This is a genomic window from Actinopolymorpha sp. B17G11 (assembly GCF_040196095.1).
Taxonomy (GTDB): domain Bacteria; phylum Actinomycetota; class Actinomycetes; order Propionibacteriales; family Actinopolymorphaceae; genus Thermasporomyces.
In genome coordinates this window covers 1-56,383 of the sequence record NZ_JBEFTW010000016.1, presented here as the reverse complement: position 1 = coordinate 56,383, position 56,383 = coordinate 1, and the positions used below count along the sequence as shown (strand labels likewise).

Below are 56,383 nucleotides of genomic sequence, written 5' to 3'. Positions count from 1 at the left end.
GGGCTCTGTCGCGAGTCCGGGGAGCTGGATACCGCCGGCCGGTTGGATGCTGGTCATCGTGGTTCGTCCTCCAGGGGGATGGTGCCGTGCCGGGGTGTCAGGAGACAGGTCCGACCGAGCTGACTTCGCCGGCGTACTTCACCACATGGTCGATGAAGCCATACTCCCGCGACTGCTCGGCGGTGAACCACCGGTCGCGGTCCGCGTCCGCCTCGATCTGGTCGACCGTCTGGCCGGTGTGGAGAGCGGTCAGCTCGAACAGTTGCTTCTTCAGGTGCAGGCTCTGCTGGGCCTGGATCTTGATGTCGGACGCCGTGCCACCGAGCCCACCCGAGACCTGGTGCATCATGATGCGCGAGTGCGGCAGGGCGAAACGCTTGCCCTTCGTACCGGCCGCCAGCAGGAACTGTCCCATCGACGCGGCCAGGCCCATCGCCACGGTGGCGACGTCGTTGGAGATGAACTGCATCGTGTCGTAGATCGCGAGGCCGGAGTCGACCGATCCGCCCGGCGAGTTGATGTAGAGCCAGATGTCCTTGGCCGGGTCCTCGGCGTTGAGCACGAGCATCTGCGCGCAGATCGCGTTGGCGTTCTGGTCGCGGACCTCCGAGCCGAGGAAGATGATCCGCTCCTTGAGGAGCCGCTGGTAAATGTGATCGTCGAGGCCGCCCTGGCCGTTGTGGCCCTGCGCCCGCTCCGCGTATTCGTTCACGTCCTCCGCCTAGGTCTGTCTCGTGGGTGTCTGGTGGCACACATCGGGCCCGCACGTGGGCGGTAGTCGCACCGTTCGAACTTGACCTCGACCCTAGCCAACCGCTCCCCCGCAGCGGACGCGGAGAGGGTCCTGTTCGCTCACGGCGCAGAGTCGTCAGGTCCGGACTCCGCTTCCCATGCAAAGAATCGTTTGCAAACATGTCTCCGCGAGCTTACGGTGCCCGGCATGTCCGACGAGTCCGACCAGTCCGACGAGTCCGTCCGGGCCGTCCAGCCCGAGGCCACGCGAGACCTTCCGCCCAGGCTCGCCCCGAGGAGCGAGGTGCCCCTCACCCCGAGGAGCGAGGTGCCCCTCAACGCGCGGTCGCTGCGGGGCCTGGCCCACCCGGTCAGAGTCCGGATGCTCGGCCTGCTGCGCGAGGCGGGGCCGGCCACCGCGACCACCCTGGCGCACCAGCTCGGGCTCAACACCGGCGCCACGAGCTACCACCTACGACAGCTCGCCGCGCATGGCTTCGTCGTGGAGGACGCGGAGCGTGGCACCGCCCGCGAGCGCTGGTGGCGACCTGCGCACCGGCACACGCGCCACGCCCCGCCAGCGGCCGACGACGACCGCGCGCTCGGCGACGCGTACCTCCGTGCGGTCGGCCTGCAGTACGCCGAACGGATCCAGGACGCACTCGACGACCTGCCGACCCGCCCGGAGCGCTGGCGGCCAAACCTCAGCGACTTCAGGCTCCGTGTCACCCCCGACGAGCTCGATGAGCTGCTCACTCAGGTCACCGAACTCATCGGCAGATACCGCCACGATGACGCCGCAGGCGGCGATTCGGCGCCAGCTGATGCCGAGCCGGTGGTTGTCCAGCTCCAGGCGTTCCTGCGTCCCGGCGCACCGACCGACGACGACCTCGGGGCCGGCAACACCGCAGGGCCCGACCAGGACAGCGACGCGTGACCGTCCCTAACGCGGCGGCTGCCGGTCAGGCACCGGAGCCTGGCTGACCTTCCGGGTCGCCATCTGTTCCGGTCCCGGCGTCACCCTCACCCTTGCCCGCCGTCGAGTCCTCTGCAGCGTCGGTAGGAGTCTCCGCGTCGCCAGCGGCGCCGGCGTCCTCGGAGCCCTCCGCCGCATCCTCGCCCTCCGGAGCGAGCGTGCCGTCCGGCTGCAGGCGCTTCAGCTCGACCGGGCGCCCGGACTCATCCGTCACGACCGCGCTGTCGACCACCAGGGCCAGAGCCTTGCCCCGCCTGACCTCCTGCACCAACGTCTGGAAGTAGTTGGCCTGGATGACCTGGTTGAAGTAGTCCGCCGGGCTCATACCGGACTGCTGGGCGCGCTGCGCGATGGCGATCTTGACCTCGTCCTCGCTGACCGAGAGCTCTTCCTTCTCGGCCACCTCGTCGAGGACGAACTCCGCCTTCATCGAGTCGCGGGCCCGCTTGTCCAGCTCCTGACCGAATTCCTCGGCCGACTGGCCTTCGCTCTGGAGGTACTGCTCCTCCGACAGACCGATCTGGCCCAACTGCTGACCGATCGCCTCGCGGCGGGACTCGACCTCGGTCGCGACCGCGGCGTCCGGGAGCGGGATGTCGACGAGCCCGAGCAACTTCTCGAGGATGCCGTCACGCGCGGCCTGCGCCTGCTGGATCCGCTTCGAACGCTCGATGCGATCGCTGAGATCTGCCCGCAGCTCGTCCAGGGTGTCGAACTCGCTCGCGAGCTGGGCGAAGTCGTCGTCGAGGTCGGGGAGCTGCTGCTCCTTGACGGCGGTCACCGTCACGGTCACCTCGACGTCCTCGCCCGCGTGGTCGCCAGCGACCAGCTGAGTGCTGAAGGTCGCGGACTCGCCAGCCTGCAGGCCCTTCACGGCGTCGTCCAGTCCCTCGAGCCGCGCACCGCTGCCGATCTGGTAGCTGACTCCGCTCGACTCCTCGTCCTCGAGCTCCTCGCCGTCCTTGCTGGCGGACAGGTCGATCGTCACGTAGTCATCGTCACCGGCGGCGCGTTCGACCGTCGTGAGGGAACCAAACCGCTCACGCAGCGAGTTGACCTGTTCCTCGACGTCCTCGTCGGTCACCTCGGCGTCGTCGACGCTCAGCTCCAGCCCGTGATATTCGGGGAGCGTGATCTCCGGCTTGACGTCGACCTCGGCGGTGAACTTCAGGTCGGCACCGTCAGCGATCTCCGGTACGTCGACCTCCGGGCGGCCGAGTGGCTCGACCTTGTTCTCCTGGAGGGCGTCAACGTAGAGCCGCGGGATCGCGTCCTGGACCGCCTGCTCCAGGACCAGTCCGCGTCCCACCCGCTGATCGATGATCCGGGGTGGGATCTTGCCCTTCCGGAACCCGGGGATCGTCACCTGTCGGGCGATCTCCCGGTAGGCGTTGTCGAGGCTCGACTTGAGCTCCTCGAAGGGCACCTCGACGGTCAGCCGGACCCGGGTCGGGCTCAGGGTCTCGACGGCGCTCTTCACGATCGTGGATCTCCTCGGAATGGGCGTGAGCACGTGGCCTGGGACACCCGCATGCCTCATGCAGACGATCGCGGGCGCGTCACGGGACGTGGCCCGCTCGGGCCGATCCCGGTGCGCGACGCAGTGTACGCCCCACGGCGGCGCCTCTTCCTCGCGCACCCGCTGAGTGGCCGAGGTGGAGGCCGGCCGCCTGGTCGGGGAGAGGGGATTTGAACCCCTGGCCTTCGGCTCCCAAAGCCGACGCGCTGCCAAGCTGCGCCACTCCCCGGTGTCACCTCCCACGCCCAGGCATCGGCCAGTCCCGCCGGCCGAGGCCGGTTGGGTCGTGGGACGTGACAATCCACCCACCCCGATCGGGTCGGAGCTGGCGGGCACTACGCTGGCCTCGCGGTGCCGCCCGGAGTTTAGTCCACCGGCTCGACACGGGCACGCACCGCCGGTTGGTCGGCCTACGGTCGTGCGACGGTACGCCTTCTCCGAGGAACGCCTGAGAGTGATCTCATGCGACGTCGGAGGGATACTCATGGGACCATGGACCGGCACCACGCGGGTGTAGCTCAATGGCAGAGCTCCAGCCTTCCAAGCTGGCCATGCGGGTTCGATTCCCGTCACCCGCTCCACACGACAGGACCCCAGGTCAGAGGCCCTCCCCCGGCCTGGGGTCTTTTGCATCTCGCTCCCTCGCCGTGGCCCGTGCCACATACGTGCCACGTCGTGAGCCCGTGTCACGCCTGTTGCGCCGCCTTGGCACGGGCGTTTCGTCGACCGCTGACCCGTCCGGCCACTCCGAACGAGGGCACTTAAGCCATCGGCGATCGCGCGGTCGCGACCCTTCACTGCGTGGAGGTAACCGAGCGCGGCTCGGCTGCCCGAACGCCCTGCTCGCTCCATCAGCTCTCGACGCGTCGCCCCGGTCATGGCGGCCAGCGTGCTTCCGGTGTGGCGAAGATCATGCAGCCGGAGGCCCTCTACCTCGACAGCGTTCACGGCCCACCTACCAGATCCGGTTGAAGTTCGACCGGCGCGGCGTTCCTCCCTTCGGTCCGACGAACATGCGCCCGTTCGGACCAGGCTCGGAGAACCACTGGAGATGTGATCGGATGTCAGGAATGACCACCGACGGAGTCGACACGATCCGCGTGCCAGCGTGACTTGGCGCTCCCCAAGGAGAGCCGACCTCGATGCTCCACGACCGCCTTGGTCACCCGGACGGTCAGCTCGTCGAGATCGATGTCAGACCTGCGCGAGGCCCGCAGCTCGCCCCACCGCAAGCTTGCGGAGGACTAATGTCCTTCTTTCCCCTGCATCAGGCCACCCGCCTTCCCGCTGTCCCACAGTCGAACGCTCACCGGCTCGACTTTCCCGAGTCGATGTACTCCTGGAGTGCGCTGGCAGGGATTCGGACGTGCCTGCCGACCTTCACGAACCTGATACGTCACTCTGCGACCAGCCGTCGGGGGAGGCGCGCCGTGGTGCCGAGGACCTCGGCGGCCTGGTCGATGCCTATGGTTGGCGGGTGCTGCTCACCATTCCGGATGCGCCATACGCGGTTCAATGCCTGCCGTCGATCCCGTACGGAACAGCACGTGCGTCGTCACGGGACTGGGAGGTAGCGCTCACTCTGGACGTCCTGCTGCCGGAGCCCCGTCCGTCTCGACCTACTCCGGCGGTGGTCTACGTCCACGGCGGTGGCTGGCAGTTGGGCGACAAAGCTGCCGGCATGTACCCCTGGCACAGTCCGTTGATGGCCGCCCATGGGTTCGTCGCCGTCAACGTCGGCTACCGATTGAGTTGGATGGCGCCACACCCGGCGCAGCAGGAGGACCTGAAGACCGCGCTCACCTGGCTACGGGCTAACGCAGGCACCTACGGCATCGATCCCAGCCGCATTGGCGTCTGGGGCGACTCCGCAGGAGGCCACCTGTGCTCCCTGCTCGGCGTCGATCAACCCGGTACTGTGCAGGCAGTGATCGCGCGAAGCGCTCCGGCCGACCTGACGAAGATCGACCTCGCCTCGATCGACAACAATGCCGTACTTGGCTCCCTGGCCGGCGGACCACCGAGCCAGTACCTGGACGTCTTGCGTCAGCTCAGCCCCGCACTGAATGTCCACGGCGCTGTCCCGCCGTTCCTGATCGTGCATGGCACCAACGACGAGATCGTCCCTTTCGCCAATGCTGAAGCCATGGTCATGGCCCTCCGACAGCATGCGGCTGATGTCACCTTCCACGTCGTCCAAGGCGGCAAGCACGGGCTACGCACAGACTCTGCCCCGCCGACCGACAACAAGCTCTGGGAAGGCCTCGGCGACCAAGCACTCGCCTTCTTCACCAAGCACCTAAGCCAATAGAACGCTTAGCCACCGCCGGTCGTCCGACCGCCCGTGCCCAGCCCATCCGCCCACGACGAACCACCGCGCGGGCACGCTTCGAGCAGCTTCGCGATCGTCGGGGGGTCCCACGCATCCCACGTTTCCGCACCCCACTCAAGCCTCTCCGGCTCAGCCAGCACGCGGCGAGCATAGGCCCGACGCCGATGCGGCGGCCAGGGCGGGCCTGCAACCTAGCCGGGCCTCATGGGCGAGGTGGGACAGGCCCGCGGCGAGTGGCCGGGTGATCGTCGGATGGCCAGGCGGAAGCGTGGAAGTGCCCCGGCGTGAGCCCATCGAGCTGCAACTTCGCGCCCCGGCGCACCTGGGCGGCTACACGGAGACTGTGCAGGGTCTGTGCAGGGTGTGGACAAGCTGCCCGAACGACGGGAGAGGAGCGCCCGCGCCCCCCAGGGGTACTCATGGCCATGCCTGACGCGGTGGACCATCGCGTGGGGACCATGCGGGTTGTCCGGACTGAGTACGGCCGCGAGAAGGACCGCGAGTGGTCAGTCGGTCAGTGTGGTGGCCATCCATTCGTGCATACCGCCGTCGTTCATGGGGCCTTCGAGTGGCCCCGTTCGCAGGATCGTCTGGACGGCTCTGGTTTGCGTCCAGCGCAAGGCCCTCTCGACGTCGATCTCGGCGGCGTCGGCGAAGATCTGGATCCGTCTGCGGAGGGCTCGGTCGGGGTCGGGCAGGTCTCGCAGCTCGGTCCAGCGGTCGCGGAGGTGGGTGAGGCATTCGAACGCGATCTCGCCGACATAGCCGAGGGGGTCGATGGCGAGCCAGTCCTCGCGTGTTCCACGGAGCACGTTGGTTTGGTTGAGGTCACCGTGCAGCATCGTGTTGGGTTGGTCTGGCCCAAGCTCCGTGCAGGTGGCGATGGCGGCGCCAACGGCGCGTGCGGGGAGGGGATCTCCCGCGGCTGCCGACATGGTGGGAAGTTCGGCCGCCCATTGCGCGAACACTGGCTCCAGCCTGGGTGGTCCGGGCGGTGCGGGGACTGCGAGTCGTCGGGCCAGGCGGCCGATGATGATCATGGCTTCGTCGGTGTCGGTCACGGTGGCCAAGGACTCCGGGTGGAGCTGTTCGAGCAGGATCGCGGAGTTGGCGTCGTCGCGCTCCAACAACAGCGCGGCTCCCCGTCCGGCCCAGGTGGCGAGCGTGGTCGCCTCGAACTGAGGGGTCTCATAAGGCGGCGACACCTTCAGCATGGCGCCGCTGCCATCTAGCCGACGTACCGGGACTACGACGCCTGCCCATCCGGACATGGCTGGCCCGGCGATGATGCACGACCAGCGCTCCAGCAGTTGAGCGACCAGTCCAGGCAGACGGTCGAACCATTCGCGAGCCCGATCGCCCTGGACATTGACGAGGGCGTCGCGAAACGCGGCCGGAACAGTGAAGGCTCGAGGATCAGCTTGACTCATGGAAACAGATTCGATCACCCCGGCGCAGGGCGTCCACAGGTTTCAGGAACCGTGCCGCTGAGGTGCCCCCGAGCGCCCGGCACCAACCGTCAATGATTCGCGCCCGCCAGTACCGGTCCACGCTCAGCGCGCGAGGCGCGCCGGCTGGCCAGGAACGGTCCCACCGCGCCGGGCCGAGATTGGTACGGTCCGCAGAGGGTTCGACTACGACGCGAAGGAGCCCGTGCCGATGCCGTACACACCCACTCGATTCTCCGTGAGCGTCAAAGGCGTAGTGGTACGGGACGGCCGGGTTGTCCTGCTCATGAACGAGCGGGACGAGTGGGAACTTCCAGGCGGCCGGCTGGAGCCCGGTGAACAGCCCGAGACCTGCGTCGTCCGCGAGGTCCAGGAAGAGACCGGCTTGGAAACAGCGGTGGTCGCGATCCTGGATTCATGGGTGTCCCACATCGGAGCTGGCCCAGGTGTACTGATCGTCACCTATGGCTGCGCCGTGATAGGGGACACAGCGCCAGTCCTCTCGCATGAGCATCAGCGAATCGGGACGTTCTCCGAGCCCGAGGCCTCGGGCCTTGCCATGCCAGATGGCTACAAGCGATCGATTTCGGCGTGGTACAGCCACCTGCGCTCTGGTGCTCGTGCCTAGACCGCGCGCAAGCACTGCGTTTGGCCGACCCGTTCACGATCTCCTCGCCGCACCGGCCGTGGCCGACCAGACGACTCGTTCGCCGTCTTCCAGATACGCCACCGTTCCATTTGCCCGCGCCTCCAGGCAGGCCGCGATTCGACGGGCAAGGAGTGGAGAGAGCCTTTCCGCTGCCTCCTGAGGAGAGCAGAACGCCCAGCCGCGAAGCTCATCCGCCGGCACCGTGATCTTCGCAGCCACATCCGCCGGCACCATGCCCCCGTCGAAGACGAGCATCACGCCCTCCGTCCTCCCCTCCTGAGGCGGAACCCAGTCGACAGCCAGAAGACCACCTACCGGCAGACGGACGCCAAGCTCCTCCTCCAACTCCCTGCACACGGCCTCGTACGGAGACTCGTCAGCCTCGACAGCCCCGCCCGGGACTTCCCAGTAGTCCTTGTATGTCGGTTCAACGAGGAGTACTCGATCCTCAGCGTCGAGGAGCAACGCACCCGCCCCCATCCGCTTCCGAGCCAGCGGGATCGTGTGCTTCTCGGCCGTCGCGGCGTGTTCGTTCATCCGCCGCACGCTACTGGACGACTCACCAGCGCCGAGCCAACGACCTGCAGTGGCGAGCGGTGACGACCTCTTGTCGACTGCCTTGGAAGTGCGTACGAGAAGGTCGCGATCAGGCTGCCTGCCTTGACGGATCGCAGCGCGCGGGCCTGGACCGTGCACACCCAGGGCACCACCATGGGCCGGGACGAGTGTCCCCGAACGGGCCCTGACCAGCACGCGATGATCCACGCTACAAGGACACTCCGTCAGGAGCGCCCGAGGCGGGCGCGGCGTGGCTGTTGCCGTGACCTGGACCGCGCGCGATCGGCACGGTAAGAGGCCGATCGCCGTACGGGGAATACTGCGTCACGGACATGCCAGGGTGCAGCCGCTCGTCATCGCCGTACCGCTGCAACAACAGGGCATCCAACCGACTCTCGTCCGCAGGTGAGGCGGCGGACTCGACCGCGATCAGTAGGTCCGCGATGTCGTCGATGAGGGCCAGCGTGGAGTCGGGAGGACCGCCTGGCAGGCTCACGGCACCCCAGCCGTCCCACAGCAGCAGCTCGTCGGCGTAGCGGTGAGCAAGTTGCATCAGAACGTAGTTGTGGATGAACCACATCCCGGCGAAGTCCGATCCCGGACCAGTCCCGAACAGGTGCGGGTCCAGGGATCCGGCGCGACAACCCTGCCAGACCTCGGCCGCCGTGCGGAAGGAGGCATCGGCACCAGCCGGAATGTCGTGTGGCGTCGGCAGCGTCTCGGTCGGCTCGGCGATTTCCGGGTCGAACCGCACCCAGCGCTGCGTTTCCCTGTCGTAGGTCTGCACGATCACATGGTCATGGTTGTAGCCCGGCCTGAGGTAGCCCGCGAAACCCACCAGAGAGCGGGCCGGAATTCCGTGCTGACGCAGGACCCCGACGCAGAACAGGGTGTGATCACGGCAGCAACCCTGAACCCGATCGGTGGGATCGCGAGGCTCCGCGAGTGGCTTCCGGTGCCTCTCCTGGTCGATCTCCAGCATGACCGCGAGCCAGCGACTGTGGATGTCGTTCCGGGTGGATGCGGGAAGCTCCAGCCCCGACCCTCGATAGTGCACGATAACGTTGCGCGCCACCGCTGACAGGCCCGGAATGTCGGTGGGCACATCGTCCAGCAGCACCGCGTGCCTGCCGGGATCCGAGTACGGCGAGTGCCTGCTCCAGTCACGTAGATCCGTCATACACGCGACCCTAGATGTACCGCACCCGCAACCGGAAGCGAGTGCCGCGCTTCACCTGGTAGGCCTCCCTGTCCACGACTTGGCCGCTGCGCTGACCGACCCACCGCCAGCACTCCTCGTACCCGGACACGACCGACGGGGTCACTTGCGACCGGGTGCGTACTGAGCTGGACTGACTCGGCAGAGCGCAAAAGAATGACGGCGTACCGCTTTCTGACAGAAGGAGCCACCAGTGCAGCCAACTCGCGTCATCGCGAACCTGTCCGTCCCAGATATCGGCGAAGCCCGGGACTTCTATGTCGACTACCTCGGGCTGAGCGTCGAAGGGCTCAACATGGGATGGGTTGCCCGGTTCCAGTCTCCTGATGGCCAAGCGGTCGTCCAACTCGTCACCCGTGACGCCACCGCTCCGCATGACTCCGTGATCTCGGTCGCGGTCGGCGACGGCGTTGAGGAGGCGTACGAGGAAGCGAAACGACGCGGGTTCGAGATCGTCCATCCGCTCACCACCGAACCTTGGGGCCTGCGGAGGTTCCTCGTTCGCGCACCAGACGGCAACGTGATCAACATCGTCAGCCACAAGAACGATTAATTCCTACCGGGTTTCCCACTCGAGAGTGTCGCTGTCCACCGGTCGTGGCCGGGAGCAACCCCTTGCCGGCCGTTATGCGTCACGACGGCAAGCCGAAAGGGGCGCTGACATGAGTCTGCTCCGACGATTCACAGCCGCCGTCACCGTGTCCGGACTGCTCTTGAGTGGCTCAGCTGGATGCGGCATCGCGGGCGACTCCAAAGAACAGAAGAGTTCCTGGCAGCAGCCTGGCGCCTACACCTACACCCTCGAGTCGACCGAGGGGAATCGAGCGCTGCTCGGGAAGTATCGCATCGCGGTTCGGGATCGCCACGTTGCGGAGGCGGAAGGCTTCGACGAATACAGCAGACGCGTCGTGACGAAGATGCCGCAGGTCGTACCGACACTGGGCGACCTGCTCCGGGAGGTCGAGCAGGTACGGAACAGGAACGCCGACACCGCAGAGGTGACCTACGCCGCGGACGGGCATCCGACTCAGATCGTCTAGGACTTGGACAAGGACGCGGTCGACGATGAGGCAAAGCACGTCATCACCGCGTACGAACAGGTCGACCAGTAGATCCAGACGCACCGGCAGACGTAGATCGCCACGGGTTGACCTTCCGGGTGCCCAGGCCCGTAGTGGTGGATCGAGGTGGACTCTTCGCCTATCCGCGCAGGTCGCGGGTTTCGACGTTGAGGTCTTCCCAGGCGTTGGCCAGGCGGCGGATCTCGCCCAGGTCGATCTGCGGATCGAGCAGCCGACGGTCGGGTTGAAAGTGGACGGTCGTCCCTGTCGTCTCGTCGTCGGCGATCTGCACAAGGTCCGTCACCGGCACACCGTGCTCATAGCGCTGACTCCACGAACCGCTTTCGCGACGGTTGACATGCACGAGCCACTCGCTGAGCGCGGCGACGACAGACATGCCCCGCCTCGGATGTTCGTCGGGCAGCGACTGAGCCTGTGACGAATCGAAGAACCGAATGTCTTTGCTGCTCAGAACCGGCTTCTTCACGAAACGACCGTTCGGATCGCGGCGGGTGTCGGTGCCACGTCCGTCATCGGCAATCGAGATCGAACCGTCTGCGAACACCGAGACACGACATCGGCCGCCGTGACCGCCTGCCGCTTCGTCCGCGACATAGGCGAGCACCTCGAGCGCCAGGTGGATCGCGCCTGTCGGCGCGAACCCGGCAGCGTCCCGCCGGATCGCGGTCAAGTGCGCGAGATCTACGCCGACCGCCCAGTCATGTGTGGTGTTGCGCCACGGCGATGTCGCCACCGCACGACGCTACCAGCCAGAGGTCACCACGGCGGGGTTCGTACGCGGGATGGTCAGTCCGCCAGTGTGGTGGCCATCCAGTCGTGCACGCCGCCATCATCGAAGGCGCCCCCGTTCGGAGTATCACCTGGACGGCTCTGGTTTGCGTCCAGCGCACCGCCCTCTCCAGGTCGATCTCGGCGGCGTCGGCGAAGATCTGGATCCGCCTGCGGAGGGCTCGGTCGGGGTCGGGCAGGTCTCGCAGCTCGGTCCACCGGTCACGGAGGTGAGTGAGGCACTCGTAGGCGATTTCGCCGACGTAACCCTGGGGGTCGATGGCGAGCCAGTCCTCGCGCGTTCCGCGGAGCACATTGCTCTGGTTGAGGTCGCCGTGCTGGGTGGTGTCGGGTTACTCCGCGCCCAGCTCCACGCAGGTCGCGACGGCGGCATCGACGGCTCGTGCGGGAAGGGGGTGACCCGCGGCCGCCGACATGGCGGGAAGTTCGATCGCCCACTGCTCGAACATCGGCTGCATCCGGGGCAGTCCGGACGGTGCGGGGACAGCGAGCCGTCTGGCCAGGTGCCCGATGACTGTCATCGCTTCGTCTGTGTCGGCCAGCGAGGTCAACGGCTCCGGGCGGAGCTGTTCGAGCAGCATCGCGTAGTTGGCGTCGTCGCGCTCCAGCAAGAGCACTGCTCCGTACCGGCACCAGGACTCCCGCCCACCCGCACATGACGGGCCCGGCGATGACGCACGACCAGCGCGCCAACAGATCTGCGACAAGCCCGGGCATGCGGTCGCACCACTCGCGAGCGCCCTCACCCTGGCCCTCGATGAGCGCATCGCGCAGCCTCGCAGGAACGGCCAGGAATTGCGCGTCAGCTTGACTCATGGCAGCCGATTCGATCAATCCCGCGGGGGGACGTCCAGTGGTTCCACGACCACGTGGATGGCATCCGCAAACCGAACTCCGTGGAAGTCAGGGGCAGTCTCGATCCTTCGTTGCCAGCAGTACGAAGCCACCGGGAAGCTTGCGAAGCTCTTCCTGCTGCTGTGTGGTGAGCTCCGGCCTGTCGTTCGGGTACTCGTCCAGGAGCTCGATGCGCATACCCGACCGGGCCAGTGCAGTGATGACGTCACCAATGGGCCAGCGGAACTCCACGGTTTCCGGCATGATGTCGTCGGGCCCTGTGCCGGCCAGGCCTGGCGGACCGGCAGCGTTCCATTGTGGCCGGTTCCGCCGGAAGTAGTCCTCAACGGCGACGTACCTCCTGCCGTCGAACTCGAGGCAGCTCGCGAGTGGATGGATCTCGTCGACGAACAGGCGTCCGCCCTTCTTCAACGCCGCCGTGACGATTCCTGCCCATTGCTTGATGTCTGGGAGCCAGCCCAACGCTCCACAACTCACGAAGACGACATCGAACCCAGCGGACAGCAGCTCGGACGGCAGCTGATACACGTCGGCCACGACGAACGTTGCTTGCATGCCCGCGATCTCGGCTTTACGACGGGCGTGTCTGATGTTCTCCGGCGCGATGTCCACACCTGTGACATGTGCTCCAGCGAGTGCGAGGCTGAGGGTGTCTTCCCCGGAGGCGCACTGCAGGTGCAGGACGTCGAGACCGCGCCACTGCGAGATCGGCAGCTCGTTGGCGGCCAGGTTCGCCTCACCTTGTGCGAACAGCTCTCCCGGGTGAAGACCTTCACCACGTACGACAGCGATGGTGTCCCACGCATGACGATTGACCCCGGTAAAACGGGCGATCTCGGCAGGCTCCACGCCTGCGAGGGTAGAGCGACACGGCAGGCACGGCTACCCAATATCCACAGGTCACCGCCAGGTCTGGATCCGGGCCTCCGTTGCCACCGCTACCGGCTGAGTCGTCCGGAAAGCACCTCGGAGCGGCTGTTCCAGGCGGTTCTGATCAACTCCTGGCGGAGCTCGGCACCGCCGCCGGAGTGCTCGCAGACCCAGTCGAGCTCGTCGCCCAGCGAGATGCCGAAGTTGCCGGGATCGTCGGAGGAGACGACGACCGGGAGCCCGGCGGCTACGAAGCGCCGGACCGGATGGTGCGCCGGGTCCACGATGCCGCCGATCCTTCGGTTGGACGTCGGGCACACCTCGATGACCGCTCCGGTGGTGCAGGTGCGGCCCATCGCGTACGTCTGCCGTCGGCGTACCTCATCGAGGCGCGCCGCGTCGTAGTCGACTGTGACGGAGGCGCCGTCGGGTAGCGCGGCGAGGTCCGCGAGTTCGGTGCGGAGAGCCACGGAGTCAACTGCGACACCGGCCGCGCGCAGTCCGGCGCAGTGGTGGAGGTCGTAGGCGATCTGGTCCCTGCGTTCGCTGACAGGTTCCTCTCGGGAGTGCGCGCCGTACAGGTGAGGATCCACCCCGAGCGCGATCGCGTGACCGAGCCGGTGCGCGCCGAACTCGGCCGCTTCCTGCACCCACCGGACGGCACTTTCGAGGCTCTTGTCCCGGAAGCTTTCCCCCACGTGGTAGAGGATCGCCAGGGAGCGCTGAGGGTTGGCCGCGTTGAAATCCTGTACCGCGTGGAATATCGCGGCGGCGTCCTTCGGTGGATGGCCCTCCTCGATGTTGCAGAAGTCGATGCCGGTCAGCACGTCGCCGTGGGGTCCGAGTGCGATTTCCTGCACGAGCTCCCAACCCGGCCACGGGTTCGTGCGGTTCAGCGAGATAGCCAGGCGTTCAGTTGGTCCGGCATCACCGTGGTGGTACGCGTCCAGAACCGTATCGAGCACTGCCCGGTTCCGCGGTGTGTCGAGGTCAACCCCGAACAAGACGCGGTGTTCGGCGTAGCTGATTCCGTGTCGGATATGGTCGGCTCGGATGCCGGTCACGATCTTGGCCATCTCGGCCGCGATCTCGGCCGGCCCAGCGTCAGGATCGTTGAGCGCCAGGCTCAGGGCCATCAGGTTGCCCTTGGCTTGAAAGCGGTCGAAGTTCCCCGCGTCCTGGTCGCCGAACACGTAGAGGTTCTCGAACTCGGCGGCCGCCGTGGCGTCTCCTTGGCGGTACCGTTCAACCACCTGCCGGACGGGCGGGATCGTGCCATACGCGGCCTTCATCCCTGACTCGTACCAGTCCCACCGGACCTGGCCGCGGACCACCAGCTGACGGAGGAGATCCAGCGGGCGGATGCAGCCGAACAGGTGAAGGTGCAACTCTGCGAGCACGGCCGCCACGCTGCCATAGTCGACCGTGAATCCACACGGCATTATTCCGAGCTACTTCTAGGACGAGACTCATGATGGTGCCTAGGCGAATGCGGTCGTCCACCCTGAGTCGTTGATCGCCGCCGACGCCCACACCCAGGCGGGACCCCGACGGCGAATCAGCTCAGTCGCGCATCTCGCATCGCTGTGTGCCGGTTGGTCAGTGAAGCACAGCGTGGTGCGTGCGATGGCGTACGGCAGTGCGTGGCGTTCCGCTCTCGAGAGCGGTTCAGTGAGCGTTTCGTCATAGGCATCGACGAGCTCTCGCAGCTGGCAACGCCGCCGGACCGACGTGTCGTCGCGCCCGAGTCGCTCGTTGGCATAGAAGAGCGTCAACGCAAGGTCATCGATCCGGGGCCGGTAGCCCATGAAGTCCAGGTCCGTGATGAGGACGATCCGGGAGCCCGTGAACCTCACGTTGTCGTCCCAGAAGTCACCGTGGACGAGCTGGCGGGGCAGCAGGTCGACGAGACCTGCCTCGGCTCTCTGCACCTGCTGCGCCAACGTCTCGGCGACCTCGGCGTACCGGAAGTCCTCGTTCGACAATTCGGCGGCGCGCAGCGCGGCCACCCATGCCCCTACCACGTCGACCACACGACCGGCGTCGACGTGATTGGCCACAGGAGCGTGGGCGGCCGATTCGTCGACACTGGCGAGGCTGAGCCGGTTGTGGATCTGCGCGAGCACGGGCATCGCCAGGCCGATGTGCGCGAGGGACTCCATGTACGTCTCCGACGGCACGAACTCGTCCGCCTCGATCAGTCGGCCCCCGAACTCACACCAGTCGCTGCCATCGAGCGTCGGCCGGAGAGGTGCGAACGGAATGCCAGCATCGATCAGGAATCGGCGGACCTTCTGCACGGCCGCCAACCGTGGTGCGGTCATCGACGGCCGGTACATTCGTACGACCAGCCGCTCATCCCCATGCGATACGAGCATGTTGAGGTTGAACGAGTCCCCGAGTTCCCGGTACTCCGCCGTGGATGGCAGACCGTAGGCTGCGCTGACGGCATCGATCAGCTCGCGGGACATCGTTCCACGGGACGGCTGGCCGGCCATGGTCTCTCTCCTCGAGCGACTCGACTCACTATGGGTGCCGTCGGCGGGCACCACTACCGTAACGAGTTCTCCCCAGACGAGTTCGGAGGCGACGTGGAGGGGCACCGGCCGGAGTTCAGAGAGTCCGAGAATCCGTGGGCGCCGACAGCAGTCGTCGCCGAGATCAACGAACGCAAGGAGTCCTTCCAACAGGCCAAGAACGAGGCCGGACTGGACCACTGCAAGGCCCGCAGTTTCCGCGCATGGTACGCCCACATCACCCTCTCGATGCTCGCTCTCGCCTGGCTGGCCGTCACGAAAGCCCCTGCCATAAAAGGGAAACCAGCCCAGCAGAACAAAACATGATCAATTACACGCTACCGGAGATCCGCCGACTCCTCGTCAATCTGATCTTGCGACACGCCCCCGAACCCGATCACATCTGGGGATGGTCCCACTGGCGACGACGACTCCAACACCAAGCCCGCGAAAGCCACTACCAACGACGAGGACATCCACTCCCACAAGTGCCGTTGCAGTATTAACCGCGATAGGTGTGTTGCTAGCCGGGGTCAGTGTGGGAGTCCGGCCCAGAAACCGCAGCGGTGGTCGGTGGCGTACGGCGTCGGGCCGATGCCACCAGTCGACATCCCGATCACGGTGCCTGCCGTGCCGAACTCGGGCCAGGGCGCCCGGCTGGGACCGTTCGGGTTGCCAGTGCCGGCGAACGCCGACCAATAGTCGACGATCGTCGCCGACAGCCGATCCTGATCAGCGGACAGCTCCGGGTACGGGTTCGGCCAGAGGGGGTCGAGGTCCCACAGGTATGGCTGGTCCAGGCCATGATAGGAGCCCATCGGGAACCCGTTTCGGTCCTGACCGCTGTCCTCGGCAAACTCGTAGGCGTAAACCGGCTGCTGCGCGGCGGCGGCCTCGGCCGTGCGCAGTACGGGACAAGCGCCGATGGCACCGCCCCAGTCGCTGAGCACCGCCGACAGGGCGAGCGCCGGGTTGTCATAGTCGGTAAGCGGATACTCCGCGAGTACGACGCCGGCCCTGTCCCCGAATGTCTGGGTGATCATCGCGCGGTACTCCTGCTCGGTCAGCGCCGCTCTACCTGAGACGAACGACCGCATCTCGTCCCGGGTGCCGCCAACCATGAGCGGGACCCGAGCGGCCGATCCGTAGCGCAGCGCGTCGCCCGGCTGCTGCGGTAGCACCGATGTACCGGCGACCGGGTTCCACGGCCGGTCGCTCACCCGACCGTTGAGCTGCCAGCCGACGCCTGCGAGCGTTGTGAGGAGCTCGGCCGGGGTGCGCTCGCGAAGACAGGCGGCGACATCGGCCGCCATGTCGCAGCCGAGATCCTCGGCGGCCCGGGCGCCGAACGCGTGGGCATCGACCAGGGTTGGCACCCGGTTGTCGCAGGCACCGCTCTGCGTAATCGCCCGGTGGAACAGGCCACGCGATATCGGCGAGGCAAGCTGGGCACACACAGCTCGGGCGCCGCCGGACTGGCCTGCCAGCGTCACGTTGTCCGGATCGCCGCCGAAGTTGTCAACGTTGCGGCGCACCCAGCGCAGTGCGGCGGCCTGGTCCATGAGTCCATAGTTCCCTTCGCCGTGCTCCAGCGCGGGCGAGGCAAGGAAGCCGAGCGCACCGAGCCGGTAGTTCACCGTGACAACGATCAGGCGGCCCGAGGTCGCGAGCCGCGCGCCGTCGTGCTCCCGCGCACCGCCGGAGTTCAAGCCGCCGCCGTGCAGCCATACCAGGACTGGAATCCGCTCCCCCGGTCGGACATCCGTGGGCAGGGTGACGTCGAGATAGAGGCAGTTTTCCGTACCCACCATGCCCTCGGGTCCGCCCTGCGGGCAGTACGGACTCGGCCTCGTGGCGTCGCGGACCCCAGACCAGGCCCGCGGACGTGCCGGCGGTCGCCATCTGCGCCCGTCGACAGGGGGCGCGGCGTACGGGACGGCGGAGTAGTTCACGTGGTCATCGGTGACGCTGCCGCGCAGCCACCCGGACTCCACGCGGACCACGCCCGGGCCTGGATGGCGTGGGACGGCCGAAGCCGGCGAAGCGACAAGAGTCGCAGCCGCAACTACAGCGACCGCGAGCAGAGACATGGCACGGGCGCGAATCGACATACCGGCAAGTCTTGTCGGCCTGGACAATCGGCGCGTACGTCGACAGTCCCCACTTCCGCTACGTCACAGGACGTACATCCCATCCGAGAGATGCCCCGTCGATCTCATCGTCAAGAGCCACAACGAGGTGCGACCGATGCACTCGCGGAGCCGGTGCTTGATTCCGCGCCAGGCCAGGACGATCAGGCACCGGTGGCAACCCAGTTCGCCTTCGGATCCACCAGCGCCGCAGGTGCCGGGCCTCCGCGCGAACGGGCGTCGTCTGCACCAGCAGACGATGGTGTGGAGCCCCTGATCGGCCACTCCGGTTGTCACCGGCGTGGCCGATCCTGTACGGCTACCGGACGGGGCGATAGGTCGCGATCAGTGCCCCACTGCTGGTCGGCTGGGCTTCGAGCAGGTCGAACGTCGTCAGCGCGGAGTCGTCGGCGAAAAGCCGCCTGAGACCCCCGCCGGCGACGACCGGGCTGATCATCAGGGTGAGTTCGTCGAGCAGCCCTTGCTCGATCAGTGATCGGACCAGCCCAATGCTGCCTGCTACGCCGATGGTGCCGCCGTCCTGCTGGCGCAGGTCTGCGATGAAGTCGGTCAGCGAGCCCTTGATCAGCGTGCTGTTCGACCACTCGTCCACCGAGTCGAGAGTGGTGGAGGCGACGTACTTCTGGGTGTTGTTGATGAAGCTGGCGAACGGTTCGTCGGTCGATGTCGGCCAGTACTCCGCCCATTCGGAGTACGTCGCCCGGCCGAGCAGCACGGCGTCCTGTCCGTCGAGCATGCGGGCCAACGCCGCACCCATCTCCTCGTCGAAACTTGGCTGCCACTGGTCGGGCGCCTCGACCACACCGTCGATCGAGCTGAACAGTCCTGCGTAGATCTTGCGCATGCGACGAAACTCCTTCTGGGCACCCGAAACGGGCTGATGGACGACGTACTCAGTTGATCCGAACTTGCTCGACGTCGACCGCGAGCATCGCGGACCGACCTGGCGAGGTTCTCACAGCCCCTGGCACACGACGTACGCCTGGAAGCGGCGGTGGGAATACGTCGACCGACGTAGGTACGTGGCAGCCGGGTCGGCCGTGGTCACCATGGGCCGGCCTCCCCTCTACGCGTACAGCATCGTACGGGTTAGCACCTCGGGCCCGGCACGCCAGCTTTCCACGGGTGCGGCGGTTGTCACGGCTGCCTTGTCGGGTGGCGCGAACGCCACTGGTCGACGCTCAGGCGGTACAACACGTGCGGGCGCAGTGCATGGCGTGGGAAAGCCGCGGGTGGTCGAAGTCGTCCGCCGGATCGTGCGACCGCGTGTTCGACACTGCCGTCATCGACCGATCGTGGTGATGCCGACGCTGGTGAATGCGTACGCCAGAGCCGCCTTCGCCGCCTCGGTCGCATAACCTGGCCCATGCGCTGCGGGCAAATCGGTACGCGATCTCGAACGCGGGCGTGAAGTGAGCATCGAACGTCTGGTAGAGCAGCCCCGCGCAGCCGATGAACTCACCCGTCTCAGCCAACTTCACAGCCCACATACCGTGCCCGCGCTCGGAAGTCCCGGCCTCTATGACGATGACGAACCCGTCGCGCTGCTCGCGGGTCATCGTTGTCGAGGTGAGGCGGGACAGAGGGGTTCGATCGGTCAATCCAGTCGGCTGCTGTCCATGGTCGTCCTGCGCTCCTGTTGGTAATCCGGTTAGCAAGTCGGAGCGGCGGAATAGCCGAGGAACCGGGGAGGTTGGAGGCGATCATGCGCTATGGAATCTATGTCCCGTCGTTCGGTGCGTACGGCGACCCGGCCGTCCTCCGCGACCTGGCGGTCGCCGCCGAGTCCGCAGGTTGGCACGGCTACTTCATGTGGGACCTCATCAGTCCGGGCCAGTATGACCCGCCGGTCGCCGACCCGTGGGTAGTGCTCGCCGCGATCGCCCAGGCAACAAGGACCATCCAACTCGGGCCGATGGTCGTCCCGCTACCGCGACGCCGACCGGCGAAGCTCGCACTGGAGGCGGGCACGCTGCAGTCTCTGTCAGGGGGCCGGCTGATCCTCGGCCTCGGAACAGGTGTCGGGTGGGACTACACGAACCACGGCGAGTCAGCGAAGCGCTCTGAGCTCGCCGCGCGGCTTGACGAGGGCGCCACGCTGATCCACGCGCTGCTGTCTGGTGAGCCTGTCGAGCACATCGGGACGTACTACAAGGCCACCGGCGTCCGATTCCCGCCCACGGACGTCCCTGTGTGGACGAGCGGGTTCTGGCCACGAAAGGCACCCGTCCGTGGCGCGCGGAACGCCAACGGCTTGTTCCCGCAGATGCGTGACAAGACCGACGACTTCCGGCTGCCAACGCCGTCCGAAGTCCGCGGGATCCGCGCCGAGTTCATCCGAGCCGGCGGTCACGCCGACGGCGACATTGCGATCTGGTCGCCGAACAACGCCGCCGCGCCGGCCGCCGCACCGGCGAAGGAGTACGAACAAGCCGGCGTCACCTGGTGGTTCCAGGACGGCTCGGAACTCTCGCCGGATGATCTGCTCAAACGCATCGCCAACGGCCCACCGGCCGGCTAGCACCACCGCTTGCGACCAAGCCGCGGCAGGCCATCGGCATGCTTCAGCGCGCATTCGACGCGGGTGTGCCGGTCGCCTGGGTCACCGCCGACGAGGCGTACGGGCAGGCCAACTACCTACGTGCGTGGCTGGAAGAACACGACGCAGCCCATGTGCTGGCCACCAAGTGCAACGACACCGTCATCACAGGCGCTGGCGGCGATGGGCGGGTCGACGAACTCATCGCACAGCTCCCGGCTCGGGCATCGCGACGCTTCTCGATCGGGGCGGGCGCGCACGGGCCTCGCACCTATGACTGGGCCCGGACCCCGATCCGGATCGGCTGGCAGGCAGGCCGCGGCCACTGGCTGCTGGCCCGCCGATCGATCAGCGACGGCGAGATCGCCTACTACGTCTGTTACGGCCCACGCCGGGCAACACTGGCCGATCTGGCGCGGGTCGCCGGATCACGGTGGCGAATCGAGGAATGCTTCCAACAGGCCAAGAACGAGGCCGGACTGGACCATACCAGGTACGCACCTACCACGCCTGGTACGCCCACATCACCCTCTCGATGCTCGCTCTCGCCTGGCTAGCCGTCACGAAAGCCCCTGCCATAAAAGGGAAACCAGCCCAGCAGAACAAAACATGATCAATTACACGCTACCGGAGATCCGCCGACTCCTCGTCAATCTGATCTTGCGACACGTCCCCGAACCCGATCACATCTGGGGATGGTCACACTGGCGACGACGACGCCAACACCAAGCCCGCGAAAGCCACTACCAACGACGAGGACATCCACTCCCACAAGTGCCGTTGCAGTATTAGGTCAGCCGCGACGGCTGGCGTAGGGGTTTCACCGCGGGCGCGGGCGGTTGTCCCAGAGAAAGTCGACGTATCCATCCGGTACGTCGATCCCTTCGTTGAGCATCCAGTGGACGCGGCTCGAGCCGACGAGCGCCAAGGTGATGCGGTAAGCGCGGACGACCACGTGCGCGGAAAACGTCCCGTTGAGACCGGAGAGATACTCGGCCAAGAGATCCCGCTGCGTGCTCAGCGCCAGGTGGGCAAGGTCAGCCCCTACAGGCGCGAGCCCGAGAGTCCCCCAGTCGAGCGTCGCCGTATCCGAGCCGTACGCCCGCAGGTTCGCCTGATGAAAGTCACCATGAGACAGAACCGGAGCAACCTCTGCCAGCTCGGCGAGGAGGTCGTGACGTGCGTCCCACAAGCACTTCACCCTGTTGTCTGAGCGGACGTTCGACCAGTCGAGATCGGATGCTTCGATCCGCTGGGACAGCTGGTGCCCGCTCAGCCATGCCACGTTCGGCGGCTCGGCGAGGGCCTGCCACGCGCCGAGCTGACGAGCTGACGTACGCACGTCCGCGGGCCTGTCGCCCACATCCTCGAGGTAGATCGTCGACCCGGACACCCCGTAGCACCGCGGGGCGCGCAGGCCGGGGCCGGCCGGCAACACACCCGAGCCGTAGGCCAGGAGCTCCCGCTTCCAGTACGTCCAATGGGACGGCTCGCGAGCGCCATGCCGGTGCCTACCCGAACTCAAGGGACGGAACGTCTTGCGGATGACCCTGAGCTCGTCGAGTCGGCGGCCGTCGCGCTCGCGAGTCTGGATGGTCAGCCGTGCGACCGCTGCGGTCGCCGCGCCGGTACCGCCATGCATCGGGTGGGTGGTGAGGTTGACGACGCTGCTCGTGTCCCGCCCCGTCAGGTTGACGAGCACGGACGCCGGAATCTCCACGGACATTGGACGCCTCCCGCGTCGTGCCGTCAACGAAGTAGTCGCTGGACAGGCTCTGGAGGTCCGAGGCTGGTCGGAGTGGTCGCCGCTCGGACGTACTCGATGCCAGCTGGCCACCGAGCGACGTGCTGGGCACCATTGTCCGCGTCGTAGCTGACATAGCTCACCTCGTCGATGCCCACCGCGACAAGCGTGAACTCGCCCACCACGGGTTGCCACCCGATCTGGCTGGCGACCGCGTCGGCATAGCGCTCGTGCACGGCACGTTCGTTCTCGCGGCGTACCGAGCCGCGCACCTTGATCTCGGCCGCCGGCTCTGGGCCGGTCACCACGCTGTGGAGCAGGATCCGCGAATCGCGATGCAGGTCGTGTGCCTTGGTGGACGTCCGCATCATCGACAGGTACAGGTCGCCATCCATGAGCAGCGGTTCGACGCCACTGATGCGTGCCGTGCCGTCGCGTCGGGTCGTGCCCACCAGGAGCACACCGGGCTTGATGAGTTTCCCGTACGCAACAGTGGCGAGCGCAGGTTGACGCTCTGTCAGCTCAGACCAGTTCATCGATCCTGACTACACCTCTCCACCGACAGGGCGCTCTCTCCATCGACGCGTAGGCTCGGCAGATGAGGTTCGCCGGCATTCGGACGCGTTCTGCCGGACCGGATGATGGGGACTTCATCTTCGCGACCCGACGAACGACGTTCCGTGCGTACGTGGAGAGGATCTCGGGCTGGGACGACGCCCAGCAACGCGCAGCCACCAATGAGGAGCTGGGGAGACTGCCCTTCGAGATCGTCGAGGAGTGGGGCGATCCGATCGGCTATCTGTGCGTTCTCCACCAGGAGGATCTCGATTTCCTCGAGGAACTCGCCCTCGTCCCGCAGGCGCAGGGGCGTGGCATCGGCACCCACCTTCTTCGTCGCATCCTCGAGGAGGCTCATCGCCGGCGCGTGCCCGTACGACTCAGTGTCTTCGCCGACAATCCGGCCCGTAACCTCTATGCGCGCCTGGGTTTCGGCGTTGTCGGTGGTGAGCATCCACGCGTGACGATGGAGTGGCACGCAGGCGACCTCAGTGGGTCATGAAGAAGCCCAGATGCGGAAGAAGTCGCTCGACCGCGTCGATGATCCCTCGTGCTGCGGTCACGGCCCCGTCGGCCTCCTCCTTGTCGGCTCTGTCCCCGGGATGGCTCGGGTACTCCAGTTCGTTGCGACGACGCCGTAGCATGCCGTACGCCTTGAACGGATCACCGAACTGCGCGCGGACCGCCCGCTCCACCACCAGATGTCCGCCGGCGGTGGTCGGACGCAGGCCCTGCTGCGCGAGCAGGGCGGTGCATCCGTAGCGCGCGGCGTCGTAGGCGAGGACGTAGGCGCTTTCGGGATCGGTGTCGACCAGCGAGGCGGCGGTCTGCACAGTACGACGCGCGCGGGTGAGCCATGCGCCCCCATCGGCCTGTGCGCCGCTGACGTCCTGCAGTCCGGCTTCGGCAAGGAACCGCTCGATCTCGGCCTCTCCTGACCGCCACCTGCTCATGGCTCTCCCCTCTCAGCGGGTTGGTCGCGGTCGATCACGGTCACTGTCGGGCTGGACTTGACCTGCTCGACCAGCGCGTCCCCGGCATCCCGCCACCGCTGAACGGATCTGATGGTCGGGTTCACCGCGAATCCCAGGCGCTGCTCGGCCCGCTCTGCCGCCTCGTAGACGCTGGCACGGTCCGGGCGACCCACCACGAGCACGTCCAGGTCCTGGGGCATCGGCCCCGTCTCACCGTCGTACCGCCGGGCCCACGAACCGTAGATCAACACGAGGTCCACCCGCTCAAGCCCGGCGAACTCGTCGGCCACCACGGTGTGCGGCCCGAACGTCACGGTCAGGAGCTGCTGCAACGGCCCGAATGCCCGATGGCCGGTGTTGGCGCGGAGCAACCTTGACCGGCCCACCGTCCGCCCAACCAGCAGATCCGCGTCCACCAGGCGTTGCGCCTCACGGTGCAGCGTCGTCAGGGGTAGTCCCAGCCGGCTGGCCACCTCGGTGACCGTGTAGTCCCGCTCCGGGTGCAGCAGCAGCAGGGTCAGCAGATCGGCCTGGGCCCGGGATCGGAAGATCGGCAGCAGTGGCGGCGCCTCGCTACGCATAACTGGAAGATATAACCCATCTAACGGGAACGTCCAGCGGCGACACGCCAATGCGTCGTCCCGCTACGGGTCGAACGAGCCGCTTTGCCCCGGATGGAGCCGGAAGCCGGCGAGCGCACTGTTGGGCAGACTCTGGTAGAACGCGTTGGCCTCCGGTGTCGACAACAGGTCTATCCGCTCGGCCCCGCTGGCCCTGAACAGCTCACCGATCAGCCGCCGTCCCACGCCTCCTCTGCGGTGGTCGATGGCGACCGCCAGGAAGGTCAGGTACGCATGGTGACCGTCGCTCAGCAGGTGTGCCGCACCCACCACGCGCCCCTCCCGGACCGCGACCCTGGAGAAGACGCCGGGCGCGGCGGAGAGCCGCAGCACCCGGTCAGGATCGGAGAATGTCGGCCACCCCTCGGCCTCGGCCAGGGCGGACACGCCCGAAGCATGCCCTGCCTCGAACGGCATGATCGCGGTCCCAGGTCCAGCTGCCGGCATCGCCACAGGTTGCGGGCAGCAACCGATCCGGCGCAAATGATTATCTGAGCGTCGGGCCAACTCGCGAGGGAGCCCGCCGGACTGAACCCGATCCCTGTCCCGGCGACCGGAACTGTCATGCTCGTGCCATGGACCCAGCGGTCACCACCGAACGCGTCGCGCCGCCCTTGATCGCAGGCGAACGCGGGATGCTGCGTGCCTACCTGGACTTTCACCGCTCGACCCTTGCGATGAAGTGCGACGGCCTGTCCGACGAGGACCTGCGGCGACAGTCGATGCCACCCTCGACGCTTTCCCTGCTTGGTCTGGTGCGCCACATGGCCGAGGTGGAACGGACGTGGTTCCGCCGGGTGATCGCCGGTGAGGACATTCCCCTCGTGTGGTCGCCCGAGGGAGATTTCCAGGTGGCGTACGACGCTTCGAAGGCCACCAGGTCGGAGGCGTTCGACGCCTGGCAGGCCGAAGTCGTCCACTCTCGAAGGATCGAGGCCGAGGCGGAGTCGCTCGACGTGACCGGCCATCAGGCCAAGTGGGGCGAGGATGTGTCGCTGCGACTGGTGATGCTGCACCTGATTCATGAGTACGCCCGCCACAACGGCCACGCCGACTTCCTGCGCGAGGGTATCGACGGGACAGTCGGGGCCTGACAGCAAGGCCAGGCCCCTTTGCGTGGTGTCGTTACTCGTCTTCGCGCAGTTCGGCGAGTTGGGCCCTGCTGATCGTCTTTCGGTCCTCGGTCACCCAACCTTGCGCGACGAGGAACTCCAGGTGCGTCTGGTTCTTGATGTGGACCGCGCCTGCGAACGTGACGGCGAAGATCGCGGACTCTCCTTCGACCTGCACCTGTTGGGCGGGAAGGCCTGCCATGACTGCGTCCTCCAGTTCAGCTGTGGACCCGGGTGGAAGTGGCCCGTTCTTGCGGACCCGTAGCTTCGCCCACGACGTTTCGCCGGGGATCCCGTCGGCGTCGTCGCCGGTGTAGCCGAGGCTGCGTTGGTAGTGCGCGTACGCCGACTTGCTCGCCGTCGTGAACTCGCGGGTCTCGGGCGCGTCGTGTCCCGTCGCCGCCAGCCGCATGTTCATCCGGCCGATGGTGTTGCTCCTGCGACCGATCCGGAAGTGGGCGGCACCGGGGAAGGCGATGTACGGCGACGGTCCTGGTGGCCGGTAGGCCGGCGGCTTCTCCTCGAACGAGATGTGCACGTGGTTGGCGTGCGACTCACCCGGGTAGTCGTGCCAGCCGCCATAGGCGTAGCCGTCCGGGTTGTTCGACTGGATCAGCTGGTCGTAGATGACGTAGTCGATGCCGAGTCGCTTGCGGTTGGCCCAGGCGTACTCCGCGACGGTCTTGTTCCAGCCCGTACGAATCGGTCCCGGGTTGTCAGGACCGCCGCCGCGGGAGTAGGCCATCAGGTCGAGTGCCTTGCCGGCCTTGTGGTCACCGGAGGCGCCGATACCCCAGGCGAAGTAGATTTCGTACCTCGCGGCGAACTCCTCGAACACCGCCTTCGTGTGTGCACGGATATCGCCAAGGTCTGTCTCCAACGGGACACGCCGTGCCATGAGACCCCTCCCGTGTGCCCAGCCGTGTGGCCCAGCAAGGCCATGCCGTGTGGCCCAGCCATCGGCCCTGCCGTGTCGCGATGCACGCCCTGTCATGCACCGCCGCAGAGCCTAGGGGCGTTCGCGGCAGTGATCCAGTTCTGATCCCACCAATCTGGGACATCCGCCAGGTACGGGTTCCACCACACCGCCGACCGACCCGGCCGGACCGCGCTCACCAGGTGTCGTACCACCGGGTGGCGACGGGTTCGGTGATCTCCCGGATCACCTTCTGGTCATCTTCGGTCAGGCGCGTGCGCCACGCGTTGACCAGTGCGGAGCTGTTGCGCCGCAGCACATGCAGCACCGGCTGGTCGGGGGTGACGACGTTGTGGGCGCCGGTGTACTCCTCCACGATCCGCTCCAGATTCCGGGGTACGCCCAGCCCGCAGCGGCGATAGGTCTGGAGCAGAACGGAGTACGGATCGACCGCGAAGTCCTCCATCCGGACGACCTCCGCCCTCGCTCCCGCGTCGAGTTGCACGTTGAGCATGCGGACCAGACAGGCCCAGGTGGCGGCGCCGGCGGGTACGAGGTCGGCCTCCTCCCAGGCGCGCCGCGCGAGGATCTCGGTCACGACCGGATCGCCGAACCCCTCCTGCGCCCGGAACGACTCCAGCGCCGCGCGCGGGTGCATCGACCGTCGTTGCAGGCTGGCGACCCAGGCACAGGGGTGGCGGAGCGTCACCACGATCGGGTTCATGCTGAGCGCATGGTTGGCCCACCCGAGCGCGAGCAGGAGGAACGGATCCTTCACGATCACCGTGAACCCGAACGGACGCAGGGTCCGGATGTTGTCCCGGTTCGTCCGCATGCGCTGGTGGTTGGCGGGGAGCGGCTTGCCGTGACCGAGCCACTGGCCCTCGCCCGTCCGCAGGAACCGCCGCAGGACCTGGGCCGCCGGATGAGCGGTGTCGGACGGGGTGAGGTACGGAAAGCGCTGGGGAACTCCGACGAGCCCCCAGTCGAGGTTCAGCGGCTCGTGGACCAGGAAGGTGTGCGGTGCGTGGAGGAGCAGCCGGCCCATGATCGTCGTGCCCGAGCGGTGCGGGCCGGTGACCACGACGACGTTGCGTAACGGTTGACCCTCCGCCCGTGGCTCGAACCACCGGCCGACCGGCACGGCGGAGAGGGTCCGCACGGCTGCCTGTCGTGCAGCCTCGCGGACGGCCCTGTGCGTACGGCCTCTCGACGTCGACACCGGCCAGAGCTTACTTGACTCAAACCTCTTTACCCGCAACGGATGACAACGCGTGACCCTGGGCCTTCACGAGCAGGGACCATCCGGCTCCCCACCGCATCTTTCGGCCCTAGGACCAGGCGGTGCCGGGCCGCATCGTAGTGATGGCACCCATCGGCGAGGCCGCGACCGGCACAGCGCCGACGCCGGTGGGTGCCTCTCACCTTCTGGCGAACGAGAGCTGTGCGACAGAAAGCCCCTGTTGCTCGAGGAGGTCGGCCGTGGTGGTGGTGGCGCCCGAACGTCCGGCAAGGAAGCGGCGGGTACGCGGGCTCCGGCTGAGGTTCGGCAGCCGTCCACCACGGGCGCGACGCGGGCGGAGCCGGCCTCTGACGCTCCTTCCCCAGGGTTTCATCCTGCTCGGCGTCACGTTCGCGGTCATCCTCGCGCCGGGCGGTTCGATCGTGGGCGGCGTCAGCCGGGTCCTCTGCGCGCTCGGTGTCACCGGTTGGGCAGTGCTCGCCGACCGCTGGGCGGACCTTCGGCCACGGGCGAGCCTGGCGATCGCGTTCGGTACGGCCGGAACCGTGCTCGGCGCAGGGATCGGCATCCCGCACGCCGTGGAGGACGGACTGTCTCTCCGTTCCGCCGCCGGCCTGTGTGCCTTGCTGGTGGGACTCACCGTGCTCGTCCTCGGGCTGATCACGCTGCTGCGGACGATGCCGTTCCGCGCGCGCCTGCTGGTGTTCGCCTGCATCCCGTTGAGCCTGTTGTTCGTGATGACGCCGCTGGTGACGACCGTGGCCGGGGTCAACCCGCCGCCGACCATGTTGGGCCTGACCACACCCGCCGACCGCGGACTCGCCTATGACGACATAGAACTCCTGACCAACGACGGGCTCGTCCTGCAAGGCTGGTACGTACCCTCCCGCAACCACGCGGCCGTGGTCCTCATGCACGACAGTGGCGGCACCCGGTCGAGCGTGCTCGTCCATGCCGTGGCGCTGGCCCGCATGGGTTACGGCGTCCTGCTCTTCGACGCCCGCGGCCACGGGGACAGTGAGGGCGACGCGATGACGCTGGGCTGGGGGCGGGAACGCGACATCGCCGCCGCGGTGACGTTCCTGTCGTCGCGTGACGACGTGGACCCGGCGAAGATCGGGCTGTTCGGCCTCGGCCGAGGCGGTGAGGCGGCCCTCACCGAGGCGGCGTCGGACGATCGCGTCAGCGCCGTCGTCGCCGAAGGGCCCGGCCGGAGGACTCCGGTCGATACCGTCACCCTGCCATTCGGTCCGGCGGGCTGGGCCCAGGGTTTCAACGAGATGATCAGCTACGCCGGAACCGCGGTCCTGCGTCAGGCCCTGCCCCCGCGGAGCCTGCAGGGAGCGATCAGGAACATCGCTCCGCGATGGGTCATGTTGATCGGCGAGCAGGGCAGCATCGACGCGAGTCGCGTCTACCAGCAGGGCTCGCTCACCAACGTGGTCGTGTGGGAGCTTCCTGACACTCCCCCGTCGCAGGCGTACGACCTGCACGCGGCGCCGTGGGAGGAGGAGGTCACGACGTTCTTCGACCGCACGCTCTTCCCCCGCACGGTGCCGCGCCAATAGCCGGCATGGGTGAGGACTGGGAGGAGCAGCCGGCCGTCACCCCGGGAGGGATCGGCGCGCCGCTCCACATCGAGGGAACACGTGTCGTCCTGCCGGTGGAGCGGGTCTTCGCGATCGTCGATGCGGTCGTGGCGATCGCGATGACCATCATCCTGCTCGACATCAGGATCACACCCGGACTCGACGACGGCCCGCTCCGGGAAGAGTTGTACCGCACCGTGCCCGATCTCTGGGCGTTCGCGCTGAGCGTCGTGGTGATCGGTCTGTTCTGGCGGCACCATCACATGGTGATGCGGCACGCCGCCCGGATCGACGCGCCCCTGCTCTGGCTCAACTTCGCGTTCATCGCGATGGTGTCGCTGATCCCGTTCCCGACCTCCGTGCTGGAGGACTACGTGACGAAGCCGGTCGGGCCGACGCTGTACGCGATCGTGATCGCCGCCCTGGCCTCCGTCCTGGTCCTGATGTGGCTCCACCTGACCCGGGAGGCCGGGCCCGCGCACGCGCCGATCACCGGGACCGCCAGACTCCGGCCGCTCGTCATGCAGCTGATCGTCGTCATCGTGTTCCTCGCCTCGATTCCGGTGGCCCTGAGTGCGCCTGCCCTGGCGCCGTACGTCTGGTTGGCCGTACCCCTGCTCAGCGTCATCGCCGTATTCCTCCTGCGCCGACACGACCGGGCGAGTCAGAACCGGGCGAGTCAGAACCGGACGAGACAGGACCGGCCAGGGAACGGCCCGTCGATTTCTGGTTGACCCAACCCCAGGCGCCTGGTTGCATGAGCCGCCGCGTCGCGGCCGTCGACACGGTTCGCGCCCCCGAAGCCCAGAGAAGACAGGCCTTGACCAGCGACCTCCACCACGGCTCCGTCACCAGGCTCGCTGAGCTGATCCGGGGCGGCGCGCTCTCGTCGTACGACCTCGTGACCGCACACCTGGCGCGCATCGAGCGGCTCAATCCGTCGCTCAACGCCGTGATCGAGATCGCCGACTCCGCCGTCGCACAGGCGCTGGAGGCCGACCGCGCGACCGCGCGTGGCGAGGTGACCGGACCGCTGCACGGCGTCCCGTTCACCGTGAAGGACGTCTACGCCGTGTCGCCGGAGACCGCCCAGCTGCGGACCGCTCCCGGAATGCCACCGCGCCCCGACCGGCCGACCGCCGATCGAGACGTCGCGCCCGCCCGGGACTCCACGGCCGTCGCGCGGCTGCGGGCCGCCGGGGCGATCCTCGTGGGGGTCACGAAGGCCACCCTGTGGACCGACCGCGAGGCCCACTACGGCGTGACACACAATCCGTACGACCTCAGCTGTACGCCGGGAGGCAGCAGCGGAGGTGAGGCGACCCTCGTCGCGGCCGGCGTGTCCCCACTTGGCATGGGCAGCGACTCCGGCGGCAGCCTGCGCCAGCCGGCGCACTTCTGCGGGGTGGCGACGATCCGCCCTTCGAACGGCCGCGTGCCCCGCGCGACGGACGCCGACGGGATGTATGACCCCCGCACCGTCGCCGGCCCCCTCGCCCGCACCGTGGCCGACGTCGGGCTGGCCCTGTCGATCATCAGCGGCGCCGACTGGCACGATCCGACGACACTGCCGGTACCGCTCGGCGACTGGCGTGCCGTCGAGCTGGCAAGCCTGCGGGTCGCCGTCCACGCCGACAACGGCCTCGTTCCGGCGACGGCGGAGACCGTCGCGACGGTACGCCGGGCCGCCGACGCCCTCGCCGACGCCGGAGCCCGGCTGACCGAGGTCGTGCCACCCGAGCTCGACCTGGCGTGGGACATCACGCTCGACTACTGGCGCAGGTGCGGTGGCGACGGGGCTCTGCGGGACTACTTCGGGCTCCTCGACCGGTGGCAGGACTACCAACGGTCGGCAGGGGCGTTCATGCGGGCGTACGACCTGATCCTCTGCCCGGTCGAGGCATCCCCGGCGCCGCGGCGAGGAGGCGGCGCCGATGGGAACGGTGGGGGTGGCGGGGACCGCGAGCAACGGGTTCCGGAGTTCACCTACACGGCACCGTCGAGCCTGCTCGGCTGGCCGGCCGCCGTCGTTCGCGCAGGAACCTCGCGCGGCGGACTCCCGATCGGCGTCCAACTGATCGCCGGGCCGCTCCGCGACGACGTGGCGCTCCGGGCGGCGGCCGCCGTCGAGGCGGCGACCGGAGGGTGGCAGCCGGCCGCCGGCATGGTGTGAAGCTCACACGGCTACCGGGACGGCCCCAGTGCCAAAGTCAGGAGGTCGACCGGTCCCACTGCGGCGCGACCCCCGGCTCGATGAGTCCGAAGTCGGGTGCGCCGGTCAGGGCCTGCTCCTCACCGCCTGGTACGTACGTCACGATCAGCCGGAGTGGGCGCCAGCTCGTGTTCAGCGTCGAGTGGTAGGCCGCGGTCGGCACGTGGACCGCGTCACCCTCCCGGATCACGAACGGTTCCTCGTCGTGGACCATCTGCAGCGCCTCGCCGGAGATGACGTAGATGACTTCTTCGGCGTCGGGATGGTTGTGCCGGGCGTGTCCACGGCCGGGATTGACGATCACCTCGCCGAGACTCGACGATGCGCCATCGATGCGCTGCGGCGTCACGAACCACTTGATCGAGCCCCAGTCGAACGTCATGGTGGTCAGTTCGTCCGGTCGGATCCGCACGCGAGCCCCTCTTTCGACGACAACGGTCTCGACAGCCTGCGACGCTCGGTGGGCGACGCTTCGGCACGCGACAGCTCAGCTGAGCGGCGAGGGAGATTGGTCCCCCGGGCGTACCGTCAGACGGTTACCCGGGGGCGCCTTGTTTCTACGGCTTCGGCGCGGCGTTGTCAACGCTCCGCTGGATTCTCGCACGCGACCCTCGCTCCGCCAGATCGCCTGCGCACCCGCGCGTGCCTGCCTATCCCGCATCGCGGTGACCCACGACTCGGGACACTCGCCGGCGATGCCACGCAACTGCTCCGACTCGTCGAGCAGGGCCTGCAGCAACGCCCGCTGCGCCACCAACCGGCGGGGACGTCCGTGCGTATCGAGCAGGCAACCGTGGCGGCTGACGTAGACATCACACCCGTCGAACGGCGCGCCGCCGACCGCCTCCAGGACACCGAACGCTTCAGGCAGGCGGACGCGGTCATAGCTGGGCTCGGTACGGTCCACGGCGGCGAGCTGGACTGGATCCAACCACACCACGAAGGCGTGCCCCATCTCGCCATCGGTGGGTACGGGCGTGGCAGGTACGTAGCCCGGCCGGCTCACGTGCGCGGAGACACCCGCGGCGAGGCCGTGGAGTTCGACGTACGCCATGGGAACGACCAGCGGATCGCGTGCGGAGCGCCCGGCAGGGGCGAGCTTGGCGCGGAGCTGCGCGGGTGCGGCGTTCGATCCGACCGCGACCACGGGCGTGCGGTGCACGAGGGGCGCGACCTGCAACCGGGCGAGTTCGGCGGCAACGGCCGCCCAGGGAATCTCGCGGTAGCGGGGACCGACGACCAGTCCGGATGAGGATGGCGTCGTCCCTGGATAGGCGAGCGGCGAGGTGTACGGAGTCTCCTCGGCATCGCCTGCCCGCGGATCGGCGGCGGTCATGAGTCGACGACCGCGAGTTCAGCGACGATGGTGCGGTGGTCCGTTCCCTGGATCGTGCGTTCCTCCACCGAGACGGCGGCCAGTCCGTCGCCGTGCAGCACATGGTCGAGCTGGATCAGTGGCGGCAGCGTCGGCCTCCCTGCCGGCCAGGTTGGCGCCCAGCCGCGACCGAGCTCCGCGTGACTGTCGACCAGACCGGCGTCCAGGAGCGACCGCATCGGCGCGTGGTCGAGGGTCGCGTTGAAGTCGCCGAGCAGCACCGCGTCCGCACCGGTCTCGGTCGCCTCATCCCGCAACGCCCGCAGGTCGAGGTCCCAGCGGCGCGGATCGCCGGCCGGATAGAACGTGTGCACCGCCACGAGGCGTACGACGTGACCGCCGACGTCGATCCCGGCCGTCACCTGAGGCCAGGTGGTGGGCCGGTCGAGGGCTCGCGCGTCGATCAGCGGCCGACGAGAGTAGAGCGCCGTGTCGGCTTCGGGTCGCACGATGCGATACGGCATCAGGTCCCGCAGACCCGCGCCGTCGAGGGCATGGGCGCTGTCCGGCGTCATCTCCTGCACGGCGAGGACGTCCAGCCGGGCCGTACGCACGAGGTCGACAAGCGCCGCCTCATCGATCCTGCCCTGGTAGGCGTTGCTCGTCGCGACCCGCAGCCTCGGCGCCGTCGCCGGAACATCCCTCGCGTCCGGAACGAACCGCGGAAGAACCACGGCGAGTTCCACCCCCAGCAGGACGGCTGCCACCAGGGCCAGGCAGCGAGCCTTCACCCCGAGCAGAACCAGGGCGACGATCGCCGTACCGGCGGCGACGTACGGCAGGCCGGCCATGGGCAGGGCAACGGCAGTCCCCGCATCGAGTCCAAGGAGCCGTGCGGCAGTCAGAGCCGCGCTGGCGGCGAGGGCGAGTCCGCAACCCACCAGTGCAAGGAGTCGGCGGGGGATCCACGTCGGTGCGGGTGACCCGTGCTCAGGCTCCACCTGCGCCGTGCCCTCCGTCGGCGCGTCGTCGGGCAGGACGGGTACGTCGGCCGCCTGAACGCCCATCCTCGTCACGGCGACCCACCGGGGACAACCGACCCGCTGCCCGGCACGCTCCGCTGATGAGCACGCCTCGTGAGATGACACCCGGTGCTGAGGCCCAGCGTCGTGTTGACGGCGGTCCCGAACAGCAGTTCCGCGCCGTACGTGTCCATGAACGACACCTCGTGGTCGCCGGGACGTTCGACGACGACCGTCGCCGCACCGAACCCACCTCGACGCACCACCCCGGCCACCAGTGAGCGCGCACCAGGCCAGTCGGTGTCGCGGATGGCGCCCGGCGAGACACCCGCGTGGTACCGACGGACTTCCGCGTCCTCTCCCAGTGCTGCGTACTCCCCCACACCGCCGGAAACGTTCGCGAGCTGAACGCGGTTCATCCAGGCGCGGACACCCACCTCATCGACAAGGCTCGTCCGCAGGGCCGTGAGCAGGTCAAGGTAGCCGACTTCGACGTCCTCGATGTCAGGGCGCTTCCGCAACTCGGCAAAGGCCGCCTGGACACCGGGGAGGTTCACTGTCGCATGCCCCAGAGCTCCGGGTGGTCCCCCAGGCCGCGATTGTCGCCCCGAACCATCCGCTCGGGCATCCCACCGACGATCACACTCGTGTTGTACTGGCTGGTACTCCCGTCCTCGAGGTAGCTGGTGTGCCCCGTGACGCCCGACAGGTGCCGCCCGTCGGGCAGGTTCGCCTCCGCCGACGATCCTTGGCCCATCCCCGGCAGATGAGTGGGATCCTTACCGAAACGACCGAGGTCACCCACCGGGTCGTTCTTCGCCTCGATGTAGGTGGCATGCCCATCAGGCACCTTGAGGTCGTCCACATTGCTGGTCCCCACTCCGGGCGACCCGAGGAAGACCGCCTCGTCGACCCCGGTGTTCTGCCGCAGGGCGAGACCTGTCGTCGTCGAGCCGTACGAATGACCGATCGCGGTGACGTGCGCGTCGGAGTCACGCGCGGCGTCGATGCCTTGCAGGAAAGGCGCCAGCTTGGCGGCACCGCGTTCGGCCGCGCCCTGCGTCACCACCGAGTTGGGGTCACCGATCGTCTCACCGATCTGTGGCGCCTGGTAGCCGATCCAGCTCACGGTCGCCACCGAACCGCCGTCTCCATAACGCCCGAGCTCGCCTTCGGTGCGGTACTTGAGCTGCGCCATGTTGCCGTCGTACTGGCCGAGGCTGTCGCCGACATTGGACGTCAGCCCAGGTGTGAAGACGGCAACGTGATCAGTCTTGTCCACGTTCCCGTTGGCGACGGCCGCCTCCGCGCGTTCGGGCGACGTGTCCAAGAGCAGCAACTGGCGCTCGCCCGGCTTCGCGAGCGCGCCCTCGATCGCCTTGATCGACTGGAGCTTCTCGTCGAGGAACCGGAGCCTGGCTTCGACGTCGGTGGCGCTGCCGCCTCTGGCGTGCTGGGTTCTCGCGTACTGGGAAAGCCGGTTCCGCTCCGCCAGCAGCCGTTGTTTCTCCCAGGCGAGCGTCCTGCGGTTGGCCTGGTCGCGGGCGGTGAAGGGGATGCCGTCGCGGTTCCCGATCCAGTCCGGCCGATTCGCGATGATCCAGTTCTTCTCGTCCGCGGACAGGGTGTCCCACCAGCCGGCGTTGTCGCCCGGAGATCCCTTGCCAGGCGGGGGTTCCACGGTCGAGAGCCACCCCCGCTTCACTCCGGCCGCCGCGGCCGCCGCGAGGTTCGTCGCGCCGCCGTCACCGATCTGGCCGGTCGCGACCTTGTGAAGGACGGTGGCCAGGTCGTTGTCGATGTCGCTCGCTCGGCGCAGGATCTGCTCCACGCGGTCCCGTAGCTCGAACCAGATCCGTTCGCGTTCGCGCTGGACCTCATCTCGTCGGTCGGCGGGCACGTTCTGCGGCGGTGCGACATCGGCGATCGCGCCATCGCCGCCGATCGCGAAACCATGCTTGTGGGCAAGGGTTTCGGCCTCTTCGACACCGCTCCGCAAACCGCCGATGGCATCCGCCGCCTTCGCCAACGCCGTCCTGGTCGCGGACACACCCGCGACGAGCCACTCCATCCGGTTCGTGATGTGCTTGCGCGTCTCCTGGGCGGCTCTCGCCGCGTCGCCGATCCACCTGGCCGGCGTACCCATGTCGGAGAACTCGTCGGACAGGCCGAGCAGCCGGTCGGACCTTCGCTTGAGCGCGCGTTCGGCGTCGTCGAGTGGCTTCGGCCGCCACTTTCGTACGTCTCCGTAGGTGACCATCGCTGTTCACCCCAACTCAGCGGTAAGCGGAGAGGTCGCGTGCGGCCGCGTCCTCGTGCGTCTCGTAGTTGCCGGCGGCGGACCGCAGTGCCTTCGCGTAACCGGCGGCCTGTCCCACCCACCAGGTGATCTCGTCGGTCCATGCCTTGCCCAACGCCCCGAGGGCGGCGACGCTGCGACCCCCCGGCACGCCGGTGGCCGCGTCGTCGATGGCGTCGGCGAGCCCCACGGCGGTGACCTGTTCGCCAGCCGATTCGGCCGCTTCGGCGGCATCGCGTAAGGCACCGATCTGCGTCTGGTACGTCACCGAACGCCACCTTCCCGAGCCGCCCTCGTCGCCTTGGCGTCCCATGGTCCTGAGCCGACCTGTAGCCGTGCTGTACTCGTGCTGAAACACGTCGAGAACCGGTAGCGGCAGTCTCCGGGAGCCTTACCAGGTCTGGAATGTACGCCGGCGGCGAACCGCATGCTGACCTGACCACCGACAACGACACATCGCGTTGACGGCAACGTCCTGACCGGTTGCCCGTCGATGCCGCTCCTGTCCGCCACTGATCGCCGGGTACCGCACGCAGGGATCCGCACCAGAGCCTCGGACGCCGCGTCATGTCGTACCGTCAGGTAATTGCCGGGCGTTGGCGGCCACCATGCCGTAGTTTCCCGTGCTGTGCGGACTCCCGATCTCACCCGCGTCGTGGACAACGTGGTGGCCGCGTTCGGCCTCGGCAGCCACCTCGGCGCGACCGTGGCTGAACCGGTGCGGGAGGCCTGGTCCAACGACGTGCTGCGCGTGCGCACGACCTCAGGTGCGTACGCGGTCAAGTTCTTCCCTCGTGGGCTCGGTCCTGAGCAGCGTGCCGCTCTGCGGAACGGCATGGAGGTCGAACGGATCGTGCTCGGCACCGGCCAGGTTCCGATGCCGGAGCCTGAGGCCGATCCGGATACCGGTAGCTGGCTGCTGGAAGTCGCCGAACCTGGCACTGGTGCCGCGAGGCTTGTCCGTGTCCATGCGTGGGTGGACGGTACGCCGTGTTCGGACGTCGCACCGTCGGTCGACCTGGTCCGCGATGTCGGGCGCTCGCTGGGCAGGGTCCACGCGCTGCGGCTCCCTGGTGGTGACACGTCCGGTCTGCGCGGGGTTGACCTCGAACGATGGCAGCGGGCGATCGAGTGGGCGAGATCCGCGGCGGCACCGTGGGCCGCCGAGCTGGCCGCGTGTACGCCCCTCGTCGAGGAGATGGCCGGCAGGGTGGACCAGGTCCGTGCGGCGCGCCTGCCGATGCGGCGGAGCCACCGCGACCTCGACCCCAAGAATGCCGTCGTACGCCCGGATGGCCGGGTCGCCCTCACCGACTGGGACTACGCCGGACCGGTCCTCCCGGGTGTCGAGCTCGTCGTGGCCGCGTCGTCATTCGCCGGCGTGGAGCCAGCTGTCGTTGAGCAGGAGCGGTTGGTGGCGGAGTTCGTGGCGGCGTACCGACTGGCCGGCGGTGACGCCGAGGCGCCGGACGCCTGGGCGATGGCCGCGGAGTTCGATCTCGACTGGCTGTTGCGCAATGTCGAAGGCAGCCTCCGCCCGCAACCTGGCGACGACATCGAGCTCCGGAGACGACTCGCCCCGGAGCTGATCGCCTCGTTGGCCGCGGACGTCACAGCCCTTGAGCGCTGGGCACGGCTGATCGCAGCTACCCTGTCGGGGTGATCGACATCCCCACGAGCTTTGCCCGCGGGATTGTCGAGCGTGAGGGCGAGTCCGCGCATGCGTGGGTGGAATCCCTGCCCCGCTTGGTGGATGAGATCCTGCAGCGGTGGCGTTGCACACCCACCGAACGGATCATCGGCGGCGGAGTCGGGATCATCCTGGCCGTCCATCGTCACGATGGTTCACCTGCAGTGGTGAAGGTCTCTTTCCCTCATCCGGGCAACGTGTACGAGCCACATGCCTTCGCCACCTGGGGTGGACGCCAGCTGGCAATCTTCTCTGATGCGGCCGAGGTCGATCGCGAACGAGTGACCCGATGGGTCCAGGCTCGTACGGCGATCGGCGCCCACCACAGCCGTAAGGTCGGCGACCCGGCCTGGGCAATCCACCTGCTCGAGCAGACCGCCGAGTTCCTGGCTCGATAGCAACCAGTTCATTCGTGCGTACGGGTGGCGCCTTCCGTTGTGCGCCGGAGGGAGCCGCTAGCGATCATCCACGCTCGCGCTGGAGGGGACTGGTTGCGCCGTCGCCCGGTCTGGATCGGCACTCTGGGCAGCATCACCTCTGGCAGCGAGCCACCTCCGGTGGAAGGCGCCGTAGCTGGGGAACCGCGTCGTGACGGCCTCCTGCACGACGGCGTACAACTCATCCGGAGCGCGGAAAGCGTCTCGGTCAAGCGTGCCGTCGGCAAGGAAGACAAGCACGGTGCGGGCCATCACGTAGGCCGTCGTCCGGCCGTCGATCGGCGCGCCGAGCGAGAACTCTTCAGGGGCCATGAACCGGTCCGAGCCGAACATCCGGCCCATGTCGTTGTGGAAGGGCCCGGGCCGATAGCAGTCCAGGTCGATCACGGTCAGCTGCCGCCGGTCGAAGTCGTAGAGCAGCCCGCCGTCGTAGAAGTCTCCCTGGATCCAGCCGGCCGCGTCCAGCCGCTCGTGCAGATCGAACAACCCATCGAGAGCAACCAGGATCTCCTCTGCGGGCAATGAGCGAAACCGCTGGAACGCGGTCGTGGGATCATCCCGTCGATCTCGCGAAGTGCCGAGGTGATCGCCGTCCCGCCATTCGTAGGCCAGAAGAGGTCCGCCGGGTGACTCGATCAGCCCATGGAAGGTGGGGAGGAGCGGATGGTGGATCATCTCGGCGAGCCGGGCGGCGTTGCGGAGCAGCCTCACGCGGGAATCAAAGTCCAGATATGGGGCCGTGTCGGTCGGATTTCCCGCGGTCTTGACGAAGAGTCGCTGGCCGTCCACATCGACGCCGTAGGAGATGTTGCCGGAGTCCTGGGTGGCGGCGCCGAATCGGGCGAAGACGTTGCCGAGCTGTTCGACGTAGACGCCCGGTTGGTTGTCAATCGCACGAGGGAACATTCGTGCGACCCTACCGAGGCGGATCCGGGACGTGCGATCCGGTTTGTGCCGCGTCAGCGGCGCGTACTCTCCCGGACCACGACCGTCCACGGTGCCGGCGGAGGCGATGGCTCCAGACCCAGGACGGCGCGTGCACACTGTGCACCCTGGTCGCGGAGCGACTGCGCCACCGTCGTGAGTCCGAGGTCGGCAGCGATCGCCGCGTCGTCCCACCCGCTCACCGCGACGTCGTCGGGAACCTTCCCATGGGTCGTACGAATCGCGCGGACGACGCCAGCGGCCAGTTCGTCGCTCATCGCGGCGATGGCGTCCGGCGGGTCGGCCCTGGCCAGTAGGCGTGCGGTGAGCCGCTCCGCCTCGTCTGCCGCATTGTGCGCGCACACGGCGACGACGACGTCGCGCCACGGCCGGCCGTGTTCCTCCGCAGCCCGCTGGAACCCGGCCAGCCGGTCCCGGGTCACGGGGAACCGGACGTGAGCCGTGTCGGGTCCCGTCACCACTGAGCTGACCCTGGCGCGGTCCAGCGGGAAGCTCATGACCAGTGGACGCCTGGCGCCGGCGAAGGTGACCCGTCCGACCGCGTACGCCGCGGCCTCGTTGTCGATCGTCACAAGTCCCAGGCCGTCGACCGCCGGCCCGCCATGGACGACTGCCGGCCGCCCCAGCGACGCCACGGTCGTGAGCGCAGGGTCGTCGTCGGAGGTAGTCCAGAGGATGAAGCCGTCGACGGTCGCCGCCCGGATCCGCTGGCCGTCGTCGGCGGCACCGGTGATCGGCAGGATGGTCATGCCGTACGCGCGATCCGCGCAGACGTCGGCGATGCCGGCCAGGAACGACGCGGCCTGAGGATCCTCGAACGCGTAGCTCAGGTGCTCGCCGAGGATGACCCCGAGCGTGTGCGTACTGCCGCGGCGCAGCGATCGGGCGCTCGGATCCGGACCGGGATAGCCGAGCTCTGCCGCCGCGGCAAGCACCCTGGACCTTGCCTCGGCGGAGACGCGGCCCGGCTGACTGTAGGTGTACGAGGCAGTCATGACAGAGACGCCGGCCCGTGCGGCGACCTGGGTGAGGGTCGGGCGCCTGCCGCCGGCCGGGGGTGTCACGCCGACAGCCTATTGCGGTTGTTGCGCCTGAGTTGGTGCGCCCGAGTCGCCAGGTCCGGTGGTGGCTCAGCGATCTTGTGTACCGTTACACGGATGTCGGAACAGCCGCGGGAACCCACCCGTCCACCGCACGGCGGAACACGAGTCCGCCGCGGAGGAGCCGGCCGAGGGCGTACGCATGAGAGGCGTAGCGGCTCAGAGCCTGACCACGTGGCGGTCCGCCGTACCGTCGCCTCCGCTGTCCTGGCGTTCGCCGCGTTCGGCACGTTCTGGGGCGTCTGGGGAGCGTCCGTTCCGCGGGTCCAGGACCAGGCTGGGCTCACCGATGGCCAACTCGGGTTCGCGCTCGTGTTCGTGGGCGCTGGTGCCCTGCCCGCCATGCTGGTGGCTGGCAGGGCGCTGGACCGGTGGGGTCGGGCCGTTGTGGCGCTGACCATCGCTGCTCTCGGCGTGTCCGGCGCCGTCGTGGCCGTCACCGCGGTCGGGGTGAACAGCCTCTCGATCGGCCTTGCTCTCGTCGGCGCGTCCAGCGGTGCGGCCGACGTGGCGATCAACGCGGTCGCCGGCCGGGCCGAGAAACTCGCCGGTCGGCCGGTCATCACCCGGGCGCACGGGGTCTTCTCGGCCATGGTGGTCGTCGCCAGCCTTGGCTGCGGGCTCGCCTCGTCAGCGTCCCTGCCGCTGGCAGTTCCATTCGTCGCTGCCGCTGTCCTCTGTCTGGTCGCCGCGCTCGCGGTCGGCACGATACGGCCTCCCGGAGGCGGTGGGACGGCTGACCTTGCGGCCAAGCCCTCGGACAGCGACAGTCCAGACACTCACGCTCTGAACGCCGACGCTCCGGACGCCGGATCTCCGATCGACGGTCGACCCAGAACCGTCCCTCTGCTCCTCCTCGGAGTGCTTGGCGCCCTCGCCTTCGCCAGCGAGAACGCCCACCAGAGTTGGAGCGCGGTCTATGTGCACGCGGAGTTGGGCCTGGGGCCCGGTGGCGCGGCGGTGGCCCCGGCAGTGTTCGCCGGCACCGTCGCACTCGCGCGGTTCGCCGCTGGTGGCCTCGGACCGGCGTACGCCCGCGCCGTCCTTGTGGCCGGCTCATCGGTCGCCGCCGCCGGTGCCACCGTCATGGCCGCCGCGCCCACGTTCCTCGTCGCGGCACTCGGCCTCGTACTCGCCGCGGCAGGCACCGCCGTCCTCTTTCCGACCCTCGTCGGCCTGGTCTCGCGCAGCGTGGACGAGCGGCACCGAGGCCATGCGACGTCCCTTGTCAGCACCACGTCGTACCTGGGGTTCCTGCTCGGACCTGGCTACGTAGGCCTCTGGGCGGACGCGGTCGGGCTGCGCGGGGCAATGCTTGCCGTCGCGGCGCTGGCGGCAGTCCTCTGCCTGCTCACGCCGGCGCTGCTGCGGCTCGGCGGACACGGACGGCTTCCTGCCTCGCCATAGTTCCCTTCTCGCATGCACACCGATCACACGCCACGGTGACGAAAGGTGGCTGAGACAAGTCCGTTCGCCATGTGGGCGAAACATCGAGGCTAGGAGATTCTGGCCCGGCAGGTTGGTCGGTAGGACGCCTGGGTCGCGGGGCTGACCAGGTTCTGCGTCGTCGGGCGTGGAAAACCCTTGAGCAGGCGTTCGACCGCGGCAACCCGCTGGTGGCGGATGCGGTCAAGGATGGAGAAGCCCAACAGTTTCCGCGGCCGCAGCAGCACATACGTGGCCAACGTTCCTGAGACGCGAACCGGCAGGTCGTCGCCCCACACCCGCCGACCGAGGGCGCCAGTCGACACCGGTTGCCCCTCCGCGAGCGGGCGTCAGGTGCGGGCTGAGTTGTCATCGCGGTGCGATCACGGTGTCACCAGTCATCGTTCGAGCCCGAGCCATGACGCCTCCTCCCCGCCAGTTGACCGCATCCGCTTGACATGGCGGATCCTCACAGGGGAAAGACTTCACCGGTGAGGGCGCGTCTTCCAAGTGGCGCCGGTCCGAGCGCTCGGCGTACGACGGGTCAGCTGTGCAAGGCGTCGTGGGCTACGACAGTGGCGGGCTGAGGAGCGGGCCTCGTTGAGATTGTCCTGACATCGATCTGGGATCGGGCCTGCGTACCGTCGATCTGCCTGTGACCGCACGCGGGCACCGCCGGCAGGGTGGGCACGTTCGAGGGAGATCGGGAGCGCACGTGGGTTGGCACGGACCACCGGGCCGGCAGGGACCACCAGGCCAGCAAGCACCAGACCAGCAACCATCGGCCCAGCAACCATCGGCCCAGCAACCACCAGGACAGCAACCACGGCCGCCTCTCATCCCGCCGCCTGCGCCACCTGGCAGCCGATGGGGATCCGGTCCGCCGTCACCGGGTCAGCCCGCCGGTTCGGCACGCACCCGCTGGGCCATCCTGACGGTCATCCTCGTCGCGTCCGCCCTCGTCGCAGCGACGGTCGGCGCGGTGTGGCTCGGCCGCGGTGCAACCAGCTCCGATCGGGAGGCGGGAAGCGAGGCCCCATCCGCCCAGCGTGCCGACGGCGGCGCGGCTGCCGGAGGTCAACCCTGGCAGGCCGAGGCGAACGACGGCCCCCGTCCTGGCGAGGTGATCCGGACGCTCACCGCGGGCCAGGATCTGATCATCGTCACCCAGCGCGACGTCACGTCCATCGATCGGCGTACCGGCGAGAAGAACTGGAACACCGGCGTCGCGAATCTCGACAATCCCCAGGGCAAGGCCGCGTTCTGCGGTGCGAGTACGACCGCCGCCAACGGAGTCATCGCCGTCGCCGCCGGATGGGACCCCAAGGCCAAGGAGGGCGGCCGCTACCGTCCGACCTGCGGCCTCGTGTCTTTGCTCGACCTCGAGACGGGCAAGCTCGGGGCGACCGTCCAGGTCGCCTACACCGAGGGCGCCGGGAGTGTGCCGGTCAACGGCGTCCCCGTGGAGATCATCGGCGATACCGTCGTCGCCGCCTGGAACTCGACCATCTTCGGCTTGAACCTCGCCGACCTCAGCACTAGGTGGAACTACCAACTCGAGCAGGGGCCCGGTCGGAAGGGACAGAGCTGCCGGATCACCGACATGGCGCTGGGTGAGAGCGACCGGGTGGTGGTGGCGATGTCCACCTGCACCAGGCCGTGGAGCGCCGACGTCACCCGCTACGTGGACGAAGTAGATGTGGCGGGCCGCCCGTTGCGCAACCATCGGTTCAGCGACGAAGAGACTCAAACCGAGATCGCCTCGCTCGAGATGGTCTCCGCGTCGCCTCTCGTCGTCTCCGTGTACCCGGGTGTCAAGGTCAAGGGCCAGGTCGGCTCGCTGGTGACGCTGGGCGGCGACTCCTGGCAGGTGCAGAACGTGATCCACGACGAGCGCACCAAGCATGAGCGCCCGAACGACGAAGCGTTCACCATGGTGTCGATCGGTTGGGACTCGAGGGTCGGGACCTACCGTGTCCCCAACCGGACCCTGGTCTCGGACGAGACCTTGGTGTCTTTCACCCCGCCGAACCGGGGCAAACCCAATGCGCTGGTCGTTGTCGACCTCTCGAGCGGCAAGGAACTCTGGACCAGTCCGGCTCCCGCGGGGACGGTCTACTGGCAGGTTCTCGCCATCGAGGACGACGCGGTCGTCGCGCTCGCCGCTGACTCCGACAACAAGGCACGTGGACTCCATGTCGTACGCGTTGACCGGAAGACCGGCAAGGTCATCGATCGGGAGACGACGGAGGTCCAGACGCCGACGGGTGGACGGGTAGTCGTGCCGTTCTACGGTTTCGTGTACGCCGACAAACGCGCGTACGGCGTGGAGTTCCAGCATGCCGGCGAAAAGGGTGGCGACCTTCCCAGCTGGCTCGCGTTCAGCGTGGGTTAGCACGCAGCGGGGAAGGCCGAACCCTCGGTCAAGGCGTGGGATCGCGACGACATCGACCTGGCAACGCACCGCCGTAGCGTTCCTGGGTCCTGCGCCGAGCTGAGGGGATCGTGGACGTGACGTGGAACCAGCCGCCGAACTCTGACCAGCCACCACCGCAACCGTCCCCACCACAACGGCCCTACCTACAGCGGCCGCCCGCACCGCAGCCGCTCCACCCGCAGCTGCCTGGCCGTTCGGTCGGTCAGCCGGGTCGGCGGCTCGGACGGACCGGCGTCGTCGCCATCGCGCTCGGTGGTCTCGGCGCGGTTGTCCTGATCATCGCCGTTGCCGTCACCTTTACCGCGGTATCTGGCGATCGGCAGTCTGGGGCCGGCGGCTCCGCGGTTGATGGGTCCGCGGTTGATGGGTCCGCGGTTGATGGGTCCGCGGCTGATGGATCACCCGAAGAGAATGCCGGACCGAAGCACCCCGTCCAGCACGACAGACCAGGGTATGAACGAAAGAAGTTGAGCTCAGGCGTCGGCGACCCGATGGCCCTCACGATGAGTGAAAGTCCCCGGCGCATCGAGCTCGGCGGCAAGCCGACGCTCGACCCCTGCAGCGTGCTGCCGCTCACCGATGTCATCGAGCTCGGCCACCTGCCGATGGCGAACACGCTGCCGACCTCGATCAAGCGGTCGTTCTACGACGGCGTCGGGCGCGGCCCGGTCGAGGCCCCCAGCTACCTGTCGACCTTCACCGGTACGTACGCCCGGTGCGCGTACGCGATCGAGCCCGGCACCAAGACGATCGATGTGGAGACGTACCAGTCGTTCAACGTGTTCGACGAGGATGTCCTCGCGCAGATCGACCGGCGCTACATGTCCGGCCCGATGGTCGGTGGCTATGCGACGTACAGCCGAGAGGGCAAGTACTTCATGTTGCGCGGTGACGGTGCCACCGTGCACCTCTACACCGACACCGGCGACGGCCCGAAGCTGCTCGACCGGATCGCCCGCAACCTCGCCGCCCTGGCCCAGGACCCTGGTGGTCCAGCGGTCGTGACGTACAAGTCGCCCACATTTCCCGCCCCGGTGGCCCGCGCCTGCGACCTGGTCGACAATGCCGACATCAAAGCCCATACCGGCAAGGACGCCAGCCCACTGGTCGAAGAGAACCTCGCCGGCGCTACCGGTGTGCTCGTCTTCCGCGAGGTGGGTGACCCGACGGAGAACAACTACATCCACAACGAATGCGTACGCCATGAAGGTTTCGCCGAGGAGTCCGACGCCGACATTCTCGTGCCGGACGCCGGCCTACGGGTCGCGACCATGAGCTTTCTGGACGCCAAGGCCGCACACAACTACCAGTCGTTCATCCCGGTGGGAGGACTCGACACGAACGTCGAGGAGGTCGACGACCTCGCCGACGGTGCGTACAGCTACATCGCGGCCGGCACTGGGAACTTCGAGCTCGCGTTCCAGTACGAGCGTTTCGTCGTCAAGATCTCTCCGACCAAACCCTGGGACCCCCAAGAGGACCCCGGTCAGGTGGTCGACTCGTTGCGCCCCCTGGTCGCCAAGATGACGGCCAAGCTCGACCGCCTGTAGGCGTCCGAGGTCCGTCGACACGAGGTCGTGGCCGACGTCATGAGCTGGTGAGGATGACAAGTTGCTGGGTCGCTCGGGTCATCGCGACATAGCGGTCGACCGCTCCTTCGGTGCCCTCGCCGAACGACCCAGCGCCGAATGACTCGGGGTCGAGGAGGACGACCAGGTCGAACTCGAGTCCCTTCGACAGCTCCGGGGTCAGCGAGCGGACGCGGGACGTCGCCCGCAACGTGCCATCCGCCATCCCATTGGTACCGATGACGCAGGCGATCCCGTCGGCATGCTCGGCGAGCCAGGTGTCCAGGATCGGGCCCAGCTCCGCGGTAGATCCGTACACGACGGGGTTGCCGGTGCTGCGGATGGACGTCGGCACGTTGGCGTCCGGGAGTACGGCCCGGATGACCGGCTCGGCTTCGGCCATGACCTCTTCCGGCGTCCGGTAGTTGATGCTCAGCGAGGCCAGGTTGATCCGGTCGATCCCGATCCGCTCGAGCCGTTCCTGCCACGACTCCGCCCTTCCCGCCCCCCGTGCTTTTCCCGCCCCCCTGCCCTTCGGGCTCACCCCCCGTGTGAACCCGTTCCTGGCCTGGGCACGGTCCCCGACGATGGTGAAGCTCCGGGACGGGCAACGGAGCAGCAGCATCTGCCATTCCGCGTCGGTCAGCTCCTGAGCTTCGTCCACGACAATGTGCGCGAACGGGCCGGCGAGCAGGTCCGGGTCAGCGGCCGGGACGGCGCCCTCGTCGACCAGGGCACCCCGCAGGTCCTGCCCGCGCAGCATCGACATCACGCCCATGTCGGAGTCGTCGGTCTCGATGAGGTGATCGACGACGTCGGCCATGCGTGCGCGCTCGGCGGAGACGGCAGCCTGCTGGCGGCGCCTGCGTCGTGCAGCCTCCGGATCGCCGAGCCGCTGGCGTGCCGCGTCCAGGATTGGCAGGTCGGACACCGTCCAGGCGCGCGCGTCCTCGCGCTGGAGCCTCGCGACCTCGTCGCGGGTGAGCCATGGCGCGCACATGCGCAGGTAGGCGGGGACCTGCCACAGATCTCCTACGATGTCGGTCGCTTCCAGCAGCGGCCATGCCCGGTTGAAGGTCTGCACGAGCTCACGGTTGCCTGCCAGTGACCTGCGGAACGCGGCTACCGGGTTTTCGCCCCGCAACCCGTAGGCGTCGAACTCGTCGTCGTCACCGTCCTCTGACTTCTCGTCGGCGGCGTCCCGGAGCTTGTCGATCAGGATCGCGAGCAGCGCCTCCCAGACGTGGTCACGCGCCTCGTTGTGGGGAGTGCCGGGTTCCGCTGCTTCGAACGCCTCGGTCCAATCGGCGGGGCTGAGCCAGATGTCGCCCCAGGGGGTTTCGACCTCCATCCCTTCGGTGGGTGGATCCTCGTAGAGCCTGACGGCGGGCTCGATCGCCTTCACCATGTCCGCGGACGACTTCAGGCGGGCGACGTTCGGATCGGTCTCGATCGCCGCCGTGGCTCCCTCAGGGACGAGGTTCCGCAGGGTGCAGGTCTGCACTCCCTCCTCCCCCAGGCTGGGGAGTACGTCGGACACGTACGCCAGGTAGGGCTGGTGCGGACCGACGAACAGCACGCCGCCCCGGCGGTGGCCAAGGCGTGGGTCGGAGTAGATGAGGTAGGCGGAGCGGTGCAGAGCGACGACGGTCTTTCCCGTACCCGGACCGCCGTCGACGACGAGAGCGCCACGGGAGCTCGCGCGGATGATGGCGTCCTGGTCGGCCTGGATGGTGCCGAGTACGTCTCGCATCCGGGGCGACCGGCTGCTGCCCAGGCTGGCGATGAAGGCGGACTGATCGTCGAGTGCGGCAGCGTGTCCGTCGAAACCGTCCGAGGTGAACACCTCGTCCCAGTAGTCGCTGATCCGGCCGCGGGTCCAGCGATACCTGCGCCGGCTTGCCAGACCCATCGGGTTGGCGTGGGTCGCTCCGAAGAACGGCTCGGCCGCGGGGGAACGCCAGTCGACCAGCAGCCGACGGCCCGCACTGTCCGTGAGGCCGAGTCGTCCGACGTACACAGGTTCGGGGTCGCCGGCACTGACGATGTGCCCGAGGCACAGATCCAGGCCGAAGCGACGCAGGGCGCGCAGGCGAGCGGTCAACCGGTGGATCTCCATGTCCCGGTCCATCGCCTCCTGACCTTGGCCGCCGGGCGCCTTACGCGCGACATCGAGACGGTCGGACAGGTCGGCGATCGACTGCTCGAGGCACTCCGCGATGGCCACGAAGTGCTGCTCGTCGCCGGCGATCAGCATCGGGTCGGCCTTGCGAGCGAGCTGGTCTGGAAGGTCGAACGCGCTGGTGGTCAGAGGGTTCACGTCAGCAGCTCCGATCGAGCAGCAGCTTCGCGGCCACCATCGCGCCGTCGGTGCGGATCCAGCCGGCCACGGCGGTCGCCTGCGCTCGGGTCTCCGCGGTCAGGGCCGTCTTGAGTGCGGTCGACAGGGACTCCATGGTCAGAGTCGGGCCGTCGTGGGCCGCGCCGATACCCAGCTCGGCCACCCGGCCCGCCCAGTACGGCTGGTCCCCGATCTGGGGCACCACCACCTGTGGCGCGCCGGCCCGGGCGGCCGTGGTCGTCGTACCCGCCCCACCGTGGTGGACGACGGCGGCCACCTGGCCGAACAGTGCCTGCTGGTTGACCTCGCCGACGGCGAAGCAGTCCTCCCGATCGTCGATCAGGGCAAGGTCGGCCCAGCCACGGGAGACGACTGCGCGGCGACCCTGCGCGCGGATCGCCTCGATGGCCGCCCGGGCGACGTCATCCGCGGCGCGCATCGGAATGCTGCCGAAGCCGACGTACACCGGTGGTGTGCCGGCGTCCAGGAACGCCTGAAGCTCCGTCGGGAGTGGGCGGTCGTCCGGCAGAATCCACGCGCCGGTCTGCACGACGTCGAGGTCCGCCGGCTGCAGCCACGGCCCCAGCACCGGGTCCGCCGCCAGCCACGGACTGTCGGTGAAGAGGTGACCGCCGACGCTGTCGATCGGCGGCAGGCCGATCGACACCCGGTGTGCGTTGATCGGCGCGCCGAACACCGTGTTCAGGCTCTCAGCGTGCAAGTCCCACAACGCTCGGTTGTCGATCACGTCCGGTGGCGACGGCCACAGCGGCGGGTGGTGCGGCGACGGCAGCCAGAGCGGACAGTAGGTCGCGTACGCGTAGCGGATGCCCAGCTTCTCGGCCATCGACTGCGCGCCGGCCACGGTCGGAGTCAAGCCGGTCGCCACGACCACGTCACATCCCTTCGCCGCCGCAGCGGCAACCGCGTCGAACTGCGCGGTGACCAACCCGGGGGCCAGGTCCGCGGGCGACGGCGGCGTCTCCTCCGTACGCACCCGGCGCACCATCTCGCGCACCGACTGCCCGGCGGGTACCAGCGGCACGCCGACACGGGCCAGGAGGTCCGCGAAGTCCGGGGGCGCGCACACCCGCACCTCCGCGCCCAGCGCCCGCAACTGCACCGCCAGCGCCACCATCGGCTCGACGTCCCCGCGCGACCCGTACGTCGACAGCAACACACGCATTTTTGTGACCCCCCAATTTCCGCAGATTCTTGCTTCGGCCGACGATTCTCCGGCACGAATAGGGGCTTGCGGCAAGCCCCCCGGTGCGCTATAACTTAGGAGTGGCAGGGAGTGCGGACTCCTTGCCCTTCTTTATGTCCGCTCTGGACGGCGACTCCTCGCGAAGCGGCGACATGGCGCGGGCGGCGGCACCGTCGGCCCAGGAGGATCTCCCATGTGCCTGCGGATGCAACGATGGGGAATACGCAACAAGGAACCACTGCAAAGTCCACACCACTCGCCAGGCAACCGAGAATCGTTGGCTGAGTCGCCTGATCCGGATGGAGCGCGACGACCAGATCAAACTCGCAAAGATCAACATCCTCGACGCTTGCTACTATCCGTCGTCTTGGATGGGGCCACTCTCCCCTAACCTGCCGCTTCCGTAAGTCTCGCCGTATCCATGTGGGGAACCTAGCGGCGGCCGGATCTATTACCGTTGGGTCGCGTCCGATCATCGCAAGCTAGTACGAAAGATCGCCGTGTCCACCCGCAACGTCAGCAATGGACACCGCTTCCGGAAACGTCTCACAGGTGAAGCTCGCGAAGACTTCTGCTCGAGCTTTGCCGCCCATTCGTAGACCTCCGAAGACGCACGCAACGATTCGCGCCACGCGCATGACGGCGCCTGCGCTGGTCGCGCCGCTGCGGGGCTGGTGTGAACACGTCGAGCGCTCACGGGCGCATTGCGCTGTCGATTGGATCCGGACCACGCGAAGGTCGCGCGGTCCGGATCTGAAGCGTGGGGCTTACAGAGGATTGCTGGGATCGTCGGCCAGGTGGTTGAGACCTGCGAAGACCCAGGGCAGGCTCTCCGGGTCGCGTTCGGCCTGGAAGTGCAGGATGTCGAACGCGGTAGCGGCTGCACACAGAGCGAGCACCGTTGCGCAGCAGCACGTTGCGGCTTTGGAGGTCTCCATGCACCATGTCGCCGTCGGGAAGCCGCACACACCCGTGCTGTTCCAGGACCCGGTCAAAACGGGCGAGGAGATCCACGCCACGTTGGCCAAGCCCGCGAACGAACGCGCGAGGTCCGTCGTCGCCGTCATCGTGAACGACGTGTGCTCTCCACTTCACGATCGCCTGTCACCCGTCGGGGGCGATCAGGACCCAGGCCCCGCCGTTGAGCCCACCACGGCAGCGATCCCGCAGTGCGTACCGTAGTCCGCGGGCTTGGTTGGTGTCGTTGACCACCTGCCGTACAGGTTCCGAGGCGGAGTCAGCAAGGTTGAGGTCATCCATGGTGGCGTTCTCTCCCATACGTCGGATGGCCGCCGGTCGGGACTGACAGACGGCTGTCATCTGCGCGGCTGAACCGCGCTGGAGAGATCACGCCACGTGAGGACTCTAGCGACCCGGCCACCGGACGAGCAACGAGTTACGTGGCGCCTCGGTGTCCTTGCGCACACTCACAATGCGCTGGCCTGCTCGACGCCGGCGTCCCCGAGTGTCGGCCGATGTACTCTTCCTCGATGCGATTACATCCGGAGGCTACGCTCTCGGCCGCTTCGCTCGCCGCCATTTCCGACGCCTACGGTCTAGGGGAACCACTGGACTCTACGTTCATCGCCCGAGGAGCCATGGGAGCCGTCAACCGAATCACTACTCGCATGCATGGCGAGCGGGTTTGTTGGGCCGTGAAGCGCGCGTACTGGAACCATTTCAGTGAAGACGGGATTCGGCGCGAAGTTGACTTCACCACGCGATGTGAATCAGTCAGGGTACCGGCACCGCGGTCCATCCGGCGGATCGACGACGGTAGCTTCGTGTTGACGGTTGGTGATCAGCCGGATGGGAGGAGTCAGTACCGTGTGCTGGCCTGGGTGCCCGGTGAGACTGGTGACCGGGAGGACGATCGCACCATCGCGCCGATAACGGAGTGGATGGCGCGAATCCATAACCTTGCCGTCGACCCGAACGACCAGGCAATTGACGACTGGTTCGTGCGGGTGAAATTTGATTGGGACGAACTGGCCAAGCGTATGAAGGACCCCGCTCCCGATATAGCCGATGCGATGCACGCACGCAGAGCGGACCTCTATGCGCTCACCGACCTCGTCAACAGCACGCGCGAGCCAGGCGCACTGTGGTGTCACACCGATCTCGGTGCCGACAACCTGATCTGGAGCGACGACGGCCCTTGGTTGATCGACTGGGAGAATGCAGGCCCCTTGGTTCCTCACCAGGAACTCGGATCCTTCGTACGGTCCCTGGGGTCGCGGATGCGTGGGAAGAGCGCATACTTGGCGTACCGCCGAGCGGGTGGTCCCGCAGAGATCACAGAGCCGAGCCACCTCGCCAGCTCCGTGGCTGTCCATCTCAACTATCTCGGTTGTCAGTCCGAGCTGTTACTCGATGCCACGCATCCAGAACAACATGACTTCGCCAGAGAACAGGCCGGCCACGCGGCGAACGACCTGCCGAGCCTCGCCGAGTTGGAGGCATTGGTCGACCACCTGAATGGTCGGCCGTAGCCGAGGCGCCAGGAAGTGCTGATGTCTACTGTACGGATGACTGCCGAATGGAGTATCGAGCCGGCCACGACCGCCGAGTTGGCCGACGTCGCTGCTGTGTTGGAGGACGCGGCGGCCTGGCTCAACGAGCGCGGCGTCAGGCAGTGGCCAACCTGCTTTCCCGAACGACTGCTCCTCCCCGCCATCGAAAGCGGGCAGACTTGGCTGGTTCGCGCCGGGGCTGATGTGGTCGCCACAGTCACCGTCGACCACACCGACGCCGCTTGGGACGATCTCCCTACGGACGCCGCGTACGTGCACCGGATGGCGGTCCGCCACCACGGCCAGCAGCTCGGCACCTGGATGCTCGACTGGGTCACCAAAGTAGCCATCGACGAGGGACGGCGAGCAGTGCGCCTGGACTGCGTGGCAACCAACGAGGACCTGTGCCGCTATTACGAACGGCAAGGTTTCCGGAGGATGGGTGACGTAACTGTGGGTGGTATGCCGGGCGAAAGGCTCGCCAGCAAGGCAACTCAGACCGTGGTGCGTCGATACGAACGGGTGCTGTGACAGCACGACGAAGGCGCGGCCACGCTTAGCAGGTCCGCCGGTCATTGTCAGGCAGGGTTCTGGTCGGTCTTGTCGCTGTGCTTCTCTGCAATCCGGCTGCGGTTCAGACAGTTGGATGGCGGCGGGAACGGGCGCGCCGCCGGATTTTGGCGCTCGTGGCGACGACCTCCGCGGCGATGCCGCAGCCGAACAAAACTCCAAGCAGGCGGGCCTACCAAGGCAGACCGCTTGCTGCCGATGCGACCGCGATCGCTGCGCCGACGGTCAGACCGAGGGCGATGTCCGGCCAGAGCAGTCGTCCGGCAGCGGCATCGCGCAGTCTCGTGTCTACCGCCGGCAGGTGGCGAATGCGGCGCCCGACGTGGAACAGGAGTCGCCATCCCAGGATCGGCAGAAGTAGCAACCCTACGATCGCGAGGTCCGCTGGGGGGTTGAAGGCGCTTATGGAGAGCAGCGCCAGGACGCCGACCACGATCATGACGCCGACGCCGATGATGCAGAGCAGCGCCAGGATGTCGAGCACGAGGCCGCACACGCGCACCCACAGCGGGAAGACCGACGCGGGCATCGTCACCATGGCGCCGGCAAGCATCAGGGAGCAGGCCGAACCGAGCGCGAGCCGCAGCCATCCCGCCTTGTCCGGCTGCTTGCCCATGGCGGGATGATGGCGGGCCCCAGGAGGCTTCGGAAGGTCCTAAGCCGACCTGCTGCCTGCCGACCGAAGCCTCGCCGCCTACCCATGCTGACCGGCCACTCCGACAGCCATGCCGGGCTGTGACGGTGCAAGCCACGCAGGCGGTGCGAGGTGTTCCTCGTCAAGATCTTCGGTCATGCTGGACTCCTCTTGACGGAGGGACCTCATGAGCGAGCGACCGCGAATCAACCCTGCTGAGTATCCATATCTCAATACCAGAAGTGCCACGTTCTATCTTTCCAAGGATCCGCAGGTGCGCGCCCAGCGTTATGAGGACGCCATCAAGAAGGTGCTGGAGTTATGTGACGACGTATCCGACAACCCAATCGATCACGTCCCTCCGTGGGAGGGTGAGGACCGCCAGGCTCGTGGTCAGCGGGCCTGGACGGTCGAAGGCCATCCCACCCGGGAACAGCATCTTGTCGCGCGCATTGAGAGTCTCATCGAGAAGACCATCGCCGAGAACTGGGTCGCGGGATGGTGAGGATCACAGGATCGCCTGCCGGGCCCCGCTCCGCGACGGCGGCGACGTCGTATGGTGTGCCGGATTCGAGTACGTCTTCCTCGGCCCACGCGCGGGCACTTCCGTCGGTCCGACTACAGCGAGCGCATCATGCGGCCAACCGCGGACGGGTGGCACCCGGCCCGGAAGCAAAGACCCCACGTCAGAGCGTGGCTGTCCTCGTCGGCCTCGCACACGGCTGGCCAGGCAAGGTCCAGATCGGTCGAGGGCTCACTCATTCACAGTGGAGAGCCGCCGCTTCGACGCTCACATGTCCAGGCCAGTCCAGACCCGTCCGGCTCCGTGTTGCACGCGGGTTGCACGGTGGCGACTCTGGCCACCCCACTGGCTCTCGACTGTAGCGTGGCCTCGTGCCAGAAGAAGTCCTCGCAGGTGGCAACCTCAACCCGGTGGCCCGTGCAGGCGATACCGTCAGGCGGGCGACTGGAGCTTGGACGCCCGCCGTGCACCAGCTTTTGAAGCACCTCGAAGCCCACGGTTTCGAAGCGGCACCCCGCGTACTAGGCGTCGATGACCAGGGGCGCGAGGTGCTGACCTTCATCGACGGAGACACCGACAGCTCGGGCGCTCAAAGCTGGATCTGGTCAGAACGAGCGCTAGTCGAGGCTGCTCGTCTCATCCGCCGCTATCACGATCTGTCCAGAAGCTTTCAATCCCCAGCCAACCCACACTGGCAGGTGATGGTCCGCGCACCGACACAAGGCGACATCATCTGTCACAACGACCTGGCACCGTTCAACGCGGTCTATCGACAGGGCATCCCAGTTGCCTTCTTCGACTGGGACCTGGCCGCCCCAGGAACACCATTGTGGGACATTGCTTACGCGGTCTGGCGGTTCGTCCCGCTCTACAGCGATACAGCCGGGCGGAGCTGGCCGGCCAGCATCGACGAGCGCGCCGCCCGACTGCGCTCGTTCTGCGACTCGTACGGCCTAGAGTTCCACGACCGCGCGCGCCTCGTGGAACTGATCGAACGGCGGATTCAATGCGTGTTGGACACGGGCGAAGCCTGGGGCAAGGCAGGCAAGCCAGGCTGGTCTGAGATGTGGCGGGAGAACACGCACAGGGATGGTGCGCTCCGAGACCTGGCGTACATCAACGAGCATCGTCGCGCCCTCACCGACGCCCTCGTTTAGCGCCATAAGGCCCGACAAATGAGGAGCCCGGCCTTCCCTCCCGGAGTCCTCCCACAAGGGCTAAGCGTCAAGATCCCGCACGCCGGACCATCTGTTCCGTAGGCCGCTGACGATCGTCCGGCAAGCGTCCATCGACGTCCAAGCCACGCGGGACGGATGGGCTCGAACGGCCCAGCCTGTCGGCCGTTGCCCACTATCGTCCAGCGCTCCTGTTAGGAGTCGCGTGTGCAAGTTCCCGCGCTCCTAGGCGACCTGGAACCGTCCGGTTCGACCGTACGCGTGCCAGAGTCTCAGCGTCTCGTCCACCTGATCGTGGCGCTGGTCGGGGAGGTCGGTGAAGAAGCGGAGGTCGAGGGCCTCCCCGTCGAGCGGATGTAGTGCGCCGGTCCACGTTCTGACAGCGAAGCACAGCGCAAATGCATGCACCTGGTCGCCGTTGGGGTACGTCACCGCGTACCGGTCGGGATTCGAGACGCAGGCGAAGGGTTCGAGGTCGGCGACCTCGGCACGCAGCCCGGTCTCTTCCTCGAGCTCGCGAACCGCGGTAAGCGCGAAGGTCGAATGTGGTTCTGCACTGCCAGCGGGCAGCCCCCAGCGTCCCGTGTCGCTGCGCCGGATCAGAAGCAACCTGTCGTCCGAGTCAATGACCAGAACCTGGGCGCCGGGCACGACGACCAGCTCGGAGCCAATCTTCCGGCGCAGCCGCCACAGGTATGAACCTTCGAATCCCACTGCGGGACCATATCTCCATGGGCCATCTTCCGACGGCCGCCCTCCCTGAGACCCCCACGCGGCTGGGGCGTCGCATGCTGGTGCACCACCGCCTTGCAAAGACACCTCGCCCGTTCACGCTGCGCCGAGCGTGGATCGTGTCAGCGTGCGTGGCGAGTCGTCGCGGCCGTTCGCCGGGTCTTGTTGTCCATCGCCGTCCAGATCAGTCCGGCGGCCTATTGCACACGGGTTGCACGCGAGGGCGTATTCGGTTGGTGAGGTGCGGCCATGCTGAGTACGGTCCGGCCCATGGACCGAATCCTTGCCCATACGAGGTCGAACCGGCTCGGTTGGAATGCGATCGCCCCGGCTCGGCCATCACAGCCGCCTGAGTTCTTCCTGCAAGGTGGCACCACGCTCGAGGACTGGGAACCTGGACTCCTGCCGGACGTTGCCGGTAAGCGGATGCTTCACCTCGCGTGCGCCAACGGCAACGCCTCGATCTCCTGGGCCTTCCTCGGTGCTTCAGTGACCGGTGTCGACATCAGTGACGTCGCGATCGAGGCGGCGAGAACTCTGGCCCGCGAGACGGGGGCGGACGCGCAGTTCATCGCGGCTGACATGTATGAGATGCCAAGCCAGTTGCGGGACTTCGATGTGATCTTTGCCCAAGCGGGCGTCGTGTGCTGGCTCCCCGACCTTGACCGGTGGGCTCAGATGATCGCCGACCGTCTGCGCCCCGGCGGGACGTTCCTGCTCAACGAGCACCACCCGATCTGGGAGGTCCTCGGCGTCCGACGGCCTGGCGAGGTAGCTGTAACCGTCGACTATTTCGGCCGCGGTCAGCCCAAAGAACAGACCTACGACCAGTCCAAGCGCCCGATCGGGTGGACCCCTGAGGTCTCGTTCGACGCGTTCCTATGGCCAGTGAGCGACGTCGTGATGAGCCTCCTGCGGGCCGGACTGCGTATCGAGGAGTTCTTCGAGGCGCCGTACCCCACCATGTATGACGGTCTCGGCGAGCCCGCGACCTGGCTGCCAGCGGTCTACGTGATCAAAGCAACGCGCGAATGAATACAAGCGCACGTCCCGACAAGGGTCGCGAGACGAGGTCTTCGTTGAGTGCAGGAGTCTCGCTATGCGCCGGCCGTCCGAGGAGGGCCCCTAGTACGGCGTGGCGTTAATGATTGGACGGTTGTTCCTGGGAGGATGCTGGTATGGCTCATCCTCCTGCTGCGGCGTTGGTGTTGCATGACGGTGATCGGGACGTTCTTGGTTCGTGGGTGC

At 67.6% G+C, this 56,383-nt stretch carries 56 protein-coding genes, 2 tRNA genes and 3 pseudogenes (1 of these 61 cut by a window edge); 24 read left to right on the top strand and 37 right to left on the bottom strand.

Going from position 1 to position 56,383, the window contains the following annotated elements:
- Positions 1-57 carry the 5' end (the start) of an ATP-dependent Clp protease proteolytic subunit gene (locus ABN028_RS17700; protein WP_349326169.1) on the bottom strand. It extends 624 nt beyond the left edge of the window, so the window shows 57 of its 681 coding nt (coding positions 1-57); the start codon lies at positions 55-57; its stop codon lies off the left edge, out of view.
- Between the two features lie 40 nt (positions 58-97).
- Positions 98-712, bottom strand: a complete 615-nt coding sequence (locus ABN028_RS17695; protein ID WP_349326168.1) for an ATP-dependent Clp protease proteolytic subunit — start codon at positions 710-712, stop codon at positions 98-100.
- A 228-nt stretch (positions 713-940) separates the two neighbouring features.
- Here ABN028_RS17695 and ABN028_RS17690 point away from each other — a divergent pair, with 228 nt between their 5' ends.
- Positions 941-1,669: a helix-turn-helix domain-containing protein gene (locus ABN028_RS17690; protein WP_349697336.1), complete on the top strand. Its 729-nt coding sequence runs from the start codon at positions 941-943 to the stop codon at positions 1,667-1,669.
- Positions 1,670-1,694: 25 nt separating this feature from the next.
- On the opposite strand, the gene tig is transcribed toward ABN028_RS17690, so the two are convergent.
- Entirely contained in the window at positions 1,695-3,188 is a 1,494-nt protein-coding gene (gene tig, locus ABN028_RS17685; protein ID WP_349697335.1) for a trigger factor, read from the bottom strand.
- Between the two features lie 191 nt (positions 3,189-3,379).
- Positions 3,380-3,456: transfer RNA gene (locus tag ABN028_RS17680), tRNA-Pro, on the bottom strand.
- 278 nt (positions 3,457-3,734) lie between these two features.
- On the opposite strand from ABN028_RS17680, the gene ABN028_RS17675 reads away from it, so the two are divergent.
- A tRNA-Gly gene (locus ABN028_RS17675) sits at positions 3,735-3,808 on the top strand.
- 725 nt (positions 3,809-4,533) lie between these two features.
- On the opposite strand, the gene ABN028_RS35385 is transcribed toward ABN028_RS17675, so the two are convergent.
- The gene (locus tag ABN028_RS35385) at positions 4,534-4,611 is read right to left on the bottom strand and encodes a hypothetical protein (protein WP_502879189.1); all 78 of its coding nucleotides are present in this window, start codon (positions 4,609-4,611) and stop codon (positions 4,534-4,536) included.
- On the opposite strand from ABN028_RS35385, the gene ABN028_RS17670 reads away from it, so the two are divergent.
- Positions 4,594-5,538, top strand: coding sequence for an alpha/beta hydrolase fold domain-containing protein (locus ABN028_RS17670; RefSeq protein ID WP_349697334.1), 945 nt, complete (start codon positions 4,594-4,596; stop codon positions 5,536-5,538). The genes ABN028_RS35385 and ABN028_RS17670 overlap by 18 nt on opposite strands.
- Positions 5,539-6,065: 527 nt before the next feature.
- Here ABN028_RS17670 and ABN028_RS17665 read toward each other — a convergent pair.
- Complete coding sequence (locus ABN028_RS17665; RefSeq protein ID WP_349697333.1) at positions 6,066-6,989, bottom strand: aminoglycoside phosphotransferase family protein; 924 nt, start codon at positions 6,987-6,989, stop codon at positions 6,066-6,068.
- A 229-nt stretch (positions 6,990-7,218) separates the two neighbouring features.
- On the opposite strand from ABN028_RS17665, the gene ABN028_RS17660 reads away from it, so the two are divergent.
- Positions 7,219-7,635 carry an NUDIX hydrolase gene (locus tag ABN028_RS17660; RefSeq protein WP_349697332.1) on the top strand — a complete coding sequence of 139 codons (417 nt, stop codon included), beginning with the start codon at positions 7,219-7,221 and terminating at the stop codon, positions 7,633-7,635.
- Positions 7,636-7,668: 33 nt separating this feature from the next.
- Here the strand turns inward: ABN028_RS17660 and ABN028_RS17655 are convergent, their stop codons facing one another.
- Positions 7,669-8,193, bottom strand: coding sequence for an NUDIX domain-containing protein (locus tag ABN028_RS17655; protein WP_349697331.1), 525 nt, complete (start codon positions 8,191-8,193; stop codon positions 7,669-7,671).
- Positions 8,194-8,422: 229 nt separating this feature from the next.
- Positions 8,423-9,394, bottom strand: coding sequence for a transglutaminase domain-containing protein (locus tag ABN028_RS17650; protein WP_349697330.1), 972 nt, complete (start codon positions 9,392-9,394; stop codon positions 8,423-8,425).
- A 232-nt stretch (positions 9,395-9,626) separates the two neighbouring features.
- On the opposite strand from ABN028_RS17650, the gene ABN028_RS17645 reads away from it, so the two are divergent.
- Positions 9,627-9,986, top strand: a complete 360-nt coding sequence (locus tag ABN028_RS17645; protein WP_349697329.1) for a VOC family protein — start codon at positions 9,627-9,629, stop codon at positions 9,984-9,986.
- Between the two features lie 109 nt (positions 9,987-10,095).
- Entirely contained in the window at positions 10,096-10,473 is a 378-nt protein-coding gene (locus tag ABN028_RS17640) for a DUF6174 domain-containing protein (RefSeq protein WP_349697328.1), read from the top strand.
- Positions 10,474-10,633: 160 nt separating this feature from the next.
- Here the strand turns inward: ABN028_RS17640 and ABN028_RS17635 are convergent, their stop codons facing one another.
- The 5 genes and pseudogenes from ABN028_RS17635 to ABN028_RS17615 form a co-directional block, all read right to left on the bottom strand.
- Positions 10,634-11,119: a hypothetical protein gene (locus ABN028_RS17635; RefSeq protein WP_349697327.1), complete on the bottom strand. Its 486-nt coding sequence runs from the start codon at positions 11,117-11,119 to the stop codon at positions 10,634-10,636.
- Positions 11,120-11,213: 94 nt separating this feature from the next.
- Positions 11,214-12,071 (bottom strand): annotated as a pseudogene (locus ABN028_RS17630) (aminoglycoside phosphotransferase family protein).
- 136 nt (positions 12,072-12,207) lie between these two features.
- Complete coding sequence (locus tag ABN028_RS17625; RefSeq protein ID WP_349697326.1) at positions 12,208-13,008, bottom strand: class I SAM-dependent methyltransferase; 801 nt, start codon at positions 13,006-13,008, stop codon at positions 12,208-12,210.
- Between the two features lie 89 nt (positions 13,009-13,097).
- Entirely contained in the window at positions 13,098-14,429 is a 1,332-nt protein-coding gene (locus ABN028_RS17620) for a hypothetical protein (protein ID WP_349697325.1), read from the bottom strand.
- An 81-nt stretch (positions 14,430-14,510) separates the two neighbouring features.
- On the bottom strand, positions 14,511-15,527 hold the full coding sequence (locus ABN028_RS17615; RefSeq protein ID WP_349697324.1) for a phosphotransferase enzyme family protein: 1,017 nt from the start codon (positions 15,525-15,527) through the stop codon (positions 14,511-14,513).
- 174 nt (positions 15,528-15,701) lie between these two features.
- Here ABN028_RS17615 and ABN028_RS17610 point away from each other — a divergent pair.
- Positions 15,702-15,872: pseudogene (locus ABN028_RS17610) on the top strand (IS701 family transposase); the annotation flags it as partial.
- 206 nt (positions 15,873-16,078) lie between these two features.
- Here ABN028_RS17610 and ABN028_RS17605 read toward each other — a convergent pair.
- The 3 genes from ABN028_RS17605 to ABN028_RS17595 all read right to left on the bottom strand — a co-directional run bounded on the left by ABN028_RS17605 (position 16,079) and on the right by ABN028_RS17595 (position 19,254).
- On the bottom strand, positions 16,079-17,656 hold the full coding sequence (locus tag ABN028_RS17605) for a carboxylesterase/lipase family protein (RefSeq protein ID WP_349697323.1): 1,578 nt from the start codon (positions 17,654-17,656) through the stop codon (positions 16,079-16,081).
- Positions 17,657-17,993: 337 nt separating this feature from the next.
- Positions 17,994-18,539 carry a dihydrofolate reductase family protein gene (locus ABN028_RS17600; RefSeq protein WP_349697322.1) on the bottom strand — a complete coding sequence of 182 codons (546 nt, stop codon included), beginning with the start codon at positions 18,537-18,539 and terminating at the stop codon, positions 17,994-17,996.
- A 337-nt stretch (positions 18,540-18,876) separates the two neighbouring features.
- The gene (locus ABN028_RS17595) at positions 18,877-19,254 is read right to left on the bottom strand and encodes a GNAT family N-acetyltransferase (RefSeq protein WP_349697321.1); all 378 of its coding nucleotides are present in this window, start codon (positions 19,252-19,254) and stop codon (positions 18,877-18,879) included.
- Positions 19,255-19,400: 146 nt separating this feature from the next.
- On the opposite strand from ABN028_RS17595, the gene ABN028_RS17590 reads away from it, so the two are divergent.
- Both ABN028_RS17590 and ABN028_RS17585 read left to right on the top strand, forming a co-directional pair.
- A complete protein-coding gene (locus ABN028_RS17590; protein ID WP_349697320.1) occupies positions 19,401-20,216 on the top strand; it encodes an LLM class flavin-dependent oxidoreductase in 816 nt (271 codons plus the stop codon).
- 11 nt (positions 20,217-20,227) lie between these two features.
- Positions 20,228-20,847: pseudogene (locus ABN028_RS17585) on the top strand (IS701 family transposase); the annotation flags it as partial.
- A 207-nt stretch (positions 20,848-21,054) separates the two neighbouring features.
- On the opposite strand, the gene ABN028_RS17580 reads toward ABN028_RS17585, so the two are convergent.
- Complete coding sequence (locus tag ABN028_RS17580) at positions 21,055-21,960, bottom strand: phosphotransferase (RefSeq protein ID WP_349697319.1); 906 nt, start codon at positions 21,958-21,960, stop codon at positions 21,055-21,057.
- Between the two features lie 23 nt (positions 21,961-21,983).
- Positions 21,984-22,514: a pyridoxamine 5'-phosphate oxidase family protein gene (locus tag ABN028_RS17575; RefSeq protein WP_349697318.1), complete on the bottom strand. Its 531-nt coding sequence runs from the start codon at positions 22,512-22,514 to the stop codon at positions 21,984-21,986.
- A 62-nt stretch (positions 22,515-22,576) separates the two neighbouring features.
- Between ABN028_RS17575 and ABN028_RS17570 the strand changes: the two genes are divergently transcribed.
- The gene (locus ABN028_RS17570; RefSeq protein ID WP_349697317.1) at positions 22,577-23,038 is read left to right on the top strand and encodes a GNAT family N-acetyltransferase; all 462 of its coding nucleotides are present in this window, start codon (positions 22,577-22,579) and stop codon (positions 23,036-23,038) included.
- On the opposite strand, the gene ABN028_RS17565 is transcribed toward ABN028_RS17570, so the two are convergent.
- The 3 genes from ABN028_RS17565 to ABN028_RS17555 all read right to left on the bottom strand — a co-directional run bounded on the left by ABN028_RS17565 (position 23,025) and on the right by ABN028_RS17555 (position 24,517).
- On the bottom strand, positions 23,025-23,489 hold the full coding sequence (locus ABN028_RS17565) for a HEPN domain-containing protein (RefSeq protein ID WP_349697316.1): 465 nt from the start codon (positions 23,487-23,489) through the stop codon (positions 23,025-23,027). The two genes, ABN028_RS17570 and ABN028_RS17565, sit on opposite strands and share 14 nt — an antisense overlap.
- Positions 23,486-24,091 (bottom strand): winged helix-turn-helix domain-containing protein, encoded by a 606-nt coding sequence (locus ABN028_RS17560; protein WP_349697315.1) that lies wholly within the window; start codon positions 24,089-24,091, stop codon positions 23,486-23,488. The genes ABN028_RS17565 and ABN028_RS17560 overlap by 4 nt, the downstream gene beginning before the upstream one ends.
- A 63-nt stretch (positions 24,092-24,154) precedes the next feature.
- Positions 24,155-24,517, bottom strand: coding sequence for a GNAT family N-acetyltransferase (locus tag ABN028_RS17555; protein ID WP_349697314.1), 363 nt, complete (start codon positions 24,515-24,517; stop codon positions 24,155-24,157).
- 188 nt (positions 24,518-24,705) lie between these two features.
- On the opposite strand from ABN028_RS17555, the gene ABN028_RS17550 reads away from it, so the two are divergent.
- On the top strand, positions 24,706-25,224 hold the full coding sequence (locus ABN028_RS17550) for a DinB family protein (protein ID WP_349326141.1): 519 nt from the start codon (positions 24,706-24,708) through the stop codon (positions 25,222-25,224).
- Positions 25,225-25,255: 31 nt separating this feature from the next.
- Here ABN028_RS17550 and ABN028_RS17545 read toward each other — a convergent pair whose 3' ends face one another.
- Positions 25,256-26,140 carry a peptidoglycan-binding protein gene (locus tag ABN028_RS17545; RefSeq protein ID WP_349697313.1) on the bottom strand — a complete coding sequence of 295 codons (885 nt, stop codon included), beginning with the start codon at positions 26,138-26,140 and terminating at the stop codon, positions 25,256-25,258.
- A 214-nt stretch (positions 26,141-26,354) separates the two neighbouring features.
- The gene (locus ABN028_RS17540) at positions 26,355-27,380 is read right to left on the bottom strand and encodes a hypothetical protein (RefSeq protein WP_349697312.1); all 1,026 of its coding nucleotides are present in this window, start codon (positions 27,378-27,380) and stop codon (positions 26,355-26,357) included.
- Positions 27,381-27,640: 260 nt separating this feature from the next.
- On the opposite strand from ABN028_RS17540, the gene ABN028_RS17535 reads away from it, so the two are divergent.
- The 3 genes from ABN028_RS17535 (at position 27,641) to ABN028_RS17525 (ending at position 31,163) form a co-directional block, all read left to right on the top strand.
- A complete protein-coding gene (locus ABN028_RS17535; protein ID WP_349697311.1) occupies positions 27,641-28,969 on the top strand; it encodes a CocE/NonD family hydrolase in 1,329 nt (442 codons plus the stop codon).
- A gap of 5 nt (positions 28,970-28,974) precedes the next feature.
- Entirely contained in the window at positions 28,975-29,724 is a 750-nt protein-coding gene (locus tag ABN028_RS17530) for a TMEM175 family protein (protein ID WP_349697310.1), read from the top strand.
- Positions 29,725-29,810: 86 nt separating this feature from the next.
- Positions 29,811-31,163 (top strand): amidase, encoded by a 1,353-nt coding sequence (locus ABN028_RS17525; RefSeq protein WP_349697309.1) that lies wholly within the window; start codon positions 29,811-29,813, stop codon positions 31,161-31,163.
- Between the two features lie 37 nt (positions 31,164-31,200).
- On the opposite strand, the gene ABN028_RS17520 is transcribed toward ABN028_RS17525, so the two are convergent.
- From ABN028_RS17520 to ABN028_RS17495, 6 genes are all read right to left on the bottom strand, one after another.
- Positions 31,201-31,614 carry a cupin domain-containing protein gene (locus ABN028_RS17520; RefSeq protein WP_349326135.1) on the bottom strand — a complete coding sequence of 138 codons (414 nt, stop codon included), beginning with the start codon at positions 31,612-31,614 and terminating at the stop codon, positions 31,201-31,203.
- 75 nt (positions 31,615-31,689) lie between these two features.
- Positions 31,690-32,538 (bottom strand): hypothetical protein, encoded by an 849-nt coding sequence (locus ABN028_RS17515; RefSeq protein ID WP_349697308.1) that lies wholly within the window; start codon positions 32,536-32,538, stop codon positions 31,690-31,692.
- Positions 32,535-33,584: an endonuclease/exonuclease/phosphatase family protein gene (locus ABN028_RS17510; protein WP_349697376.1), complete on the bottom strand. Its 1,050-nt coding sequence runs from the start codon at positions 33,582-33,584 to the stop codon at positions 32,535-32,537. Before ABN028_RS17510 ends, ABN028_RS17515 begins: the two co-directional genes overlap by 4 nt.
- 5 nt (positions 33,585-33,589) lie before the next feature.
- Positions 33,590-34,096 (bottom strand): LppA family lipoprotein, encoded by a 507-nt coding sequence (locus tag ABN028_RS17505; RefSeq protein WP_349326133.1) that lies wholly within the window; start codon positions 34,094-34,096, stop codon positions 33,590-33,592.
- Entirely contained in the window at positions 34,093-35,799 is a 1,707-nt protein-coding gene (locus ABN028_RS17500; protein WP_349697307.1) for an alpha/beta hydrolase, read from the bottom strand. Before ABN028_RS17500 ends, ABN028_RS17505 begins: the two co-directional genes overlap by 4 nt.
- Before the next feature lie 16 nt (positions 35,800-35,815).
- Positions 35,816-36,106, bottom strand: a complete 291-nt coding sequence (locus tag ABN028_RS17495) for a type VII secretion target (RefSeq protein ID WP_349326131.1) — start codon at positions 36,104-36,106, stop codon at positions 35,816-35,818.
- Positions 36,107-36,466: 360 nt separating this feature from the next.
- Here ABN028_RS17495 and ABN028_RS17490 point away from each other — a divergent pair, with 360 nt between their 5' ends.
- Both ABN028_RS17490 and ABN028_RS17485 read left to right on the top strand, forming a co-directional pair.
- The gene (locus ABN028_RS17490) at positions 36,467-37,501 is read left to right on the top strand and encodes a phosphotransferase enzyme family protein (RefSeq protein WP_349326130.1); all 1,035 of its coding nucleotides are present in this window, start codon (positions 36,467-36,469) and stop codon (positions 37,499-37,501) included.
- Entirely contained in the window at positions 37,498-37,926 is a 429-nt protein-coding gene (locus ABN028_RS17485) for a hypothetical protein (protein WP_349697306.1), read from the top strand. The genes ABN028_RS17490 and ABN028_RS17485 overlap by 4 nt, the downstream gene beginning before the upstream one ends.
- Before the next feature lie 57 nt (positions 37,927-37,983).
- On the opposite strand, the gene ABN028_RS17480 is transcribed toward ABN028_RS17485, so the two are convergent.
- The gene (locus ABN028_RS17480; RefSeq protein WP_349697305.1) at positions 37,984-38,871 is read right to left on the bottom strand and encodes a serine/threonine-protein kinase; all 888 of its coding nucleotides are present in this window, start codon (positions 38,869-38,871) and stop codon (positions 37,984-37,986) included.
- A 53-nt stretch (positions 38,872-38,924) separates the two neighbouring features.
- A complete protein-coding gene (locus tag ABN028_RS17475) occupies positions 38,925-39,974 on the bottom strand; it encodes a LacI family DNA-binding transcriptional regulator (RefSeq protein ID WP_349697304.1) in 1,050 nt (349 codons plus the stop codon).
- A gap of 210 nt (positions 39,975-40,184) precedes the next feature.
- On the opposite strand from ABN028_RS17475, the gene ABN028_RS17470 reads away from it, so the two are divergent.
- Entirely contained in the window at positions 40,185-41,417 is a 1,233-nt protein-coding gene (locus ABN028_RS17470; RefSeq protein ID WP_349697303.1) for an MFS transporter, read from the top strand.
- An 89-nt stretch (positions 41,418-41,506) separates the two neighbouring features.
- Here the strand turns inward: ABN028_RS17470 and ABN028_RS17465 are convergent, their stop codons facing one another.
- A complete protein-coding gene (locus ABN028_RS17465) occupies positions 41,507-41,761 on the bottom strand; it encodes a hypothetical protein (protein WP_349326125.1) in 255 nt (84 codons plus the stop codon).
- 656 nt (positions 41,762-42,417) lie between these two features.
- On the opposite strand from ABN028_RS17465, the gene ABN028_RS17460 reads away from it, so the two are divergent.
- Positions 42,418-43,830 carry a hypothetical protein gene (locus ABN028_RS17460; protein ID WP_349697302.1) on the top strand — a complete coding sequence of 471 codons (1,413 nt, stop codon included), beginning with the start codon at positions 42,418-42,420 and terminating at the stop codon, positions 43,828-43,830.
- Between the two features lie 545 nt (positions 43,831-44,375).
- A complete protein-coding gene (locus ABN028_RS17455) occupies positions 44,376-45,422 on the top strand; it encodes a hypothetical protein (RefSeq protein ID WP_349697301.1) in 1,047 nt (348 codons plus the stop codon).
- A 37-nt stretch (positions 45,423-45,459) separates the two neighbouring features.
- On the opposite strand, the gene helR is transcribed toward ABN028_RS17455, so the two are convergent.
- From helR to ABN028_RS17440, 3 genes are all read right to left on the bottom strand, one after another.
- On the bottom strand, positions 45,460-47,760 hold the full coding sequence (helR, locus tag ABN028_RS17450; protein ID WP_349697300.1) for an RNA polymerase recycling motor ATPase HelR: 2,301 nt from the start codon (positions 47,758-47,760) through the stop codon (positions 45,460-45,462).
- A 1-nt stretch (position 47,761) separates the two neighbouring features.
- A complete protein-coding gene (locus ABN028_RS17445) occupies positions 47,762-48,967 on the bottom strand; it encodes a glycosyltransferase (RefSeq protein WP_349697299.1) in 1,206 nt (401 codons plus the stop codon).
- Between the two features lie 788 nt (positions 48,968-49,755).
- A complete protein-coding gene (locus ABN028_RS17440; RefSeq protein ID WP_349697298.1) occupies positions 49,756-50,055 on the bottom strand; it encodes a hypothetical protein in 300 nt (99 codons plus the stop codon).
- A gap of 423 nt (positions 50,056-50,478) precedes the next feature.
- On the opposite strand from ABN028_RS17440, the gene ABN028_RS17435 reads away from it, so the two are divergent.
- Positions 50,479-51,480: a phosphotransferase gene (locus ABN028_RS17435; RefSeq protein ID WP_349697297.1), complete on the top strand. Its 1,002-nt coding sequence runs from the start codon at positions 50,479-50,481 to the stop codon at positions 51,478-51,480.
- Between the two features lie 21 nt (positions 51,481-51,501).
- A complete protein-coding gene (locus ABN028_RS17430; protein ID WP_349697296.1) occupies positions 51,502-52,032 on the top strand; it encodes a GNAT family N-acetyltransferase in 531 nt (176 codons plus the stop codon).
- 211 nt (positions 52,033-52,243) lie between these two features.
- Here the strand turns inward: ABN028_RS17430 and ABN028_RS17425 are convergent, their stop codons facing one another.
- The gene (locus tag ABN028_RS17425; protein ID WP_349697295.1) at positions 52,244-52,687 is read right to left on the bottom strand and encodes a hypothetical protein; all 444 of its coding nucleotides are present in this window, start codon (positions 52,685-52,687) and stop codon (positions 52,244-52,246) included.
- A 205-nt stretch (positions 52,688-52,892) separates the two neighbouring features.
- Between ABN028_RS17425 and ABN028_RS17420 the strand changes: the two genes are divergently transcribed.
- Entirely contained in the window at positions 52,893-53,210 is a 318-nt protein-coding gene (locus tag ABN028_RS17420; protein ID WP_349697294.1) for a hypothetical protein, read from the top strand.
- A 389-nt stretch (positions 53,211-53,599) separates the two neighbouring features.
- A complete protein-coding gene (locus ABN028_RS17415; protein ID WP_349326114.1) occupies positions 53,600-54,385 on the top strand; it encodes a phosphotransferase in 786 nt (261 codons plus the stop codon).
- A 243-nt stretch (positions 54,386-54,628) separates the two neighbouring features.
- On the opposite strand, the gene ABN028_RS17410 is transcribed toward ABN028_RS17415, so the two are convergent.
- Positions 54,629-55,117 carry an NUDIX domain-containing protein gene (locus ABN028_RS17410; RefSeq protein ID WP_349326113.1) on the bottom strand — a complete coding sequence of 163 codons (489 nt, stop codon included), beginning with the start codon at positions 55,115-55,117 and terminating at the stop codon, positions 54,629-54,631.
- Between the two features lie 288 nt (positions 55,118-55,405).
- On the opposite strand from ABN028_RS17410, the gene ABN028_RS17405 reads away from it, so the two are divergent.
- Positions 55,406-56,170, top strand: a complete 765-nt coding sequence (locus ABN028_RS17405; RefSeq protein ID WP_349697293.1) for a class I SAM-dependent methyltransferase — start codon at positions 55,406-55,408, stop codon at positions 56,168-56,170.
- Positions 56,171-56,383 lie beyond the last annotated feature (213 nt).

Bases quoted from the DNA above. Each gene is read 5' to 3' on its own strand.
- ABN028_RS17690 (WP_349697336.1), top strand. From the start codon at position 941: ATGTCCGACGAGTCCGACCAGTCCGACGAGTCCGTCCGGGCCGTCCAG.
- ABN028_RS17665 (WP_349697333.1), bottom strand. From the start codon at position 6,989: ATGAGTCAAGCTGATCCTCGAGCCTTCACTGTTCCGGCCGCGTTTCGC.
- ABN028_RS17660 (WP_349697332.1), top strand. From the start codon at position 7,219: ATGCCGTACACACCCACTCGATTCTCCGTGAGCGTCAAAGGCGTAGTG.
- ABN028_RS17655 (WP_349697331.1), bottom strand. From the start codon at position 8,193: ATGAACGAACACGCCGCGACGGCCGAGAAGCACACGATCCCGCTGGCT.
- ABN028_RS17650 (WP_349697330.1), bottom strand. From the start codon at position 9,394: ATGACGGATCTACGTGACTGGAGCAGGCACTCGCCGTACTCGGATCCC.
- ABN028_RS17640 (WP_349697328.1), top strand. From the start codon at position 10,096: ATGAGTCTGCTCCGACGATTCACAGCCGCCGTCACCGTGTCCGGACTG.
- ABN028_RS17615 (WP_349697324.1), bottom strand. From the start codon at position 15,527: ATGGCCGGCCAGCCGTCCCGTGGAACGATGTCCCGCGAGCTGATCGAT.
- ABN028_RS17605 (WP_349697323.1), bottom strand. From the start codon at position 17,656: ATGTCGATTCGCGCCCGTGCCATGTCTCTGCTCGCGGTCGCTGTAGTT.
- ABN028_RS17600 (WP_349697322.1), bottom strand. From the start codon at position 18,539: ATGCGCAAGATCTACGCAGGACTGTTCAGCTCGATCGACGGTGTGGTC.
- ABN028_RS17595 (WP_349697321.1), bottom strand. From the start codon at position 19,254: ATGACCCGCGAGCAGCGCGACGGGTTCGTCATCGTCATAGAGGCCGGG.
- ABN028_RS17590 (WP_349697320.1), top strand. From the start codon at position 19,401: ATGCGCTATGGAATCTATGTCCCGTCGTTCGGTGCGTACGGCGACCCG.
- ABN028_RS17580 (WP_349697319.1), bottom strand. From the start codon at position 21,960: ATGTCCGTGGAGATTCCGGCGTCCGTGCTCGTCAACCTGACGGGGCGG.
- ABN028_RS17575 (WP_349697318.1), bottom strand. From the start codon at position 22,514: ATGAACTGGTCTGAGCTGACAGAGCGTCAACCTGCGCTCGCCACTGTT.
- ABN028_RS17570 (WP_349697317.1), top strand. From the start codon at position 22,577: ATGAGGTTCGCCGGCATTCGGACGCGTTCTGCCGGACCGGATGATGGG.
- ABN028_RS17565 (WP_349697316.1), bottom strand. From the start codon at position 23,489: ATGAGCAGGTGGCGGTCAGGAGAGGCCGAGATCGAGCGGTTCCTTGCC.
- ABN028_RS17560 (WP_349697315.1), bottom strand. From the start codon at position 24,091: ATGCGTAGCGAGGCGCCGCCACTGCTGCCGATCTTCCGATCCCGGGCC.
- ABN028_RS17550 (WP_349326141.1), top strand. From the start codon at position 24,706: ATGGACCCAGCGGTCACCACCGAACGCGTCGCGCCGCCCTTGATCGCA.
- ABN028_RS17545 (WP_349697313.1), bottom strand. From the start codon at position 26,140: ATGGCACGGCGTGTCCCGTTGGAGACAGACCTTGGCGATATCCGTGCA.
- ABN028_RS17530 (WP_349697310.1), top strand. From the start codon at position 28,975: ATGGGTGAGGACTGGGAGGAGCAGCCGGCCGTCACCCCGGGAGGGATC.
- ABN028_RS17515 (WP_349697308.1), bottom strand. From the start codon at position 32,538: ATGACCGCCGCCGATCCGCGGGCAGGCGATGCCGAGGAGACTCCGTAC.
- ABN028_RS17510 (WP_349697376.1), bottom strand. From the start codon at position 33,584: ATGGGCGTTCAGGCGGCCGACGTACCCGTCCTGCCCGACGACGCGCCG.
- ABN028_RS17500 (WP_349697307.1), bottom strand. From the start codon at position 35,799: ATGGTCACCTACGGAGACGTACGAAAGTGGCGGCCGAAGCCACTCGAC.
- ABN028_RS17480 (WP_349697305.1), bottom strand. From the start codon at position 38,871: ATGTTCCCTCGTGCGATTGACAACCAACCGGGCGTCTACGTCGAACAG.
- ABN028_RS17455 (WP_349697301.1), top strand. From the start codon at position 44,376: ATGAGTGAAAGTCCCCGGCGCATCGAGCTCGGCGGCAAGCCGACGCTC.
- ABN028_RS17445 (WP_349697299.1), bottom strand. From the start codon at position 48,967: ATGCGTGTGTTGCTGTCGACGTACGGGTCGCGCGGGGACGTCGAGCCG.
- ABN028_RS17440 (WP_349697298.1), bottom strand. From the start codon at position 50,055: ATGACGGCGACGACGGACCTCGCGCGTTCGTTCGCGGGCTTGGCCAAC.
- ABN028_RS17435 (WP_349697297.1), top strand. From the start codon at position 50,479: ATGCGATTACATCCGGAGGCTACGCTCTCGGCCGCTTCGCTCGCCGCC.
- ABN028_RS17430 (WP_349697296.1), top strand. From the start codon at position 51,502: ATGTCTACTGTACGGATGACTGCCGAATGGAGTATCGAGCCGGCCACG.
- ABN028_RS17425 (WP_349697295.1), bottom strand. From the start codon at position 52,687: ATGGGCAAGCAGCCGGACAAGGCGGGATGGCTGCGGCTCGCGCTCGGT.
- ABN028_RS17420 (WP_349697294.1), top strand. From the start codon at position 52,893: ATGAGCGAGCGACCGCGAATCAACCCTGCTGAGTATCCATATCTCAAT.
- ABN028_RS17405 (WP_349697293.1), top strand. From the start codon at position 55,406: ATGGACCGAATCCTTGCCCATACGAGGTCGAACCGGCTCGGTTGGAAT.